Origin of the sequence: Zestomonas insulae (assembly GCF_016901015.1) — a bacterium.
Lineage (GTDB): Bacteria > Pseudomonadota > Gammaproteobacteria > Pseudomonadales > Pseudomonadaceae > Aquipseudomonas > Aquipseudomonas insulae.
This window is the reverse complement of record NZ_JAFEUP010000001.1, coordinates 1,061,945-1,116,351: the sequence shown is the minus strand read 5'-3', so window position 1 is coordinate 1,116,351 and position 54,407 is coordinate 1,061,945. Positions and strand designations below refer to the sequence as shown.

The 54,407-nt window shown below is 67.2% G+C and carries 55 protein-coding genes (2 of these 55 running past the window's edge); 33 read left to right on the top strand and 22 right to left on the bottom strand.

Going from position 1 to position 54,407, the window contains the following annotated elements:
- Positions 1–182: the 5' portion of a metal-dependent hydrolase gene (locus tag JQX08_RS05380; RefSeq protein WP_204915213.1), read on the bottom strand. Its footprint begins 655 nt before the window's first position; 182 of the gene's 837 nt are visible here — the first part of the coding sequence; its start codon is at positions 180–182; its stop codon lies beyond the left edge, outside the window.
- Between the two features lie 134 nt (positions 183–316).
- On the opposite strand from JQX08_RS05380, the gene JQX08_RS05375 reads away from it, so the two are divergent.
- From JQX08_RS05375 to JQX08_RS05360, 4 genes are all read left to right on the top strand, one after another.
- A complete protein-coding gene (locus tag JQX08_RS05375; RefSeq protein ID WP_204915212.1) occupies positions 317–1,339 on the top strand; it encodes an AraC family transcriptional regulator in 1,023 nt (340 codons plus the stop codon).
- Between the two features lie 60 nt (positions 1,340–1,399).
- Positions 1,400–2,302, top strand: coding sequence for an aromatic amino acid DMT transporter YddG (gene yddG, locus JQX08_RS05370; RefSeq protein ID WP_204915211.1), 903 nt, complete (start codon positions 1,400–1,402; stop codon positions 2,300–2,302).
- 64 nt (positions 2,303–2,366) lie between these two features.
- Positions 2,367–3,011 (top strand): MBL fold metallo-hydrolase, encoded by a 645-nt coding sequence (locus JQX08_RS05365; RefSeq protein ID WP_204915210.1) that lies wholly within the window; start codon positions 2,367–2,369, stop codon positions 3,009–3,011.
- Positions 3,012–3,094: 83 nt separating this feature from the next.
- Positions 3,095–3,790 (top strand): YiaD family glycine zipper/OmpA-like lipoprotein, encoded by a 696-nt coding sequence (locus JQX08_RS05360; RefSeq protein WP_204915209.1) that lies wholly within the window; start codon positions 3,095–3,097, stop codon positions 3,788–3,790.
- Positions 3,791–3,925: 135 nt separating this feature from the next.
- Here JQX08_RS05360 and yihG read toward each other — a convergent pair whose 3' ends face one another.
- The 4 genes from yihG to JQX08_RS05340 all read right to left on the bottom strand — a co-directional run bounded on the left by yihG (position 3,926) and on the right by JQX08_RS05340 (position 8,594).
- A complete protein-coding gene (gene yihG, locus JQX08_RS05355) occupies positions 3,926–4,834 on the bottom strand; it encodes a 1-acylglycerol-3-phosphate O-acyltransferase, YihG family (RefSeq protein WP_204915208.1) in 909 nt (302 codons plus the stop codon).
- 159 nt (positions 4,835–4,993) lie between these two features.
- Positions 4,994–7,084 (bottom strand): phosphate acetyltransferase, encoded by a 2,091-nt coding sequence (pta, locus tag JQX08_RS05350; RefSeq protein WP_204915207.1) that lies wholly within the window; start codon positions 7,082–7,084, stop codon positions 4,994–4,996.
- A 29-nt stretch (positions 7,085–7,113) separates the two neighbouring features.
- On the bottom strand, positions 7,114–8,301 hold the full coding sequence (locus JQX08_RS05345) for an acetate kinase (RefSeq protein ID WP_204915206.1): 1,188 nt from the start codon (positions 8,299–8,301) through the stop codon (positions 7,114–7,116).
- A gap of 2 nt (positions 8,302–8,303) precedes the next feature.
- Positions 8,304–8,594 (bottom strand): DUF3565 domain-containing protein, encoded by a 291-nt coding sequence (locus JQX08_RS05340; protein WP_204915205.1) that lies wholly within the window; start codon positions 8,592–8,594, stop codon positions 8,304–8,306.
- A 12-nt stretch (positions 8,595–8,606) separates the two neighbouring features.
- On the opposite strand from JQX08_RS05340, the gene JQX08_RS05335 reads away from it, so the two are divergent.
- The 5 genes from JQX08_RS05335 to JQX08_RS05315 all read left to right on the top strand — a co-directional run bounded on the left by JQX08_RS05335 (position 8,607) and on the right by JQX08_RS05315 (position 12,447).
- Positions 8,607–9,092: an FKBP-type peptidyl-prolyl cis-trans isomerase gene (locus JQX08_RS05335; RefSeq protein WP_204915204.1), complete on the top strand. Its 486-nt coding sequence runs from the start codon at positions 8,607–8,609 to the stop codon at positions 9,090–9,092.
- A gap of 115 nt (positions 9,093–9,207) precedes the next feature.
- Positions 9,208–9,690: a glutathione peroxidase gene (locus JQX08_RS05330; RefSeq protein ID WP_204915203.1), complete on the top strand. Its 483-nt coding sequence runs from the start codon at positions 9,208–9,210 to the stop codon at positions 9,688–9,690.
- A gap of 129 nt (positions 9,691–9,819) precedes the next feature.
- Positions 9,820–10,557, top strand: a complete 738-nt coding sequence (locus JQX08_RS05325) for a nitroreductase family protein (protein WP_204915202.1) — start codon at positions 9,820–9,822, stop codon at positions 10,555–10,557.
- 133 nt (positions 10,558–10,690) lie between these two features.
- Positions 10,691–11,281 (top strand): TetR/AcrR family transcriptional regulator, encoded by a 591-nt coding sequence (locus JQX08_RS05320; RefSeq protein WP_204915201.1) that lies wholly within the window; start codon positions 10,691–10,693, stop codon positions 11,279–11,281.
- A 59-nt stretch (positions 11,282–11,340) separates the two neighbouring features.
- Entirely contained in the window at positions 11,341–12,447 is a 1,107-nt protein-coding gene (locus JQX08_RS05315) for an NADH:flavin oxidoreductase (protein ID WP_204915200.1), read from the top strand.
- A gap of 75 nt (positions 12,448–12,522) precedes the next feature.
- Here the strand turns inward: JQX08_RS05315 and JQX08_RS05310 are convergent, their stop codons facing one another.
- The gene (locus JQX08_RS05310) at positions 12,523–13,704 is read right to left on the bottom strand and encodes a glycosyltransferase family 4 protein (RefSeq protein WP_204915199.1); all 1,182 of its coding nucleotides are present in this window, start codon (positions 13,702–13,704) and stop codon (positions 12,523–12,525) included.
- A gap of 130 nt (positions 13,705–13,834) precedes the next feature.
- Between JQX08_RS05310 and JQX08_RS05305 the strand changes: the two genes are divergently transcribed.
- Complete coding sequence (locus JQX08_RS05305; RefSeq protein WP_204915198.1) at positions 13,835–15,700, top strand: ATP-binding cassette domain-containing protein; 1,866 nt, start codon at positions 13,835–13,837, stop codon at positions 15,698–15,700.
- A gap of 12 nt (positions 15,701–15,712) precedes the next feature.
- Here the strand turns inward: JQX08_RS05305 and JQX08_RS05300 are convergent, their stop codons facing one another.
- On the bottom strand, positions 15,713–17,050 hold the full coding sequence (locus tag JQX08_RS05300; RefSeq protein ID WP_204915197.1) for an amidohydrolase: 1,338 nt from the start codon (positions 17,048–17,050) through the stop codon (positions 15,713–15,715).
- A 90-nt stretch (positions 17,051–17,140) separates the two neighbouring features.
- Between JQX08_RS05300 and JQX08_RS05295 the strand changes: the two genes are divergently transcribed.
- A complete protein-coding gene (locus JQX08_RS05295; protein ID WP_204915196.1) occupies positions 17,141–18,091 on the top strand; it encodes a LysR family transcriptional regulator in 951 nt (316 codons plus the stop codon).
- Between the two features lie 27 nt (positions 18,092–18,118).
- Positions 18,119–18,835: a lipoate--protein ligase family protein gene (locus JQX08_RS05290; protein ID WP_204915195.1), complete on the top strand. Its 717-nt coding sequence runs from the start codon at positions 18,119–18,121 to the stop codon at positions 18,833–18,835.
- Positions 18,836–18,847: 12 nt separating this feature from the next.
- Here JQX08_RS05290 and JQX08_RS05285 read toward each other — a convergent pair whose 3' ends face one another.
- Positions 18,848–19,102 (bottom strand): hypothetical protein, encoded by a 255-nt coding sequence (locus tag JQX08_RS05285; protein ID WP_204915194.1) that lies wholly within the window; start codon positions 19,100–19,102, stop codon positions 18,848–18,850.
- A gap of 292 nt (positions 19,103–19,394) precedes the next feature.
- Here JQX08_RS05285 and JQX08_RS05280 point away from each other — a divergent pair, with 292 nt between their 5' ends.
- Genes JQX08_RS05280 through JQX08_RS05270 form a run of 3 tightly spaced genes read left to right on the top strand, consistent with a single transcriptional unit; the run spans position 19,395 to position 21,543 of the window.
- Complete coding sequence (locus JQX08_RS05280; protein ID WP_204915193.1) at positions 19,395–19,739, top strand: metalloregulator ArsR/SmtB family transcription factor; 345 nt, start codon at positions 19,395–19,397, stop codon at positions 19,737–19,739.
- A gap of 23 nt (positions 19,740–19,762) precedes the next feature.
- Positions 19,763–21,046 (top strand): arsenic transporter, encoded by a 1,284-nt coding sequence (locus tag JQX08_RS05275; RefSeq protein ID WP_204915192.1) that lies wholly within the window; start codon positions 19,763–19,765, stop codon positions 21,044–21,046.
- 26 nt (positions 21,047–21,072) lie between these two features.
- On the top strand, positions 21,073–21,543 hold the full coding sequence (locus tag JQX08_RS05270) for an arsenate reductase/protein-tyrosine-phosphatase family protein (protein WP_204915191.1): 471 nt from the start codon (positions 21,073–21,075) through the stop codon (positions 21,541–21,543).
- A 49-nt stretch (positions 21,544–21,592) separates the two neighbouring features.
- Here JQX08_RS05270 and cysZ read toward each other — a convergent pair whose 3' ends face one another.
- Positions 21,593–22,339, bottom strand: a complete 747-nt coding sequence (cysZ, locus tag JQX08_RS05265) for a sulfate transporter CysZ (protein WP_204915190.1) — start codon at positions 22,337–22,339, stop codon at positions 21,593–21,595.
- Between the two features lie 70 nt (positions 22,340–22,409).
- Positions 22,410–24,419, bottom strand: coding sequence for a sensor domain-containing diguanylate cyclase (locus JQX08_RS05260; RefSeq protein ID WP_239481966.1), 2,010 nt, complete (start codon positions 24,417–24,419; stop codon positions 22,410–22,412).
- 356 nt (positions 24,420–24,775) lie between these two features.
- Between JQX08_RS05260 and trxB the strand changes: the two genes are divergently transcribed.
- Positions 24,776–25,723 (top strand): thioredoxin-disulfide reductase, encoded by a 948-nt coding sequence (trxB, locus tag JQX08_RS05255; protein WP_204915189.1) that lies wholly within the window; start codon positions 24,776–24,778, stop codon positions 25,721–25,723.
- Positions 25,724–25,777: 54 nt separating this feature from the next.
- Here trxB and JQX08_RS05250 read toward each other — a convergent pair whose 3' ends face one another.
- The 6 genes from JQX08_RS05250 to JQX08_RS05225 form a co-directional block, all read right to left on the bottom strand.
- On the bottom strand, positions 25,778–26,365 hold the full coding sequence (locus tag JQX08_RS05250) for a putative glycolipid-binding domain-containing protein (protein WP_204915188.1): 588 nt from the start codon (positions 26,363–26,365) through the stop codon (positions 25,778–25,780).
- A 184-nt stretch (positions 26,366–26,549) separates the two neighbouring features.
- Entirely contained in the window at positions 26,550–26,891 is a 342-nt protein-coding gene (locus JQX08_RS05245) for a HopJ type III effector protein (RefSeq protein WP_204915187.1), read from the bottom strand.
- On the bottom strand, positions 26,888–27,181 hold the full coding sequence (locus tag JQX08_RS05240; protein ID WP_204915186.1) for a DUF1244 domain-containing protein: 294 nt from the start codon (positions 27,179–27,181) through the stop codon (positions 26,888–26,890). The genes JQX08_RS05245 and JQX08_RS05240 overlap by 4 nt, the downstream gene beginning before the upstream one ends.
- The gene (locus JQX08_RS05235; RefSeq protein WP_204915185.1) at positions 27,178–27,711 is read right to left on the bottom strand and encodes a hypothetical protein; all 534 of its coding nucleotides are present in this window, start codon (positions 27,709–27,711) and stop codon (positions 27,178–27,180) included. Before JQX08_RS05235 ends, JQX08_RS05240 begins: the two co-directional genes overlap by 4 nt.
- A 21-nt stretch (positions 27,712–27,732) precedes the next feature.
- On the bottom strand, positions 27,733–28,416 hold the full coding sequence (gene folM, locus JQX08_RS05230; protein WP_204915184.1) for a dihydromonapterin reductase: 684 nt from the start codon (positions 28,414–28,416) through the stop codon (positions 27,733–27,735).
- Positions 28,417–28,582: 166 nt separating this feature from the next.
- On the bottom strand, positions 28,583–29,185 hold the full coding sequence (locus tag JQX08_RS05225; RefSeq protein ID WP_204915183.1) for a hypothetical protein: 603 nt from the start codon (positions 29,183–29,185) through the stop codon (positions 28,583–28,585).
- Between the two features lie 380 nt (positions 29,186–29,565).
- On the opposite strand from JQX08_RS05225, the gene JQX08_RS05220 reads away from it, so the two are divergent.
- Positions 29,566–30,018 (top strand): flavodoxin, encoded by a 453-nt coding sequence (locus JQX08_RS05220; protein WP_204915182.1) that lies wholly within the window; start codon positions 29,566–29,568, stop codon positions 30,016–30,018.
- Positions 30,018–30,482 carry a cupin domain-containing protein gene (locus tag JQX08_RS05215; protein ID WP_204915181.1) on the top strand — a complete coding sequence of 155 codons (465 nt, stop codon included), beginning with the start codon at positions 30,018–30,020 and terminating at the stop codon, positions 30,480–30,482. The genes JQX08_RS05220 and JQX08_RS05215 overlap by 1 nt, the downstream gene beginning before the upstream one ends.
- Here JQX08_RS05215 and JQX08_RS05210 read toward each other — a convergent pair.
- Complete coding sequence (locus tag JQX08_RS05210) at positions 30,479–31,369, bottom strand: LysR family transcriptional regulator (RefSeq protein ID WP_204915180.1); 891 nt, start codon at positions 31,367–31,369, stop codon at positions 30,479–30,481. The genes JQX08_RS05215 and JQX08_RS05210 overlap by 4 nt on opposite strands.
- Before the next feature lie 87 nt (positions 31,370–31,456).
- On the opposite strand from JQX08_RS05210, the gene JQX08_RS05205 reads away from it, so the two are divergent.
- From JQX08_RS05205 to JQX08_RS05155, 11 genes are all read left to right on the top strand, one after another.
- A complete protein-coding gene (locus JQX08_RS05205) occupies positions 31,457–31,840 on the top strand; it encodes a CidA/LrgA family protein (protein ID WP_204915179.1) in 384 nt (127 codons plus the stop codon).
- Positions 31,830–32,516, top strand: coding sequence for an LrgB family protein (locus tag JQX08_RS05200; protein WP_204915178.1), 687 nt, complete (start codon positions 31,830–31,832; stop codon positions 32,514–32,516). The genes JQX08_RS05205 and JQX08_RS05200 overlap by 11 nt, the downstream gene beginning before the upstream one ends.
- A gap of 106 nt (positions 32,517–32,622) precedes the next feature.
- A complete protein-coding gene (locus JQX08_RS05195; protein WP_204915177.1) occupies positions 32,623–33,399 on the top strand; it encodes a class II aldolase/adducin family protein in 777 nt (258 codons plus the stop codon).
- Positions 33,399–34,274, top strand: a complete 876-nt coding sequence (locus JQX08_RS05190) for an alpha/beta fold hydrolase (protein WP_204915176.1) — start codon at positions 33,399–33,401, stop codon at positions 34,272–34,274. Before JQX08_RS05195 ends, JQX08_RS05190 begins: the two co-directional genes overlap by 1 nt.
- Before the next feature lie 134 nt (positions 34,275–34,408).
- Positions 34,409–35,326: an SDR family oxidoreductase gene (locus JQX08_RS05185; protein WP_204915175.1), complete on the top strand. Its 918-nt coding sequence runs from the start codon at positions 34,409–34,411 to the stop codon at positions 35,324–35,326.
- Positions 35,327–35,407: 81 nt separating this feature from the next.
- Positions 35,408–36,175 (top strand): crotonase/enoyl-CoA hydratase family protein, encoded by a 768-nt coding sequence (locus JQX08_RS05180; RefSeq protein WP_204915174.1) that lies wholly within the window; start codon positions 35,408–35,410, stop codon positions 36,173–36,175.
- A gap of 287 nt (positions 36,176–36,462) precedes the next feature.
- The gene (locus JQX08_RS05175) at positions 36,463–38,310 is read left to right on the top strand and encodes a DUF1302 domain-containing protein (protein ID WP_204915173.1); all 1,848 of its coding nucleotides are present in this window, start codon (positions 36,463–36,465) and stop codon (positions 38,308–38,310) included.
- Between the two features lie 19 nt (positions 38,311–38,329).
- Entirely contained in the window at positions 38,330–39,703 is a 1,374-nt protein-coding gene (locus JQX08_RS05170) for a DUF1329 domain-containing protein (protein WP_239481965.1), read from the top strand.
- A gap of 213 nt (positions 39,704–39,916) precedes the next feature.
- Positions 39,917–42,508, top strand: coding sequence for a LuxR C-terminal-related transcriptional regulator (locus JQX08_RS05165; RefSeq protein ID WP_204915172.1), 2,592 nt, complete (start codon positions 39,917–39,919; stop codon positions 42,506–42,508).
- 512 nt (positions 42,509–43,020) lie between these two features.
- On the top strand, positions 43,021–44,388 hold the full coding sequence (locus tag JQX08_RS05160; RefSeq protein ID WP_204915171.1) for a DUF1329 domain-containing protein: 1,368 nt from the start codon (positions 43,021–43,023) through the stop codon (positions 44,386–44,388).
- A gap of 128 nt (positions 44,389–44,516) precedes the next feature.
- The gene (locus JQX08_RS05155; protein WP_239481964.1) at positions 44,517–47,111 is read left to right on the top strand and encodes a LuxR C-terminal-related transcriptional regulator; all 2,595 of its coding nucleotides are present in this window, start codon (positions 44,517–44,519) and stop codon (positions 47,109–47,111) included.
- On the opposite strand, the gene JQX08_RS05150 is transcribed toward JQX08_RS05155, so the two are convergent.
- The gene (locus JQX08_RS05150; RefSeq protein WP_204915170.1) at positions 47,086–47,889 is read right to left on the bottom strand and encodes a SirB1 family protein; all 804 of its coding nucleotides are present in this window, start codon (positions 47,887–47,889) and stop codon (positions 47,086–47,088) included. The two genes, JQX08_RS05155 and JQX08_RS05150, sit on opposite strands and share 26 nt — an antisense overlap.
- 163 nt (positions 47,890–48,052) lie before the next feature.
- On the opposite strand from JQX08_RS05150, the gene JQX08_RS05145 reads away from it, so the two are divergent.
- On the top strand, positions 48,053–49,075 hold the full coding sequence (locus JQX08_RS05145) for a Leu/Phe/Val dehydrogenase (RefSeq protein WP_204915169.1): 1,023 nt from the start codon (positions 48,053–48,055) through the stop codon (positions 49,073–49,075).
- A 63-nt stretch (positions 49,076–49,138) separates the two neighbouring features.
- Here JQX08_RS05145 and JQX08_RS05140 read toward each other — a convergent pair whose 3' ends face one another.
- Positions 49,139–49,399 (bottom strand): YebG family protein, encoded by a 261-nt coding sequence (locus JQX08_RS05140; RefSeq protein ID WP_204915168.1) that lies wholly within the window; start codon positions 49,397–49,399, stop codon positions 49,139–49,141.
- Between the two features lie 236 nt (positions 49,400–49,635).
- Here JQX08_RS05140 and JQX08_RS05135 point away from each other — a divergent pair, with 236 nt between their 5' ends.
- Positions 49,636–50,439 carry an SDR family NAD(P)-dependent oxidoreductase gene (locus JQX08_RS05135; protein ID WP_204915167.1) on the top strand — a complete coding sequence of 268 codons (804 nt, stop codon included), beginning with the start codon at positions 49,636–49,638 and terminating at the stop codon, positions 50,437–50,439.
- A gap of 50 nt (positions 50,440–50,489) precedes the next feature.
- Here the strand turns inward: JQX08_RS05135 and JQX08_RS05130 are convergent, their stop codons facing one another.
- From JQX08_RS05130 to JQX08_RS05120, 3 genes are all read right to left on the bottom strand, one after another.
- On the bottom strand, positions 50,490–51,068 hold the full coding sequence (locus tag JQX08_RS05130; protein WP_204915166.1) for a TetR/AcrR family transcriptional regulator: 579 nt from the start codon (positions 51,066–51,068) through the stop codon (positions 50,490–50,492).
- A 100-nt stretch (positions 51,069–51,168) separates the two neighbouring features.
- Positions 51,169–52,299 (bottom strand): thiolase family protein, encoded by a 1,131-nt coding sequence (locus tag JQX08_RS05125; protein ID WP_204915165.1) that lies wholly within the window; start codon positions 52,297–52,299, stop codon positions 51,169–51,171.
- Between the two features lie 32 nt (positions 52,300–52,331).
- Positions 52,332–52,871 (bottom strand): PaaI family thioesterase, encoded by a 540-nt coding sequence (locus JQX08_RS05120; protein WP_204915164.1) that lies wholly within the window; start codon positions 52,869–52,871, stop codon positions 52,332–52,334.
- A gap of 103 nt (positions 52,872–52,974) precedes the next feature.
- Here JQX08_RS05120 and JQX08_RS05115 point away from each other — a divergent pair, with 103 nt between their 5' ends.
- Both JQX08_RS05115 and JQX08_RS05110 read left to right on the top strand, forming a co-directional pair.
- On the top strand, positions 52,975–54,195 hold the full coding sequence (locus JQX08_RS05115; protein WP_204915163.1) for an MFS transporter: 1,221 nt from the start codon (positions 52,975–52,977) through the stop codon (positions 54,193–54,195).
- Between the two features lie 133 nt (positions 54,196–54,328).
- On the top strand, positions 54,329–54,407 hold the 5' end (the start) of the coding sequence (locus JQX08_RS05110; protein ID WP_204915162.1) for an aminoacyl-tRNA deacylase. The gene runs 389 nt beyond the window's last position; 79 of the gene's 468 nt are visible here — the first part of the coding sequence; its start codon is at positions 54,329–54,331; its stop codon lies beyond the right edge, outside the window.

Genomic DNA, 54,407 nt, shown 5'->3' with positions numbered 1-54,407 from the left:
CGGAACGGTCGCACCGAGTCGATGAAGAAGCGTTCGCCGTCGGGGAACAGCACCGACATGGCATCGAAGAAATGGCTCTTGAACGCGTCGCCGCTGTGCCAGTGCCTTGGCATCGGCGTCGGCAGGCCGAAATCCGGTTGTCGCGGGTGGATTTCCAAACCTTTAGGTGTGGTACTGGGCATACGCACTCCCTCGATAATCAGATATCGCTGTCCCGACTATGCGCTCGCCGGTTCGGGACGAACAAGGCAAATGTGGCCAAGTGTCCCGTCATATCCGGCCACGTCGACCTTCATAACAAGAAGAGCAGTCGGTTATGAAACAGTCCCTCAATTTTGCTGCCGAACTGGTTCCGCTGGCCTACGTCGAGGCGCTGCTGGCGCTGGCCGGCGAGTGGGGCATCGGCCGTGACGAAGTGCTCGCCGCCGCGCGGCTGCGCCCGGAAGTGCTGGGCAATCCCAACGGGCGCCTGTCGTTCCTCGACTTCAACCTGCTGGTCAGCGCGGTGATGCTGCGCTGCGACGAGCCGGCGCTGGGCCTGGTGCTCGGCCAGCGCCTCAACGTCTCGACGCACGGCATCCTCGGTTACGCGGTGCTGTCCAGCGCCAACCTGGGCAAGGCGATCCAGTTCGCCCTGCGCTACTACCGGGTGCTTGGCCTGGCGTTCGAGTTGGAGATGGTCGAGGTCGGCGAACGCGTCGAACTGCGCGCCAGCGAGTCGATGCCGCTCGGTGCGCTGGAGCGCTTCGCCGCCGAGGGCCTGCTGACCAGCCTGTTCACCATCGCCCGCTTCCTGGTTGGCGAGGAGCTGCGCGAGGTGCAGGTCGGCTTCGCCTACGGGCCGCCGTCCTACGCCGCGCGCTACCAGTCGGTGTTCGGCAACGCGGTGGCGTTCGACCAGCCGTACCACCGCCTGAGCCTGCCGCGCGACTACCTGGAGCGCTCCATGGCGCTGGCCAATCCGGCCACCGTGCAGATGTGCGAGCAGCAGTGCGAGGCGATTCTGGCCAGTCTCGATGTCCAGGATGGCCTGCTCACCCGGGTGCGCCGCCTGCTGCTGGCGCGTCCCGGCGACTTCCCCGATCTCGACAGCGCCGCCCACGCCCTGCACACCAGCGGCCGCAGCCTGCGTCGCCACCTGGCGCTGATGGGCACCAGCTACCAGCAGGTGCTCGATGACGTGCGCAAGCGCCTGGCCCTGGAGTACCTCGGCACCACCCATCTGCCGCTGTTCGAAGTGGCCAGCCTGCTCGGTTTCAGCGACCCGTCGAACTTCCGCCGGGCGTTCAAGAAGTGGACCGGCAAGCTGCCCAGCGACTATCGCGACGACGCCCGCTGACGGACGCGGTACGAGACGCTAGGCTGCGGAAACCTGTCGTTCTCCGGAGTATCGCCGTCGATGTCGTCCGCCAACCGCCTGGCGACCCTTTATGGCGTCGTGGCGATCGTGCTGTGGAGCACCATCGTCGGCCTGATTCGCAGCGTCACCGAACAGCTCGGCGCGTACGGCGGCGCGGCGCTGATCTACACGGTCGGCGCCGCCCTGCTGCTGGTGCTGCTCGGCCGCCCGCGGCTGCGCAGTTTCTCGCGAGGTTACCTGGCGGCGGCCGGCGCGCTGTTCGTGGTCTACGAGTTCTGCCTGTCGCTGTCGCTGGGCTTCGCCCAGAGCCGCGCGCAGGCCATCGAAGTGGCGATCGTCAACTACCTGTGGCCGTGCTTCACCGTCCTGCTGGCGATCGCCGTCAACCGCCAGCCGGTGCGCTGGATGATCGTGCCCGGCGTGCTGCTGGCGCTCGCTGGCATTGCCTGGGTGGTCGGCGGCGAGGCCGGCCTGTCGGTCGCCGGGGTGCAGGCCAACGTCGCCGCCAATCCTTTGAGCTACGGCCTGGCGTTCGTCGGCGCGGTGCTGTGGGCCTGCTACTGCGCGGTCACCAGCCGCTACTCAAAGGGCGGCAATGGCGTCGCGCTGTTCTTCAGCCTCACCGCGCTGGCCATGTGGGGTGCCTACGGCCTGAGCAACGAGCCGGCGCTGCAGCTGACCCTGCCGGTGAGCCTCGAACTGCTGGCCGCCGGCTCGGCGACGGCGGTCGGCTACGCGCTGTGGAACGTCGGCATCGTGCGCGGCAACCTGACCCTGCTGGCTACTGCGTCGAACTTCACCCCGGTGCTGTCGACGCTGTTCGCCGCGGTGTGGCTCAGTACCCAGCTGTCGCTGGCGTTCTGGCAGGGCGTGGCGATGGTCTGCCTCGGCTCGCTGCTGTGCTGGCTGGCGACCCGCGGGGCAGGCCGGGCGACGGGTTGAACTGCGCCGCCAATGGCGTCACGCTTGGCGCCTTTGCGCACTCCCTTTCTTCGCAGGTCCTCCCATGCAAGCCGAAACCCCCGCCCTGATTCGCGAAACCTTCCCGGTCGGCCCGTTGCAGTGCAACTGCACGATCATCGGTGATCCGGTGAGCAAGAAGGCCATCGTCGTCGACCCGGGCGGCAATCCCGACCTGATCATGGCGCGCCTCGAAGCCCACGGGCTGAAGGTGGTGAGCATCATCCACACCCACGCGCACCTCGATCATTTCCTCGCCTCCGGGCAGATGAAGGAAAAGACCGGCGCCACCTTGCACCTGCACCAGGGCGACCAGTTCCTCTGGGACAACCTGGAGATGCAGTGCAACATGTTCGGCGTGCCCTACACCCCGGTGCCGGCGCCTGATCAGTGGCTGAAGGACGACGAGGAACTGGCCTGCGGCTGCGGCGTGGCGCTGCACACCCCGGGGCATACACCGGGCTCGATGAGCTTCTGGTTCCCCGAGGCCAAGCTGCTGATCGCCGGCGACACGCTGTTCAAGCGCGGCATCGGCCGCACCGACCTGTGGGGCGGTGATTACGCGACCATCGAACGGTCGATCAAGCAGCGCCTGTACAGCCTCGACGAGGAGGCCACGGTGGTCACCGGCCATGGTCCGGACACCCGACTGGGCGACGAGATGCGGGAAAATCCGTTTATCCGCGCGTAACGCGCTCACGGAATTTTTCACCTTTGTTGCGCTCTAATTGCGGCAGCCCCCAGAGGCTGTACACACCCCAGGAGTACTCATTCATGTTTATCTCGCGTCGCCTGATTGTCGCCGCTACCGCAGTCGCGCTGCTTGCCGGCTGTGCCTCGCAGAATCCCTATGACGCCCCGCAGCAGAGCTCCGGCGGCGTCAGCAAGACCGCCAAGTACGGTGGTCTCGGCGCCCTGGCTGGCGCAGTCGCCGGCGCGGCGATCAACCACGACAACCGTGGCAAGGGCGCGCTGATCGGCGCCGCAGTGGCCGGTGCGGCCGGTGCCGGCTACGGCTACTACGCCGACAAGCAGGAAGAAGAGCTGCGCCGCAGCATGCAGGGCACCGGCGTGGAAGTGCAGCGCCAGGGCGACACCATCCAGCTGATCATGCCGGGCAACATCACCTTCGCCACCGACTCGGCGAACATCGCCAACAGCTTCTACAGCCCGCTGAACAACCTGGCCAACTCGTTCAAGCAGTACAACCAGAACAGCATCGAAGTGATCGGCTACACCGACAGCACCGGCAGCCGCGCGCACAACATGGACCTGTCGCAGCGCCGCGCGCAGAGCGTGGCCGGCTACCTGACCGCCCAAGGCGTCGACGCCTCGCGCGTCAGCACCCGCGGCATGGGCCCTGATCAGCCGATTGCCAGCAACGCCACGCCCGATGGCCGCGCGCAGAACCGCCGGGTGGAAGTCACCCTGCGCCCGCTGCCTGGCGCCCAGGGTGCGCAAGTGCAGTAAGCGCTACGCCCATGAAAAAGCCCGCCGATTGGCGGGCTTTTTTGTGTGCCGTCGTTTGTTGGTTCCCCGTCTGCGCGGGGATGACGGAGCGTTCGCCATTCCCGCGTAGGCGGGAATCCAGAGGAGGCGAAGTCCTCAGCGCTTAGCTGGAAACTCGCGGTGCAGGGTGGCCAGTTCGTGGTCCTTGGCTTCCCATAGCTGGTTGACCCACTGCTGGAACTCCAGGCGGTAGGTTTCGTCCTCGTTGTAGTCCTTGCCGAGGAACTGCGCGGGAATGTCCTGGCGGTGATAGCGCACCACCACCTGACGCACCTTGCCGCTGAGGAAGTCCCAGAAGCTCGGGTTGCCGTCCGGGTAATGAATGGTGATGTTGACCAGAGACTTCAGCTGGTTGCCCATCGCATCGAGGACGAACGCCACGCCGCCGGCCTTGGGCTTCAGCAGGTAGCGGAACGGCGAGTTCTGCTGGTCGTGCTTGGCCTGGGTGAAGCGGGTGCCTTCGAGGAAGTTGAAGATCGCCACCGGCACGTCGCGGTAGCGCTCGCAGGCGCGGCGGGTGGTGCGTGTGTCTTCGCCACGCTTCTCCGGATGGCGCTCCAGATAGGCCTTGGAGTAGCGCTTCATGAACGGGAACTCCAGCGCCCACCAGCACAGGCCGATCACCGGCACCCAGATCAGCTCCTGCTTGAGGAAGAACTTGAAGAACGGCATGCGCTTGTTCAGCGTGTGCTGCAGCACGAGGATGTCGACCCAACTCTGGTGGTTGCTGGTCACCAGGTACCAGCCGTCGTGCTTGAGCTGTTCGCGGCCGTTGAGGTTCCAGTCGGTCTTCTGCACCAGCCACATCCAGGCGCTGTTGCAGGTGATCCAGGCTTCGGCGATCCAGTTGGAGGCTTGGCTGCAGGCCCGGCGCATCGACTTGACCGGCACGCACAGCTTGACCAGCGCGATGAGGAACAGGAACCAGCACCAGAACAGGGTGTTGGCGAACAGCAGCAGCATGGCCAGGGTGCCGCGCAGCGGGGCAGGCAGAAAGCTCAGCATGAGGGACTCAAGCCTCTAAATGGGGCGGGCATGCAGCACGCCGCGGGTCGGTGAAAGGTGGCCGCAGTCCATGGCCGAAGGGTTTTTCGCGCGCAATAGTTAACGCTTGTGCACTCAACTGCAAGCCTGCTCTTGGACCGGCCGGTCATGTCCACCCGCTCAGGCCTTGGCGGCGGCCTGGATGGCGGTCAGCGCGATGGTGTAGACGATGTCGTTGACCAGCGCGCCGCGTGACAGGTCGTTCACCGGCTTGCGCAGGCCCTGCAGCATCGGCCCGACGCTGACGCAATTGGCGCTGCGCTGCACCGCCTTGTAGGTGGTGTTGCCGGTGTTCAGGTCAGGGAACACGAACACCGTGGCGCGCCCGGCCACCGGGCTGTCCGGTGCCTTCTGCCGGCCGACGCTGGCGATCGCCGCGGCGTCATACTGCAGCGGGCCGTCGAGCAACAGCTGTGGCTGCGCCTGGCGCGCCAGGCGCGTGGCCTGGCGGACCTTCTCGACTTCCTCGCCGCTGCCGGAATCGCCGGTGGAGTAGCTGAGCATCGCCACCCGCGGCTCGATGCCGAACGCCTGCGCCGACTCGGCGCTCTGCAGGGCGATCTCGGCGAGCTCCTCGGCGCTCGGGTCGGGGTTCACCGCGCAGTCGCCGTAGACCACCACCTGATCGGGCAGCAGCATGAAGAACACCGAGGACACCAACTGATAGCCCGGCGCGGTCTTGATCAACTGCAGCGCCGGGCGAATGGTGTTGGCGGTGGTGTGGATGGCGCCGCTGACCAGGCCGTCGACCTCGTCGAGGGCGAGCATCATGGTGCCGAGCATCACCGTGTCGTCGAGCTGGGCCAGCGCCATCGGCGCATTCAGGCCCTTGCTCTTGCGCAGCTCGACCATCGGCGCGACGTAGCGCTCGCGGATCAGGTCGGGGTCGAGGATTTCCAGGCCCGGCGGCAGGCTGATGCCGTGCGCGCTGGCCACCGCGCGCACCTCGTCGGGCTTGGCCAGCAGCACGCAGCGGGCGATGCCGCGCGCCTGGCAGATCGCCGCCGCCTGTACGGTGCGCGGCTCGCTGCCTTCCGGCAGGACAATGCGCTTGTCGGCCGCCTGGGCGCGCTTGACCAACTGGTAGCGGAACGCCGGCGGCGACATGCGCAGCTCGCGCGGCTCGCCGCAGCGCGCGCGCAGCCATTCGTAGTCGATGTGCCCGGCGACGAAGTCGGCGACCCGCTCGGCGCGCTCGCGGTCGTCGACCGGGATTTCCTTGTTCAGCCGGTTGAGGTTGGTCGCCGTGTCGTACGAGCCGGTCTGCACGGTGAGCACCGGCAGGCCGCTCTGCAGCGCGCCGCGGCACAGCTCCATGATCCGCGCATCGGGCTGGAAGTCGCTGCACAGCAGCAGGCCGGCCAGCGGCACGCCATTCATCGAGGCCAGGCTGGCAGCGAGGATGATGTCGTCACGGTCGCCGGGGGTGACCACCAGCACACCGGGCTTGAGCAGCTGCACGGTGTTGGCCACGGCCCGCGCGCAGAGCACGATGTTGAGCATGCGCCGCTGCTCGTAGTCGCCGGCGTTGATCACCCGCGCGCCGAGCAGGTCGGCGATGTCGCGCGTGCGCGGGGCGTTCAGCTCGGCTTGCCAGGGAATGCAGCCGAGCAGGCGGAAGCTTTCGTTGCGCAGCAGCGGCGAGAGTTCGTGCAGGCGCGCGCTGAACGCCGCGAGGCCGCCGGCATCGCGCACCTTGTTGATGATCACGCCGAGCACTTTCGGGTCCTGCGGGCCGCCGAACAGCTGCGCCTGGATCTCGATGCGGTCGGCCAGCTCGCTGAGCGGTTCGTCCTCCGGCGCCGAGACCAGGATCACCTCCGCATCCAGGCTCTTGGCCAGGTGGAAATTGACCCGCGCCGCGTAGCTGGCGTGGCGGGTCGGCACCATGCCTTCGACGATCACCACGTCCTTATCCTGCGCGGCCTGCTGGTAGAGGCTGATGATCTCCTCGAGCAGCTCGTCGAGCTGGCCGTCGCCGAGCATCCGCTCGACCTGGCTGAGCGCCAGCGGCTTGGGCGAATCCAGGCCATGGGTGCGGGCGATCAGCTCACTGGAACGCTCCGGGCCGAGGTCGCCGGCATGCGGCTGGGCGATCGGCTTGAAGAAGCCGACCTTGAGCCCGGCGCGTTCCAGCGCCCCGACCAGGCCGAGGCTGGTGGAGGTGAGGCCGACGCCGAAGCCGGTGGGGGCGAGGAAGAAGGTTTGCATGGCGCTTCCTTGGGCAAAACGAAAAAGGGTCAGTGGTCGAGCAGGGTCAGGGTGTCGAGGGCGATCTGCCGCTCCTCGTTGGTCGGCACCACCAGTACGCGCGGATGCCCCTGGGTGTGAATCGCCCCGGCCACGCCGCGGATGCAGCGCGCGTTGGCCGCCTTGTCGAGGCTCAGGTTGAGCAGCTTGAGGTGCGTGACGGTCTTGCTGCGCACCAGCGGCGAGTTCTCGCCGATCCCGCCGGTGAAGATCAGCCCGTCCAGCTGCGGCAGCGCGCAGCTCAGCGCGGCCAGCGATTTCGCCAGCCGATAGCAGAACACCTCGATGGCCAGGGTCGCCCCGGCGTGCCCCTGGTCGCGCGCCTGCTCGAGGCTGCGCATGTCGTTGGACAGCCCGGACAGGCCGAGCAGGCCGCTCTCGTGATTGAGCAGGCGCTCGATGCGCTCCAGGCTCCAGCCCAGGCTGCGGTTCAGGTGCGCGTGCAGGTTGGGGTCGACGTCGCCGCTGCGGGTGCCCATCGCCAGGCCCTCCAGCGGCGTCAGGCCCATGCTGGTGTCGCGGCTCTGGCCGTTGACGATGGCGCAGGTCGAGCAGCCATTGCCGAGGTGCGCCGACAGCCAGCTGCTGTCGCCGAACGCCAGCCCGGCCATCTCCGCGGCACGGTGGCTGACGTAGCGGTGGCTGGTGCCGTGGAAGCCGTAGCGGCGCAGGCCATGCTCGCGGTACAGGCTTTCCGGCAGGGCATAGCGGAAGGCGTGCTCGGGCAGGGTCTGGTGGAACGCGGTGTCGAACACCGCCACCTGCGGCAGGGTCGGGTAGAGCTTCAGCGCGGCTTCGATTCCGAGCAGGTTGGCCGGGTTGTGCAGCGGCGCGAGCGGCGCGGTGGCGCGGATCGCTTCGAGCACCTGGGCATCGATGCGATGGGCGCGGGTGAAGCGTTCGCCGCCGTGCACCACGCGATGGCCGATGCCGTGCAGCTTGCCGCCGGCGGCGCCCTGCACCAGCGGCAGCAGCTGGGCGAGGGCGGCGCGGTGGTCGGCGCCGGGAATCATCAGGCTGTCCTGCTCGCCGCCGCGCTGCCAGCGCAGCAACGCTTCCGGGTGGCCGAGGCGTTCGGCGATGCCGCTCAGGGCGAACTGCGAATGGGCCTCGTTGACCAGCGCGAACTTGATCGACGAACTGCCGCAATTGATGACCAGAATATTGCGTGCCGGCATGCTCAGAACTCCTTGTCGGCGGTGACTTCCTGGGCGCACCAGCCACAGGCAAAAGCCTCGCCGATGCGCGCCGCGCGGGCTTCGGCGTCCTGCGTCCAGGGCCGCGATTGCCACGGCGGCAGGTGGCGCATGTGCTGAGTATGGCCGCACGACAGCTCCGCCACCCAATGGCCTTCCTCGTCCTGGTGAAAACCGACGATGCGGGCGCTGGCGTGGGCATTCCGTCCGTCCGTGGGCGGGTCGCTTTCGCCCGGAGCGTTGGTTAAACTTGCCCGTTCATCATTCTTTCGCAAAGGTTCGCCCTCATGCTGATCGCCGACAACAAGGCTGTCTCCATCGACTATACCCTCACCAACGACGCCGGCGAGGTCATCGACAGCTCCGCAGGCGGCGCGCCGCTGGTCTACCTGCACGGCACCGGCAACATCATCGTCGGCCTGGAAAAGGCCCTGGTCGGCAAGCAAGCCGGCGACGAACTGGACGTCAGCATCGAGCCGGAAGAAGCCTACGGCGAGTACAGCGCCGAGCTGGTCAGCACCCTGAACCGCAGCATGTTCGAAGGCGTCGATGAGCTGGAAGTGGGCATGCAGTTCCACGCTTCCGCACCGAACGGCGGCATGCAGATCGTCACCATCCGCGACATCGACGGCGACGACGTGACCGTCGACGGCAACCACCCGCTGGCCGGCCAGCGCCTGAACTTCAAGGTCAAGGTGGTCGCTGTGCGTGACGCCAGCGCCGAAGAAATCGCCCACGGTCATATCCACGGCGAAGGTGGTCACCACCACTAAGCAGCGCGTCGCGATCCCGCTAGCGAGATCGCATCAGCGCGGATTCAGCTGCTAAGCTGAATTCACCGGAAAGGCGCCTGCGGGCGCCTTTTTTGTCCGTTATGGGGAGATCGACATGAGTGCCTTTCACGACATCAATCTTCATGCGCTGGGTGGCGAGGACCTGCCGCTGGCGCCCTTCAAGGGCCAGGTGGTGCTGGTGGTGAATGTCGCTTCGAAATGCGGGCTGACCCCGCAGTACGCCGGCCTGGAAAACCTCTATCAGGCGTACCGCGAGCAGGGCTTCAGCGTGCTTGGCCTGCCGTGCAACCAGTTTGCCGGTCAGGAGCCGGGCAGCGAGGAGGAGATCCGCGAGTTCTGCAGCCTGAACTACGGCGTGAGCTTCCCGCTGGCCAGCAAGCTCGAGGTCAACGGCCCGGCGCGCCATCCGCTGTACCGTCTGCTTGCCGGTGAGGGCGCCGAGTTCCCCGGCGACATCACCTGGAATTTCGAGAAGTTCCTGGTCGGCAAGGACGGCCGCGTGCTGGCGCGCTTCTCGCCGCGCACCGCGCCGGACGATCCGGCGCTGGTCCAGGCCATCGAGAAAGCCCTCGCCTGACCCCCGCGCTCCCAGCCTTCCCGGCTGGGAGCAGGCCATTTGCGCCAAACTCGCCTGCCTTTCCTGCCCTGCGGTTGTTGTCGATTCCACTCAGCGGCTTAATTGAGCCCTTGCCCAAGGAATCCGCCCATGACCAGCTTCCCCTCCGATGAATCTGTGGCCCTGGCTTCGCCGGCGGCTTTGCGCGCCTTGATCGAAAGCCGTCGCTCGGTGCGCCGTTTCACCGCCGAAGCGGTGCCCGACGAAGTGATTCGCGACTGCCTGGGCATGGCCGTGCTGGCGCCCAACTCGTGCAACCTGCAGCCGTGGAGTTTCCAGGTGATTCGCGACGAGGCGCTGCGCCAGCGGCTGGTGCCGGTGTGCATGGGCCAGAACGCCGCCAAGGCGCCGCTGCTGATCGCCGTGCTGGCGCGCCCGGACACCTGGCGCGAGGCCTGTGACAAGGTTCTGGAGTACTGGCCGCAGGAGAAAATCCCGGAGATCACCCGCAAGTTCTATTCCGGCACCGCGCAGTTCCAGTACAACCAGGGGCCGTTCGGCCTGCTCGGTCTGTTCAAGCGCCAGCTGGTGCGGATCGTCGGTCTGCGTAGGGCGCTGATGCGCAAGCCGAACAGCCGCGCCGACATGCGCATCTGGGCGGTGAAGTCCACGGCCCTGGCGGCGGAGAACCTGATGCTGGCCTTCCAGAGCCACGGCTATGCCACGTGCCCGATGGAAGGCTTCGACGAGGTGCGCCTGCGCAAGGTGCTCGACCTCCCGCGCCAGGCCATCCCGATCATGATCCTCGCGGTCGGCCGGCAGGGCGAGAAGGGCGTCTACAACTCGCGCCTGCGCTTCCCGCTGGAGCAGCACGTGACTTGGCTGTAGGAGCGAATTCATTCGCGATCAACCGGCGTCGCCGGACGAACCCCATCGCGAATGAATTCGCTCCTACATGGGCAGTGATCACCGTCATCAATAGTGCTTGGCGGGCGAGACGACCGGTCATATTCTTGCCGCTATGAATACATCGACCCGACTCGACAAGCGTGACCTGATCCTCGCCAAAGGCGCCGAGGTGATGACCCGCCGCGGTTATCACGGCACCGGCGTGCAGGAGATCGTCCAGGCCGCTGGCATCCCCAAGGGCTCGTTCTACCACTACTTCGCCAGCAAGGAAGACTTCGCCCTGCAGGCCCTCGAGCACGTCTACACCCCGCGCCTGCAGCGCTACGCGCAGGCCCTGGGCAATCCGCAGCTGAGCCCGCGGACGCGCATCGTTGCCTACTACCGCGAGTTGCTGGCGCACTTCGAGCAGCAGGAAAAGCTCGAGTACCACTGCTTCATCGGCAGCCTGAGCTTCGAGATGGCGGAACTGCTGCCGGCCATCGGCACGCAGGTCGAGGCGGTGCTGCAGCGTTCCGAAAACATCCTCCAGCAGTGTCTGGAAGAAGCCCGTGCGGCCGGTGAACTGGCTGCCGAGGAAGATTGCGCCGGCCTGGCGGCCTTCATCGCCAATGCCTGGCAGGGTGTGCTGACCCGCCTCAAGGTCGGCAATACCGCCCCGATGCACGCGTTTGTCGACCGCCTGGAGCGTTTGCTGCAGGCCTGATTTTTTAAAACTTCACCGACGAGACGACCGGTCGCCTGGCCGGTATTCAGGAGACACGCATGACCGTAAAAGCCCTGTTCGAGCCCTTCCGCCTTGGCGCCCTGGAACTGCCGACCCGCGTGGTGATGGCCCCGATGACGCGCAATTTCTCGCCGAACGGCATTCCGCATGAAGGTGTGGTCGAGTACTACCGTCGCCGCGCCGCCGCCGGCGTCGGGCTGATCGTCACCGAGGGCACCACCGTCGGCCACAAGGCCGCCAACGGTTACGCCAACGTGCCGTATTTCCACGGTGAAGAAGCCCTGGCCGGCTGGAAGAAAGTGGTCGATGCAGTGCACGCCGAAGGCGGCAAGATTGTTCCGCAACTGTGGCACGTCGGCGCCGTACGCCGCCTCGGTGTCGAGCCGGATGCCAGCGTTCCCGGCTACGGCCCGAGCGGCAAGATCAAGGACGGCGTGGAAATCGTCCACGAGATGACCCAGCAGGACATCGATGAAGTGATCGCCGCCTTCGCCCAGGCCGCCAAGGACGCCAAGGCCATCGGCATGGACGGCGTGGAAATCCACGGCGCCCACGGCTACCTGATCGACCAGTTCTTCTGGGAAGGCAGCAACAAGCGTACCGACCAGTACGGCGGCGACCTGGCCAACCGTTCGCGCTTCGCCATCGAGCTGATCCAGGCCGTGCGCGCTGCGGTCGGCCCGGACTTCACCATCATCTTCCGCTTCTCGCAGTGGAAGCAGCAGGACTACACCGCGCGCCTGGTCACCACCCCGGAAGCCCTGGAAGCCTTCCTCAAGCCGCTGTCCGACGCCGGCGTGGACATCTTCCACTGCTCCAACCGCCGCTTCTGGGAGCCGGAATTCGACGGTTCTGACCTCAACCTGGCCGGCTGGACGCGCAAGTTGACCGGCAAGCCGACCATCACCGTGGGCAGCGTCGGCCTGTCCGGCAGCGAGTTCATGCAGTTCTTCGGCAAGACCGACGAAGTCGCTCAGCCGGCTGGCATCGAAGGCCTGCTCGAGCGTCTCAACAAACAGGAATTCGACCTGGTCGCGGTGGGCCGCGCGCTGATCGTCGATCCGGAGTGGGCGGCGAAGATTCGCGACGGCCGTGAGAGCGACATCCTGCCGTTCAGCCGCGACGCGCTGACCAGCCTGGCCTGATGACTTACCCCGGTGCGCGGTCTTTCCCCGCGCACCTCTCCCTCGCCCCGGTATCCCCGGGGCTTTTTTTTGCCGTCAGGATTGTTGTGCAGGGCCGGCGAGCGGTCCGCTGACGTGCTGGCAGGCCGCCTGCAGGAACGCCTCGAAGCGCTGCACGATCGCCGGCCAACCCTGCTGGCCGGCATGCTGGCGGGCGTTCAAGCGCACCCGGCGCAGCGCTTCGGCATCCTCCAGCAGCCAGTTGGCGGCTGCGCAGAAGCCCAGCTCATCGCCGGGGCTGGCCACCGCGCCGTTGTGCCCATGGCGGATGTGCTGCGCGGCGGCGGCCTGGTCATAGGCGACCACCGCCAGGCCCGAGGCCTGCGCCTCGATCACCACATTGCCGAAGGTTTCCGACAGGCTGGGGAACAGGAACAGGTCGCCGGAGGCGTAGTGCCGGCCGAGCTGTTCGGCGCGCTGCATGCCGCAGAACACCGCCTCGGGCAGGGCCTGCTGCAGCTCGTCGCGCTGCGGGCCGTCGCCGACCACCACCAGGCGTAGCTGGCGCTGCGGGTGAGCGGCCTGCAAGGCGCGGAAGCACGGGCCGAGCAGGCCGAGGTTCTTCTCCGGCGCCAGGCGGCCGACATGCAGCACCGCCAGGTCGTCGTCGCCGAGCCCCCAGCTGCGACGCAGCTCGGTGCAGCGCCGGGCCGGGTTGAACTGGCGGCCGTCGACGCCGTGCAGCAGCACTTCGACGCGGGTGAAACCGCGCCGCTCCAGCTCGATGCGCTGGCCGGCGCTCGGCGTCAGGGTGCGTTGCGCGCGGTTGTGGAACCAGCGCAAGTAGCCGCCAACCAGGCGCCCGAACAGGCCGAAGCCGTAGTGCGCGCAGTAGCGCGGAAAGTCAGTGTGGTAGCCGCTGATCACCGGGATCTGCAGGCGGCGCGCGGCGCGCAGCGCGGTCAGGCCGAGCGGGCCTTCGGTGGCGATGTACAGCACGTCCGGGCGATGCCGTTGCCAGCGGCGCAGCAGCTTGTGCAGCGACACCAGGCCGATCTGCAAGCCGGGGTAGCCGGGCACCGGCCAGGCGCGGGTCAGCAGCAGTTGCTCGGTGTTGGCCGCGCCACGTTCGTCGGCGCGCCGCGGGCGGACCACCTCGACGCAGTGGCCGCGCTGGCGCAGGCCTTCGCTGAGGTGCAGGAGGGTGTTGGCGACCCCGTTGATTTCCGGGGCGAAGGTTTCGCTGATCAGGGCGACGTGCAGGCTGGTCTGGTTCATGCCGCCAGTCTCGGTGCGCGTCGTGTAGCGCCTGTGTCGATTGGGTGACGCTTGCGTGACGGTCGACCGGCGCGGTGCGGCGGCGCAACTTTGCCTAGGCTCAAGGAACCGCCAACCGGATGACCCCGCCATGAGCGATGCGCTGGACGCCAGGCCTTCGGGCAACATCATCACCCTGTACCGCGACCTGTGGCGCTACGCGGCCGGCGTGCGCAAGCTGGTCGCCGCCGCCTTCGCCCTGTTGCTCGCCTCGCAGATCATCAAGCTGGCGGTGCCCTGGCTGACCGGCACGGCGATCAACACTCTGCAGCAGCAGGGCCTGAACGGCCTCGGCAGCGCCGGCGGCTGGCTGGCGCTGGTGTTCGCCGCGACCCTGGTCAGCTGGCTGCTGCACGGCCCCGGACGCGTGCTGGAGCGCAACGTCGCCCTCGAAGTGCGCCGACGCCTGTCGGCCGAACTGGTCGACAAGGTGTTCAGCCTGCCGCTGGCCTGGCACGAACAGCACCATTCCGGCGAGACCGCGCACCGCCTGCGGCAGTGCAGCAACGCGCTGTTCGACTTCGCCCAGAGCCAGTTCATCTACCTGCAGAACGCGGTGAAGCTGATCGGCCCGGTGATCGCCCTGTGGCTGATCGCGCCCTATGTCGGCATGGCCGCGGTGCTCGGCTATTGCGTGATCGCCCTGGTGATCACCCGTTTCGACCGGCGCATGATCGTCCTCGCCCACCGCGAGAATCAGACCGAGCGGCGCTACAGCGCGGCGCAGCTGGACGCGCTCGGCAACATCTTCTCGGTGTTCGCCCTGCGCCTGCACAAGGGCCTGGCGGCGCTGATCGAGCAGCGCCTGCTGGCCATCTACGAACCGCTGCGCGCCTCGATCGTGCTCAACGAATGGAAGTGGTGCAGCGTCGACGTGCTCAGCGTGGCGCTGAGTTGCGGCCTGGTGGCGCTGTACGCGCTGCTCGCCCTGCAAGGCGTGCACGAGATCGCCCTGATGTCCTCGGTGACCGCCACGCCGACCCTGCCGCTCGGCAACCTGTTCATGGTCTACCAGTACGCCGCCGAGGCCGGCGGGGTGATCACCGCCATCGCCGCGCACTTCCAGAGCTTCGCCCGCCAGCAGGCCGACTATGCCAGTGGCGATGCGATCCGCCACGCTGCCGACTCGCACCTGGACGACGAAACCTTCGCCGCCTCCCCGGCCTGGCAGACGTTGCAGCTCGCCGAACTGCGCTTCAGCCACCCGCGGGACCGCCGCGCGCATGGTGCCGGGTCGCTCGACACGCCGCCGCGGCCGAGCCTGAGCGTCGCCGCACTGCAGCTCGAACGCGGTAAACGCTACGCGCTGATCGGTGGCAGCGGCTCGGGGAAAAGTACCCTGCTGCGCCTGTTGTCCGGGTTGTACCTGGCCGAGCACATCGAGCTGCGCCTCGATCAGCAGGCGCCTCTCGCCTCGGCCACGGCCAGCTCGGCGCTGCTGCGCACCCTGGCCACGTTGATCCCCCAGGAGTCCGAGCTGTTCGAGGGCACGCTGGAGGAAAACCTGCTGATTGCCGAGCGGCGCACTGGCATCGCCACACCAGCCGATCTGCAGCAGGCCCTGGCGGTGGTGCGCGCCGACCGCCTCATCGACCACGCGGCCGGCCTGAGTACCCGCGTGGCCGAGCGCGGTGCCAACTGGTCAGGCGGTCAACGCCAGCGCCTGGCCCTGGCGCGCGGCGTGCTGGCGGCCAACAATTGCGGTCTGCTGCTGCTCGACGAGCCGACCGCCAGCCTCGACCCGGAAACCGAACAGGCGGTGTACGCCAATCTGTTCGCCGCGTTCCGCGGCAGCTGCGTGATCTCCTCGGTGCACCGCCTCAACCTGCTCGAGCAGTTCGACGAGGTGCTGCTGATGCAGGACGGCGAGCTGATCGCCCGTGGCCCGGTCGCCGCACTGCACGCCTCCTCGGCGGAGTTCCGCGCCTTGCGGGCGGCGCAGCACGCGCCGCAGTGAGCGACGCCGCGGTTAGCGGGCGTCGGCGAAGAACGCCAGCAGCGTCGCGCTGACCGCGCGCGCGCCGGTGGCAATCGCGGGCAGCTCGACGACGAAGCGCGAGGTGTGGTTCATCGCCGACGGCATCTGCTGCTTCTCGACCAGGTTCTTGTAGACGTCCGGCTTGCCCGAACCGACCTCGAGGAACAGCGTCGGGGTGTCCGGGTAGGGGCTGGCGAGCATGTGAAAATCCTCGGAGCCCATCAGCGGCGGCAGGCCCGGCAGCACCTTGTCGGCGCCCAGTTGCGCGGTCAGCACCGCCTGGGCCCGCTCGGTCTGCGCCTTGGCGTTGAACACCGGGGTGGAATAGCCCTTCATGGTGTACTTCGCCACGTAGCCGTCCGGCACATCGTTCATCAGCAGCACGCCGCTGGTGACCGACTTGATCCCGGCGATCAGTCGCTCGCGCACCTGCTGGTCGTACCAGCGCAGGTTGAGCTTGAGCAGCGCGCGATCGGGAATCACGTTGTTGTTCACCCCGGCCTGCACGGCGCCGACGGTGAGCACGGCCGGCTTGGACTGGTCGACCATGCGGCTGACCACGGTCTGGTAACCCATCACTGCCATCGCCGCCATCACCACCGGGTCCTTGGTCACGTGCGGCGTCGAGCCATGGCCACCGATGCCCGGCAGTTCGACGTCGATCTGGTCGGTGCCGGCCAGCCGGGGTCCCTCGCGCAGGCCGACGCTGCCGGCCGGGAAGATCGGCGAGACGTGCGCGGCGATCAGCACGTCGGGTTTCGGGGCGAACTTGTAGAGGCCGTCGTTGACCATTGCCGTGGCGCCTTCGAGGATCTCCTCGGCCGGCTGGGCGACCAGCACCAGGGTGCCGGACCACTGGTCCCTGAGCTGCGCCATGACCTTGGCCACTTCCAGCAGCCAGGTGGTGTGCGCGTCGTGGCCGCAGGCGTGCATCACCGGCTGGCTGGGGTTGTTCAGCCAGGCGGTGACCTTGCTGCTCTGGTAGGGCAGGCCGGTCTCTTCCTTGATCGGCAGGGCGTCCATGTCGGCGCGGTACATCAGCACCGGCCCCGGGCCGTTGCGCAGGATGCCGACCACCCCGGTGGTGCCGATCGCGCTCTTCACCTCGAAGCCCTGCTCGCGCAGTGCGCTGGCCACCCGTGCGGCGGTCTCGGTCTCCTGGAAAGCCATTTCCGGATTGCGGTGCAGCGCCTTGAACACCTCGATGAGCTGCGCCTCGTCCTGTTGCACGATCTGGTCGACGCGCGCGTTCGGCGTGTCGTTGGCGGCCTGGACGGAGCCGGCGCAGAGGGCGAGGGCAAGGGCGCTGAGCAGGGGACGGCTGAGCATGGGGGCGATCCTTGTCTGATTGTTGTGCTGGCCAGTCTGCAAAGGCTGGGGTGCAAGCGTCCAATGCAAAAGTTATGAGGTATTGATGCATTGGCAGACTTAATTGACCTCAAGCGTATCCACCACCTGGTGCTGCTTGGCGAGGAACTGCACTTCTCCCGCGCCGCGGAGCGCGCCAACCTGTCGCAGACCGCCTTCAGCCGCAGCATTCAGGCGCTGGAGGCGGAGCTGGGCGTACGCCTGTTCGATCGCGACACCCGCTCGGTGGCGCTGACCGCCGCCGGCCGCCAGTTGCTGGCGCGCGGTCGCGAACTGCTCGGCAGCGCCAGCCGCTTGAGCGCCGAGGCGCTGCATATCGCCCAGGGCGAGGGCGGCGAACTGAATTTCGGCGCCAGCATGATGGCCGCCGACCTGTACCTGCCGGAGGCGCTGATCAGCCTGCGCCAGCGCGTGCCGCGACTGACCGTCAAGGTCGAGGTCAACCACTGGCATCACCTGCTGCCATTGCTCGAGCAGGAGCGCATCGAGTTCATCGTCGCCTACACCCAGGAGCCGCTCAGCGATGCGCGCTTGGCGGTCACCGCGCTGCCGCCGCAGCCGGCCTCGATCTTCTGTCGCCGCGAGCACCCGCTGGCGCAGCAGACCACGCCGATCCAGCGCCTGCAGCTGGCTGACTATCCGTGGAGTTCGGTACGCGCCGCCGATACCACCCCGGCGCGGCTGCGCGCCGGCCTGGACTTGCCGGCCGGCACGCCGGTGGATTTGGCGCTGACCTGCAACGACCTCAACCTGCTGCGCGCGACCACCCTGGCCAGCGACGCGCTGCTGTTCACCTGGCGCGCCTGGCTGACGGCGGACTTGTACAGCGGCGCGCTGCTCGACCTGGCCGAGCGCGTCACCCCGGCGCTGGCGCCACTGAGCATCGGTTGCTGGATCGTCAGCCACGCCGGCCGCACCCTGTCGCCGATCGCCCGGCAGGCCATCGAACTGATCCAGGCCAGCGCCGAGCGCCAGGCGGCGCCGCCCGACGCGCTATCCTGAGCACGGCCCGCGACGAAGAGGAATGCCATGCAAGCCATACGCGAATTTCCGGTGGAAGCCGGCCTGGATGCCGAGCGGTTGCTGCTCGACCAGGCGCACGCCGCTCAGCACGACTGCGCGCTGCTGCTCTGGCGGCCCACCGAGCAGGCGTTGGTGATGCCGCGCAAGTTCAGCCGCCTGCCCGGTTTCGCCGAGGCGGCGGCGCAGTGTGCCGAGCGCGGTTGGCCGGTGGCGCTGCGCGATACCGGTGGCGAGCCGGTACCGCAATCGCCGGCGGTGCTCAACGTCGCCCTGGTGTATGCCGTGCCGCCGCACGAACCCGATCTGACCCGCCTGGAGACCGCCTACCTGCGCCTCTGCCAGCCGTTCTGTGCCTGGCTTGCCGCCCAGGGCCTGCAGCCGGGGCTCGGCGCGGTGGAGGGGGCGTTCTGCGACGGCCGTTACAACATCACGCTGGAGGGCCGCAAACTGGTCGGCACCGCGCAGCGCTGGCGACGCCGACCGAGCGATGGTCGTTACGTGACCCTGGCCCACGGCGCGGCGCTGATGGGCAACCAGCGCGAGGCGATGGTCGAGCTGGTCAATGCCTTCTATGCCGGCTGCGGGCTGGATGAGCGCTGCCGGTCAGCCAGCCATATCGGCCTGGCCGAGTGCCTGGAAGAGCCGTGGGTGGCCGTCGATGAGCTGCCGACGTTATACCGGCAGACCCTGGCTGAAGTGGGTCTGGCGCTGCCGCTGCCGTAACGCAAGGCTTTTTCAGTATTTGATATCTCGCGCCCTTTCCCGGCCTTGCTGCTTGGTTTGCCTCTTGTCTTGCCGACACCCGGCATTGCTCTGCATGTCGGCCGCGCGGCAATCCTGTTTGGTCTGACGTGCGTCCTGACGTGTTTCCTGGCGAACGTCTCGCGCCTCGCGGCGATTTTCAGCGCGCTGAGTGGCCGCCCAGGATATGTCCACCGAGGCCAGCAGAAGGGCTGCAAAAATGCAGGCAAGAATCCGCGACGCTTTCATGATCTGACCTCCAAATGAGCGGGTGCCGAAGCTCAGAGTACAGTCGATTTTCCTTGCGCCTGCTGCCCACCGGACGTCGGTCGCGAGTGGTCTATTGCCGGCGGCTCGGCAGTGGGGCGATGGTGTCCGCCTATGGTTCAGTCTGGTCAGCGCTTCACGCTTTTGGGGTACTTGGTTGCAGCGCCTTGTCACCTTCTTCGCGCACCCCGACAAGACAGCGGCTGAGTAGTTGCAGAGATATACGATAATCCATATATTCGGATTTTCGTATATTGTTTTTGAGCTTCCTGCTATGACCCCCACTGCCTTGTTCAAGTGTCTGTCCGATGAAACTCGGGTGCGCGCCGCGCTGTTGATTGCCCGGGAAGGCGAGCTGTGCGTCTGTGAGCTGGTCTGCGCGCTGGGCGACAGCCAGCCGAAGATCTCCCGGCACCTGGCGCAGCTGCGCGCCTGCGGCCTGCTGCTGGATCGACGCCAGGGCCAGTGGGTCTATTACCAGCTCAATCCGCAACTGGCCCCTTGGGTCCACGAGGTCCTCAAGGCAACGCTGGCGGCGAACGCCGAGTGGCTTGAGCAGAACCGCACTCGACTCGCGCAGATGGGCGACCGCCCCGTGCGCGCGGCCACCTACTGCTAGACCCGGAGCGCACCCGAACCACCATGCTGATCGCCGTCGCCATCTTCCTGTTCACCATCACCCTGGTCATCTGGCAGCCCAAGGGTCTTGGCGTCGGCTGGAGCGCCGCCCTGGGCGCGGTCCTCGCCCTGCTGGCGGGCGTCGTCACCTGGGCCGACATTCCCACCGTGTGGGCGATCGTGTGGAACGCCACGGCGACCTTCATCGCGGTGATCATCATCAGCCTGCTGCTCGATGAGGCGGGGTTCTTCGAATGGGCCGCACTGCACGTGGCGCGCTGGGCGAAAGGCCGGGGCAGCCGCCTGTTCGCCTTCACCGTGCTGCTCGGCGCGGCGGTTGCGGCCGTGTTTGCCAACGATGGCGCGGCCCTGATCCTGACCCCCATCGTGGTCTCCATGCTGGTCGCCTTGCGCTTCTCGGCGGCCTCGACCCTGGCCTTCGTCATGGCCGCCGGTTTCATCGCCGACACCGCCAGCCTGCCGCTGGTGGTCTCCAACCTGGTGAACATCGTCTCGGCCGACTACTTCGACCTGGGCTTCAGCGAATACGCCGCGGTGATGGTCCCGGTCAACCTGGTCAGCGTCGCCGCGACCCTGGTCGCCCTCTGGTGGTTCTTCCGCCGTGACGTCCCGGCGACCTACGACCTGGCGTCGCTGAAAGACCCGCGCCTGGCGATCCGTGACCGCGCGGCGTTCCGCGTCGGCTGGTGCGTGCTGGTCGCGCTGCTGCTCGGGCTGTTCGCCCTGGAGCCGCTGGGCATTCCGATCAGCGCCGTGGCAGCCGCCTGCGCCGCGGTGCTGTTCGCGGTCGCCGCCCGCGGCCACGTCATCTCCACCCGCCGGGTGCTGCGTGACGCCCCGTGGCAGGTGGTGGTGTTCTCGCTGGGCATGTACCTGGTGGTCTACGGCCTGAGGAATGAAGGCCTCACCGACTACCTGACCGCCGCGCTGAACCACCTGGCCGGTTACGGCGTGTGGGGCGCAGCGCTGGGCACCGGCTTCCTCACCGCGGCGCTGTCCTCGGTGATGAACAACATGCCCACCGTCCTGGTCGGCGCCCTGTCGATCCAGGCCTCCGACGCGACCGGCGTGGTGCGCGAGGCGATGGTCTACGCCAACGTCATCGGCTGCGACCTGGGTCCGAAAATCACCCCGATCGGCAGCCTGGCCACGCTGCTCTGGCTGCATGTCCTGGACCGCAAGGGCATCCATGTGACCTGGGGCTATTACTTCAAGGTCGGCATCGTCCTGACCCTGCCCGTGCTGTTTGTCACCCTGTCCGCCCTGGCCATCCGCCTGGGCTTCTGATCCCGCCAGCCAGCGGAGGAGTCCCCGTGAAAGTCCTGTTCATGTGCACGGCCAACAGCTGCCGCAGCATCCTTTCCGAAGCGCTGTTCAACCATCTGGCCCCTTCGAGCTTCGAAGCGGTCAGCGCCGGCAGCTTCCCCAAGGGCCAGGTGCTGCCGCGCACGCTGGTGACGCTGCAGGAGGCCGGTATCTCGATCGCCGGGCTGGCCAGCAAGGGCAACGATGCGTTCGAAGGCAACCCGCCCGACATCGTCATCACCGTCTGCGACAAGGCCGCTGGCGAGGCCTGCCCGGTCTACTTCGGCCCCGTCCTGAAAGCCCATTGGGGGTTGGCAGACCCCTCCGACGTGCAGGGCGACGATGCGGCGATCACCGCCGCCTTCCACGCCACCCTGGCGCGCATCGAGCTGCGCTGCCGGGCCTTCCTGGCGCTGCCCTTCGAGCGGCTCAGTCGCGACGAGCTGAAGCAGGAACTCGACCGCATCGGCACCCTGTAGCCGGGCCGATGCCTCGGTCGCAGGTGTGCCTTGAGTGAGGTGTGCCTGGCTACTTCACCAGCGTCTTGTCACCGCCTTCGCGCACCCAGAACAGCGTGGCGCCGGCCACCGCCGCCGGCATCGCCAGCAGGTTGACCACCGGGATCAGCAGCGCCAGGTAGGTGATGCCGCCGAAGCCGAGGCTCTGCCAGCGCTTCTCGCGCAGCCAGGCGAGCATCTCGTTCCAGCCGAGCTTGTGGTTGTCTGCCGGGTAGTCGATGTACTGCACGGCCATCATCCACACGCCGAACAGCAGCCACAGCGGCGCGGCGATCAGGTTCACCCCGGGGATCAGCGAGAGCACGAACAGGCCGAGCGCGCGCGGCAGGAAGTACGCCAGCTTGCGCATCTCGCGGCCGACCGTGCGCGGGATCATCGCCATCAGCTCGCCCCAGCTGAACGCCGGGAAGTCGTCCTGGCCGCGCACCACCACCTCGACCTTCTCGGCGAGGAAGCCGTTGAACGGTGCGGCGATGATGTTGGCGAGCATGGTGAAGGTGAAGAACACCATGAGCAGTACCAGCACCACGAACAGCGGCCAGAGGAGGTAGCTGAGGAAGCTCAGCCAGTCCGGCAGGCTCGGCATCAGGTGATCGACCCAGGTGCTGAAGCCCTCCACGGCGAAGCCGATCAGCGCGGCGAACAGCAGCACGTTGACCGTCAAAGGCAGCAGCACGAACAGCCGCAGGCCGGGGCTGAGCACCAGTTTCAGGCCTTCGCGCAGGTATTGCGGACCGGACAGGACGGGGGCAGACATGGTTTCTCCTCGGGTGGAATCGCGCCGACCATACCGGCTTTGCCACGGCGGGCAAAGCGCCGGGCTGCGATCAAATGTTTCCTGCCGGCGCCTGGTCGGCGCGGTACACGCTGGCCTGATTGCGCCCGGCCTGCTTGGCCTGGTACATGGCGCTGTCGGCGGCCTTGAGCAGCGCCTCGGCGTTGTCGGCGTGCTCGGGGAAGAGGGCGATGCCGATGCTCTGGGTGACGAAGTCGATACGCTTGCCGTGCACCTCGATCGGCGTGTTGAGCACGAACAGCAGACGCTGAGCGAGCTTCTCCGCCGCCTCGCGGCTGGTGCCGGGCAGCAGCATGATGAATTCGTCGCCGCCGATCCGGTAGAAGCGGTCCGGCTGGCGCAGGGTCTGGCGCAGGCGCTCGCTGATGGTGGTCAGCAGGGCGTCGCCAACGTCGTGGCCGAAGCGGTCGTTGACCGTCTTGAAGTGGTCCAGGTCGATGAACAGCAGGGCCAGCGAGCTCTGCTGGCGGCTGGCCGACTCCAGGGCGGCGCGCAGCTGCTCGTCGAGCGCCTTGCGATTGCCGAGGCCGGTCAACGGGTCGCGGTAGGCCATATCGCGCAGCTGGTTCTGGTAGGCGACCTGGTCGCTGATGTCGCGCAGGATGCCGCGGAAGCCGATCAGCTCGCCATTCGCCCCGCGGCTCAGCGAGAAGCGCGTTTCCAGGTACACCAGGCTGCCGTCGCGGCGGTGCAGCGGGGCGGTGAACGACGAGGTGCCCTGGTCGCTGAGCGCCTGCAGCATCTGCACCTCGGCGCGGGCGACATCCTCGGCGCTGAGCACGTCGCGGAATGACCGGTCGATCAGCTCCTCGGCCTTGTAGCCAAGCTGCTTGAGCAGCGCGCGATTGACGCTGGTGATGCGGCCCTGGGCGTCGATCTCGAAGTAGCCGTCGCTGATGCTGTCGAGGATCACCCGGTCGCGCGCCTCGCTCTGCGCCAGGCGTTCGAGCATCAGGTTGAGTTCGCCGGCCAGTTGCCCGAGTTCGTCGTGGCCGTGGTCGCTCAGGCGTGGCAGTGGGGTGTCGCCGCTGATTCCGGAGACTTCGCGGTGCAGGCGCTGGATGCGGCTCAGCACCCAGTGCTCGAGACCCAGGTAGACCAGCAGGATCGCCACCAGAGCGACCGCGATGGCCAGACGCAGGAACACGCCGATCGACGCCTTGCCCTGCGCGTACACCTCGCGCGGTCGAGTGATCTGCAGACGCAGCTGCGGTTCGTTGCGCACGTCGCTGAGCAGCAGCTCGATGCGGTTCTGCTGCTCGTTGAGCAGTTGCCGCGGGCCGATGCTGACGTGCTGCAGGCCCGGATGGATGGCATCGGCCAGCGGCCGCCAGGGGCCGGGGTGGTCGCGCTCGACCGGCAGTACGCGCAGCCGGCCGTTGACCTGCTCGTTCAGCTCGCCCATGCGCTGCAGATCGAGGAAGCGCCCGGCCAGCACGTTGCCCAGCGGTACGGCGGTGCCCTGGTTGTTGCTGATCGGACTGGCGATCAGCATCAGCGGGATGCCTTGTACCAGCACGAACTGGCCGGTGGCTTGGTTGACGTTGTCGTGGTGGGCGAGCAGGCCGAGTGCGCCGCTGCGCGCGATGATGGCCTGGCGCAGGCTGGCCAGGTCGCTGGCGGCCGGCGCGGTGATCTTGAACAGCTCTGGCATGTCCGGTGGTACCCACTGTTCACCGATCACCTGGCCGTCGACGTCGAAGTAGATGAGGAAGTCGAAGTCGAGGGTGATCAGCGAGTCGGGGTCCAGGTTGCGTCGGGCGAACTTCTCGCGGGCGATGCCCTGCGCGTAGTCGTAGCTGTCGTCCCACCAGGCGTAGCTGCGCAGGATGTCGAGGTTGCGGGTCAGCGCGTTTTCGAGGCTGAAGGCGAGGATGCGTGCCTCGTTGCTCAGCAGCAGTTCGTCCTGGGCATCGAAGCGGCTGAGTAGCAGGTGGCGGGACAGGCTGTTGACGATCAGCAGGGTCAGCACTACCAGCGGAATGAACAGCCACAGCAGGCGCTTGCGCAGGGTCAGCGGCGGTAGTCGCGGTGTGCGCATGCGCTCAGGCCCGAGCCAGTGGTCGGGCAGCGCGGTCGACCGAGCGGCGCGCTGACGGGCGGGTGCGGTCGTGCATCAGCTTCTCCCTGTGGGCCGGTGCGCTCTTGATCTGCGACAAGTTGTCCGCGGTGGGTGCGGGCAGAATGCCTATAACGCCCGGCCGTTCGAGTATAGACAGCGACCGCCGCTGCTATTTCCTGGAATAGCGATTGGCTATGGCCGGCATTGGAATTGGAAACTTCCGCCCCCGCCACGGGCTGGGTAACGTGGCGGCCATCCACGGTTGCGGGACCGCACCGTTCTACGAGCCTTCCCCTGTGCTAGGTGCGGTCCCTTTTTCTTTGCAGGAGTTTGTCATGTCTGATGTGCGCCACGCCAAGGTGATCATTCTCGGCTCCGGCCCCGCCGGTTACAGCGCCGCGGTGTACGCCGCCCGCGCCAACCTCAAACCGCTGCTGATCACCGGCCTGCAGGCCGGTGGCCAGCTGACCACCACCACCGAGGTCGACAACTGGCCGGGCGACCCGCACGGCCTGACCGGCCCGGCGCTGATGGAGCGCATGCAGGCACACGCCGAGCGCTTCGAGACGGAAGTGGTGTTCGACCACATCAACGCCGTCGACCTGGCCGGCCAACCGCTGATCTTGCGCGGCGATAGCGGCACCTACAGCTGCGACGCGCTGATCATCGCCACTGGTGCCAGTGCGCGCTACCTCGGCCTGCCGTCCGAAGAGGCGTTCATGGGCAAGGGCGTGTCGGCTTGCGCCACCTGCGACGGCTTCTTCTACCGCAACCGCGAAGTGGCGGTGGTCGGTGGCGGCAATACCGCGGTGGAAGAGGCGCTGTACCTGGCCAACATCGCCAGCAAGGTGACCCTGGTGCACCGCCGCGAGAGCTTCCGCGCCGAGAAGATTCTCCAGGACAAGCTGCAGGCGCGGGTCGCCGAAGGCAAGATCGTGCTCAAGCTCAACGCCGAGGTCGATGAAGTGCTCGGCGATGCAATGGGCGTCACCGGCGTGCGCCTCAAGCAGCGCGACGGTGGCCATGAGGAGCTGAAGGTCGACGGGCTGTTCGTCGCCATCGGCCATACGCCGAACACCAGCCTGTTCGAGGGCCAGCTGACCCTGCGCGACGGCTACCTAGTGGTCAACGGTGGCCGCGAGGGCAACGCCACGGCGACCAACGTGCCGGGCGTGTTTGCCGCCGGCGACGTCGCCGATTCGGTGTACCGCCAGGCGATCACCTCGGCCGGTGCCGGCTGCATGGCCGCGCTGGACGCCGAGCGCTACCTCGACGGCCATTGAGGCATCGCGTTCTGCCGAAGCCCCGCCCCCTGCGGGGCTTTTTGTTGGGCGCGGTCAGACCCAGGGGCTGACCTGCAGGGTGCGCACGCTCATGCGCTGGTACTGCTCGCGGGCATCGATGAGCAGCGCGTCGGGGTCGACCGTCAGCTCGCGCGGCGGTTTGCCTTCGGCTTCGCAGCGGTACAGGGTGTGGTCGCTCTGCTGGCGCAGGCACAGGTAGCGTTGCTGGCGCGCTTCGACCTTGAGGCTGAGCATGTCGATCCAGGCCACCTGCAGCGCCGCACTTTGCCCGGTCTCCAGGGCGCAGCGCTGCAAGGCCGGAGTGTGGGTGAACGGCGAGGCGGAGAGCATCACCTGCTGGCAGTCACCGAGGTCGTTGCGCGGCTCGCCATTGAGCAGCCAGCGGCCGCGGATGTCGCGCTCGAGGATCAGGCTGCGCTGGCCGTGGTTGTCGACCTGCAGCCACAGGCGGCGGAACCGCCAGCGCGGGTCGCAATTGAGCACGTAGGTGGCGGCGATGCTGTGGCCGCGCAGGTTCTGGATCAGGTGGCTGCTGGCGTGAATGCCGCCGGCGTCATGCTTGAGGCGCAGGTTTTCCACGCCGGGATTGCTCCACGGCTTCCATGTCAGGTGTTGCTGCATCCGGACGACTCCATGTCGAGGCGGATCGCCTGGGAGGACCGGCGCGCTGCGCCGGCTGCCTTCCTGGCATCCCATTTCCATTCCTGGGCGCAGGATAAGCAGCTTTGACGGGGCTGTCTGTCAGCCATTGCCGACAGTTGCGCAAGTTATTGCCGAACTTGCGCAACTCTTGCAGGGCTGTGGCTCAGGCCTGGCGTTGCAGCGACGGCTGCGCGAAGCGCACGCCGCCGAGACCGGTGGCCATCAATGCGCGGATGTTGCCGTGGTCGCTGCCGTCCGGTGTGGCGAGCACGCTGCGGTAGTGCTCGCCGAAGGCGCGCAGGGTTTCTTCCAGACTCAGCTCTTCCAGCAGGGCCAGGCCGAGGGTCTTGCACGAGCCTTCGTTCTGCCCGGCGGCATTCTCCACGCCACCGTTGACGAAGGCGCTGGGCTGGTAGTCGTAGTGCGCGGCGATGAACGCCAGGGTGTCGGCGAACAGGTGCTGGTCGCTGCGCAAGCTGGCGCGGAAGTCGTTCAACGCACTCATGCCTTGTGCCCCTTGTCGAAGGTGGCCTGCTGCTCGGCGCTGGCTTCCTTCTGGTACTTGGCCTTCCAGTCGGCGTAGGGCATCCCGTACACCTCCTCGCGGGCCTGCTCCAGGCTGACCTCCAGGCCGGCGTCGTCGGCGGCGGCCTTGTACCACTTGGACAGGCAATTGCGGCAGAAACCGGCGAGGTTCATCAGGTCGATGTTCTGCACATCGCTGCGGCCACGCAGGTGCAGGACCAGTTGGCGGAAGGCGGCGGCTTCGAGTTCGAGTTGTTGCTGTTCGGTCATGACAATGCACTCCGTTGGACAAGAGTGGTGGGGGAGAGCGGATGCGCTGCCGGGGCGGCGTCGACCGGCAGGCCGGTCACCGCTTCGCGGGCCTTGCGGCACTCCTGGCGGAATTCTTCGTTGTAGGCCTGCTGACTGAGGCGGTAGTTGCCTTCGTCGGCCATCAGGCCCTTGATCAGGTTGAACAGTTTGTCGCGCTCTTCCAGCTCGTGGTAGCCGTATTTCAGGCCGATGAAGTCGGAGAACGCCACGTTGAGGATCATCAGCGCCAACCACTTGCGCTGGATCGCCTCATCGCTGGGCAGCTCGGCGCCCGGTGACAGGATGCTCTCCGCCTGGCGCAGCAGCACCGGCTTGTCGAGCAGGCCGAGGTCGATCTGGATCCACGAGTCGCGCCCGGCCTTGATGTAGTCGAGCGTGGCCTTCTGCTTCTGCGAGCGATAGAGGATGACCGGAATCACGATGCTTGCCACCCCGGTGAGGATGGTTGAAGCGAACGTGGCGATGTCCATTACCTGTTTGAAATCCATGGTCGGTCCGTGTGTGGGTGATCAGTTCTTGCGCAGGTGGCGGCCGCCGTTGATGACGATGTTGCTGCCGGTGCTGTAGTCCGAGTCGAGCAGGTAGAGCACCGCCTTGATCAGCGGCTCGGCGCCTGGCTCGAAGCTCAGCAGGGCCTTCTGCAGGGCCTTGGCCTGGTACGCCTGGTCGCCGTCCTCCTTGAAGATCAGCAGGCCCGGGGAGATCGCGTTGACGTGCACGGCCGGCGCGTACATCGCGGCGAACGACAGGGTCATGTTCTGCAGCGCGGCCTTGGTCGCGGCGTAGGCGACATGGCCCTTGCTGCCGCGCGACGAGCTTTCGTCGCAGATGTGGATGATGTCGGCCTTGGCGCCGTTCTGAAGCAGCTCGCCGAGTTCGAAGTTCAGGTGGTAGGGCGCTTCCACGTGAATCTTGAACATGGTGGTGAGGTTGTCGAGGTCGTCGTCCAGCCACAGCGAGGCGTTGTGGATGATGCCGCGCAACGCCGTGTAGCGACCGCGCACGAAGGCGATCAGCGCCTCTCGGTCGGCGGTGCTGCGCAGGTCGGCCTGGAAGTGGCTGATGCGTGGGTGTTGCGAAGTGGCCGGTGAGCGGTTCACGGCGAGGACGTCGAAGCCTGACTCGGCCAGGCGTTCGGCGAGTTGCTGACCGACACGCTTGTTGGTGCCGGTAATCAAGATCGGACTGGTCATACGTGCTCGAGCGGTTGCGGAAACTGGGCGGCCGGTTGGGGCGCGGCGGGGCGCGCTGGCTCAAGGCCCGGCGCAGCCGACTGGCGGCAAGCGCGCCCGTGCGGACCGCGCCACGTTACCGCAGTCCGCCGTCCGGCACAAAACCACAGGATAAGGTGCGCTGGGATCAGCGCGACTCGGCTTCGTGACCGTGCAGCTGCTGGTGCTGCTCGAGGATGAAGCTGCGCAGCCGCTCGCTGTGGCGGGTCTTGCGCAGGCTCTGGCGGTAGGCGGTCAGCCCCTCGCCGGCCTTGCGGGCGAGAATGCCCTGCAGGGCGATCGGTTGCCGGCCGGGGATCGGCAGCCATAGGCTGAAGCGCTTGGGCACCGGCTGGCCGCGCACTTCGACCAGCATGCCGCTTTGCGACACCGCGTGCAGCCAGATGAGGCTCGGTTCGCCGTGCTCGTCGACCAGGTTGACCGGCGGATCGAGCGGCAGGCGCCAGGGCCGGTCGGCCGAGGTCTGCTCGACGATGGTCGGCGTGCCGAGCTGCAGGTGCAGGGCGTGGAATTCGTCCTCGATCACATGCAGGGGAAAGGTGATGCGCTGGCTGTCGATGTGCGCTTCGATGGTCAGTTGCTCATGCGCGGCGAGGCGGGCGAGCAATTCCTTGGCCTGTTTGCCGCCCTCGAGCAGCAGCCCGACGGGCAGGGGGTCGGGTTTCTGGTTGTCTTGCAGGCTGCGAAGGAAGTCCAACTCTTCCTGAGTCAGTATCGAATCGTCTTGCATCTATCCAGCTCGCGAAGGTGGGACCGCTATGACCACCGACGCGACGATTCGTCACCCGGCGATCGGTGGCTTCCATTCCCTGTCCGGCCATTGCTGCGGCCGTGCAAGACCTGAGCATGACTCGCTGTCAGAGCGGGATCGGCCGGATGCGTCGCTTGCCGGGGCCTCGACTGCGCCGTTCGCAAGGGAACACCGATGCTCGATCGCCTTGCCTGGCACTGGCACGCGAGTTCCTCAACAGATTCTCACAGGTTAGCCGATCAGCACAGGGGAACGGCAGCGGGTTGTGCAAAAAATGCGCAGGCCAATCGGGGCGATCGATGGTGGCGGCGCTTGCGGCATAATGCGCGGCCTCTTCACTCAGCTTTCGGGAGCGTTTCATGAAAGTGGTCATCCTCTCCGGTTCGGTCTACGGCACCGCCGAAGAAGTCGCCCGTCACGCCGATCGCCTGCTCAAGGCCGCCGGCCTGGACGCCTGGCACAACCCGCGGGCAAGCCTCGAGGAGATTCTCGCCTTCGCGCCGCAGGCCTTCCTGGCGGTCACCTCGACCACCGGCATGGGCGAGCTGCCGGACAGCCTGCAGCCGCTGTATTTCGCCATCCGCGATCGCTGCCCGGCGTGGAACGGCCTGCCTGGCGCAGTGATCGGCCTGGGCGATTCCAGCTACGGCGACACCTACTGCGGTGGCGGCGAGCTGGTGCGCGAGTTGTTCGCCGAACTGGGTATCCGCGAAGTGCAGGACATGCTGCGCCTCGACGCCAGCGAAACGGTGACCCCGGAAACCGACGCAGAGCCGTGGCTCGCCGACTTCGTGCAGGCGCTGAAGGGCTGATGGACGCGCGCGCCGCGGAACTGATTCGCAGCCTCGAACTCACCGCGCACCCGGAGGGTGGCTATTACCGGCGCACCTTCCAGGCGGCGCAGACGGTCGGCGGCCGGCGCACCTCCAGCGCGATCCTCTACCTGCTGCCGGGTGGCGTGCACGGACGCTGGCATGCGGTGGACGCCGACGAGCTGTGGCATTTCTACGAAGGCGCGCCGCTCGAGCTGCTGATCGCCGAGACGCCGGACGCGGTGCTCCACGAGCGCCTCGGCCCGGTCTGTGCCGACCAGCTGCCTCAGCGCGCGGTGCCGGCGCACGCCTGGCAGGCGGCACGCAGCCTGGGCGCCTTCACCCTGGTCGGCTGCACTGTGGCGCCGGAGTTCCAGTTCTCCAGCTTCCGCCTGCTCGGCGACGATGCCGCGGCGCAGCGTCAGTGGCCGCAGTTGGTCGACCAGTACGGCGCGTTTCTCTAGCTGCCCGGCAGCAGCGGGCGTTCCTTGAGCAGCTCCAGCCAGGCCTGCGCCGCGCGCGACAGGTAGGCGCCGTTGCGCCAGATGAAGGCAATGTCCCAGCGCAGGTCCGGCTCGCGCAACGTCTGGCAGACCACCCCGGGGCGCAGCAGCTTGCGGGCCACCACGCGTGGCAGCAGCACCACGCCCTGACCGGCCGCCACCAGCGCGACGAGGAAGTCCGCCTGGCCGCTGCGCCCCGCCTCGCGGGGGATGAAGCCGGCCTGGCGGCAGGCCTGCAGCAGGCGGTCGTTGAGGATGAAACTCTGTTGATAGAGCAGGAACGGCGTATCGGCCAGCTGGGCGAGGGCGACGTCCGCCTGGCCGGCCAGCGGATGGTCGGCGGGCAGCAGCACCTCCAGCGGCTCGTTGCAGAACGGCTGCGCGGCGAAGGCCGGATCGTCGCGGGTCAGGCTGCCGCCCAATTCCAGCTCGCCGCTCAGCACCAGCGCCTCGATGCTCTTGCTGCCGCCTTCCTGCAGGTGCACGACGATGTTCGGGTAGCGCCGCCGGTACTCGGCGAACAGCTCGGTGAACAGCGCATCGCTGCCGATCAGCGGCAGGCCGAGGCGCAGTTCGCCGCGGGTCAGCTGGCTGAGGTCGTCGAGCTCATGGTGCAGCTCGCCCTGCAGGCGCAGCAGCTCCTCGGCGCGGCGCAGCACCACGGTGCCGGCATCGGTCAGGCGAATCTGCGGGCCCTGCCGTTCCAGCAACTGCACGCCGAGGCGCTGCTCGAGCTGCGCGACCTGCTTGCTCACCGCCGACTGGCTGGCATTCAGGCCCTTGGCGGCCTGGGTGAAACCGCCGTGATGAACCACGGCGACGAAGCTGCGCAGTTGTTTGAATTCCATTTTGGAATGGCCTGTAGTCGAACAATTCGCTTTTGGGATGATAGCCGCCGGCGTAGCCTCACACCATCTGGAATGAGGGTTGCCGCCATGTATCGCACCTCGCTGCGCTTCGTCCGCCTGTGTACCGAACTGGCCGTGCTAATCGGCCTGTACAGCGTCGGCTGCGGGCTGGCCGCCTGGCTCGGCTGGCCGATTCCCGGTGGCGTGTTCGGCCTCGCCCTGTTGCTGCTGGCGTTCGCCAGCGGCTGGCTGCGTCCGGCGGCGCTGAAGCTCGGTGCCGGCCTGCTGCTCGCCGAGATGCTGCTGTTCTTCATTCCAGCGGTGATGAGCCTGCTCGACTATGGCGCACTGCTGCGCAGCGAAGGCTGGCGGATTCTGCTGGTGATCGGCGTCAGCACCTTGCTGGTGATGCTCAGCACCGCGCTGGCGGTGGAGTGGGTGTGCCGCTGGAACGCGCGCCATGAACATTGATCTGCAGGACTGGTTCTGGCTGGCGCTGACCCTCGGCGTCTATGTCCTCAGTCGCTGGCTGTACCGGCGCAGTGGCCGCTACCTGCTGTCGCCGCTGCTGCTGGTGCCGGCGGTGCTGCTCGCCGTGGCCGTCCCGCTGCACATCCACTATGCCGACTACGCCGGGCTGACCCACTGGCTGGTGGCGCTGCTCGGCCCGGCCACCGTGGCCTTCGCGGTGCCGATCTGGCAGCAGCGCGGCATGCTCGCCCGCCATTGGCCGGCGTTGCTGGTTGGCATGCTGGTCGGCAGCGCGGTGGCGATCGGCAGTTCCTGGACGCTGGCCAATCTGCTGGCGCTCGACGACAGCGTGCGTCTGTCGCTGCTGCCGCGCTCGATCAGCACGCCATTCGCCATGCCGCTGGCCGCTGACCTCGGTGGCGTGCCGGGGCTGACCGCGGTGTTCGTGCTGATCACCGGGGTGCTCGGTGCCGCGCTCGGCGGCGTGCTGTTGAAGTGGCTGCCGCTGCGCAGCAGCCTGGCCCGCGGCGCGCTGTTCGGCGTCGGTGCGCACGGCGCCGGCGCCAGTCGCGCCCACGAAATCGGCCATGAGGAAGGCTCGGTCGCCGGCCTGGTGATGGTGCTGATGGGCCTGCTCAATCTGCTCGCCGCGCCGTTGCTCGCCCAGTTGATCTGACTCGCAGGGCCAGCGCGCTGGCCGCCAAGGCAACTACCAGGAGCGGCGCCGCTCGCTAGACTCAAACGACAACCACCCGCACAACTACAACACCGAGGTGAATGCCGTGACCGCTGTCCATGCTCTGCCCGCCGTCAAAGACCAGGTTTCCGCTGCCGAGTGGCAAACCCGCGTCGACCTCGCCGCCTGCTACCGACTGATCGCCCACTACGGCTGGGACGATCTGATCTTCACCCACATCTCGGCGAAGATTCCCGGCACCGAAGAGTTCCTGATCAACCCGTTCGGCATGATGTTCCATGAGATCACCGCCTCGAGCCTGGTGAAGATCGACCTGGCCGGCAAGAAGCTGATGGACAGCCCGTACGACATCAACCCGGCCGGCTACACCATCCACAGCGCGGTGCACGAGGTGCGCCACGAGGTGGCCTGCGTGCTGCACATCCACACCGCCGCCGGCATCGCCGTGTCGGCGCAGAAGCAGGGCTTGCTGCCGCTGTCGCAGCAATCGCTGTTCGTGCTCTCCAGCCTGGCGTACCACGGCTACGAGGGCGTGGCGCTCAACCACGACGAGAAGGCCCGCCTGCAGGCCGACCTCGGCGACAAGAACTTCATGATTCTGCCCAACCACGGCCTGCTCACTGCGGCGAACACCATCGCCGACGCCTTCCTGATGATGTTCACCCTGCAGCGCGCCTGCGAAGTGCAGGTGATGGCGCAGAGCGGCGGGGTCGAGTTGATCCACATTCCGCAGCCGATTCTCGATGGCGCCCGCGCCATGGCCGCCGGCGTGACCAAGAGCAAGCAGGGCATGGGCGGCATGCTCGCCTGGCCGGCCATGCTGCGCCTGCTCGACCAGCGCAATCCCGGCTACGCCAGCTGATGCCGCTGGCCGGCATCGCCCTGGGCGCCTGGCGCGCCCGGGGGCACGATTTCGTCTTCCGTGGGCAGACCATTCGTTACTGGACGGCGGGCGAGGGCGCGCCGCTGCTGCTGATTCACGGCTTTCCCACTGCCAGCTGGGACTGGCACTACCTGTGGGCGCCACTGGCGCAGCGCTACCAGCTGATCGCCTGCGACCTGCTCGGCTTCGGTGATTCGGCCAAGCCGCGCGGCCACGACTACCGCCTGCTCGAACAGGCCGACCTGCAGCAGGCGCTGCTGGCGCACCTGGGCATCGACGCGGCGGTGCACGTGCTGGCCCACGATTACGGCGACAGCGTCGCCCAGGAACTGCTGGCGCGTCATGAAGACGGGCGTTTCCGCATGGCCAGTTGCGTGTTCCTGAATGGCGGTCTGTTCCCGGAAACCCACCATCCTGTGCTCGCCCAGAAGCTGCTGCTGAGTCCGCTCGGCGCGCTGTTCGGCCGGCTGTTCGGCCGCGCCAAGCTGGAAGCCAACTTCGCCAAGGTGTTCGGTCCGGCGACCCAGGCCAGCGCCGCCGAGCTGGATGACTTCTGGACCCTGATTGCCCACAACGACGGTCCGGCGGTGATGCACCGGCTGATCCGTTACATGCCCGAGCGCCGCCAGCAGCGCGACCGCTGGGTGGCGGCGATGCAGGCGACCCGGGTGCCGCTGCGGGTGATCGACGGCGCGATCGACCCGATCTCCGGCGCGCACATGGTGGCGCGCTACCGCGAGCTGATCCCGCAGCCCGACACCGTGTTGCTCGAGGGCATCGGCCATTACCCGCAGGTCGAGGCGCCGGAGGCGGTCCTTGAGCACTACCTGGCGTTCCGCGAGCGCCTGGAGTAGCGGGAGAGGGCGAGCTGCCCGCCGCCATCGCGCAGCGTTATTGGCTGCCATTCAGCAGCCAGTCACTTGCTTGTGGGGGCGCTGAGGCTGGCGGACACTCGGCCATCTTTTTCATCTGTCCCAGGAGTTGCTGCATGAGTGAAGCCATCCGCTTTGAAGACAAAGTCGTCATCGTCACCGGTGCCGGCGGCGGCCTGGGCCGTGCCCATGCGCTGCTGTTCGCCAAGCATGGCGCCAAAGTGGTGGTCAACGACCTCGGCGGCAGCACCCACGGCGAAGGCGCCAACGCCTCGGCGGCGGACAAGGTGGTCGCGGAAATCCGTGCCGCTGGTGGTACCGCGGTGGCCAACCATGACTCGGTGACCGACGGCGAGAAGATCGTGCAGAACGCCCTGGACGCCTTCGGCCGCGTCGACGTGGTGGTCAACAACGCCGGCATCCTGCGCGACAAGACCTTCGCCAAGATGGAAGACACCGATTGGGACCTGGTCTACAAGGTCCACGTCGAAGGGGCCTACAAGGTTACCCACGCCGCCTGGCCGCACCTGCGCGAACAGAACTTCGGCCGGGTGATCTTCACCGCGTCGACCTCCGGTATCTACGGCAACTTCGGCCAGTCCAACTACGGCATGGCCAAGCTCGGCCTGTACGGCCTGACCCGTACCCTGGCCATCGAAGGCCGCAAGAACAACATCTTCGTCAACGCCATCGCCCCCACCGGCGGCACGCGCATGACCGAAGGGCTGATTCCGCCGGCAGTGTTCGAGCAGCTCAAGCCGGAACTGGTCAGCCCGCTGGTGGTGTACCTCGGCAGCGCGGCCTGTGAGGAAACCGGCGGCCTGTTCGAGGTCGGCGGCGGCTGGGTTGGCAAGGTGCGCTGGGAGCGCAGCAACGGCGTGGGCTTCAACCCGCTGCAGGGCTTCAGCCCGGAAGACGTGGCTGCCAGCTGGGCACAGATCGGCAACTTCGAAGGCGCCAGCCACCCCGCTGACACCAGCCAGGCCCTGGGCGCGATGCTCACCAACCTGCAGAAGTACGTGAAGCTCGGCTGATCGCCCAGCGCACCGCGAAAAGGCCGGCTCTTTAGCCGGCCTTTTTGTTTTATGGTGGCGAGAAAACCAGAGGAGCAGGCCATGAGCGTCATCGTCGAGAAGAACGGTCCCGTCACCACCCTGATCATCGACCGCCCGCAGGTACGCAACGCCGTCGACCGGCCGACCGCCGAGGCGCTGGCCGAGGCGCTGCGCGCCTTCGAGGCGGACCCAGAGGCCCAGGTCGCAGTGCTCACCGGCGCCGGCGGCACCTTCTGCGCGGGTGCCGATCTCGGCGCGGTGGCGCAGGGCGCGATGCGCGCCAACCGTCTGGAAGTCGAGGGCGACGGGCCGATGGGGCCGAGCCGCATGCAGCTCGGCAAGCCGCTGATCGCCGCCATCGAAGGCTACGCGGTGGCCGGCGGTCTGGAGCTGGCACTGCTCGCCGACCTGCGGGTGATGGCCGAGGATGCGGTGCTCGGGGTGTTCTGCCGGCGCTTCGGCGTACCGCTGATCGACGGCGGCACCGTGCGCCTGCCGCGCATCGTCGGCCAGGGTCGCGCCCTCGACCTGATTCTCACCGGTCGCCCGGTGCAGGCCGCGGAAGCGCTGCAGATTGGCCTGGTCAACCGTGTGGTCGGTCCAGGCGCGGCGCGCGCCGCGGCGGAAGCGCTGGCGCGTGAGATCGCTGCCTTCCCGCAGCGCTGCATGCTGGCTGATCGGGCGAGTGCCTACCGGCAGTGGGAACTGCCGTTCGAGCAGGCTCTGCGCGACGAGTTCCTCGGCGGCCTGCAGGTGATCGAAAGTGGTGAAACCCAGGCCGGTGCGAGCCGCTTCAAGGCCGGGCAGGGACGCCACGGCGAGTTCTGAACGGGCGTTACCAAACCGCCGCTCGGCGGCGCTTGGCGACCCCGTTACCGGGTCACTCGGTTGCCGGCAATGCCGTGCCGGAAAGCTCTGCGCCTTGGGTGTGGCCCGTCCTGGGTAGAAACTTCCCGGTGGCTTGGCTGGTGACATTTGCAGGTCGGAAAAGCTGTGCAAAAAAGCGTCGATTAATCCTTTCGAGCGACAAGAAAAAATCCGCCCTTAGTGCGCTTATACGGATTCACCCCTCTAGGTAGGGTGTTCCTGGCTGATTGACCAACCAGGAGCGCCAAATGACAAGAAAAACAAGGCCCGCCATCTTCCTGCCGAAAACGCTGGCGATGGCTGTAGCCGTGGGCCTGAGCTCTCAGGCTCAGGCGGTTAATTTCAATATCGGGGAAATCGAGGGGCAATTCGACTCGGCACTGTCGGTCGGGGCCAGCTGGAGCACTGCCAAAGCCGACAAGGACCTGATCGGTCAGGCCAACGGCGGCACCGGCTACACCCAGACGGGCGACGACGGGCGACTGAACTTCAAACGCGGCGAAACCTTCTCGAAGATCTTCAAGGGTATTCACGACCTCGAGCTCAAGTACGGTGACGCCGGCGTATTCATGCGCGGCAAGTACTGGTACGACTTCGAGCTGAAGGACGAGAGCCGTCTGTTCAAGGACATTTCCGACGACGGCCGCAAGGAAGGCGCCAAGTCTTCCGGCTATCAACTGCTCGATGCCTTCGCCTATTACAACTACTCCGTCTCCGAAAAGCCGGGCACCGTGCGCCTCGGCAAGCAGGTGGTGAGCTGGGGTGAGAGCACCTTCATCGGCAACTCGATCAACAGCATCAACCCGATCGACGCCGCTGCTTTCCGCCGCCCAGGCGCGGAAATCAAGGAAGGTCTGATTCCGGTCAACATGTTCTACCTGTCGCAGAGCATCACCGAGAACCTCTCCGCCGAAGCCTTCTACCAGCTGGAGTGGGACCAGACCGTCATCGACAACTGCGGGACGTTCTTCTCCTCGGCCGACGTGCTCGCCGACGGTTGCGACAACAACTACACCATCCTCGATTCGGCCACCGTTCGTGGTCTCCAGGCTGCCAAGGCGGGTCTCGCGGGTGCTGGCGCACAGGCCGCGCTGACCGGCGTGACCGTGGTGCCGGAAGGTCTGATCGTGCCGCGTGGCGGCGACCGCGACGCCAGTGACTCCGGTCAGTGGGGCGCTGCGCTGCGCTGGCTCGGCGACGAGACTGAGTACGCCGCGTACTTCATGAACTACCACAGCCGCACACCGAACGTGAGCATGCATACTGCGAATGTCGCTGCCGTGAACACGGCACTGGCTGCTCCGGCGCTGGCTTCGGCGATCCTGCTCGGTCGTGGCAACTACTTCCTGGAGTATCCGGAAGATATCCAGCTGTACGGCCTGAGCTTCTCCACCACGCTGCCCACCGGTACCGCGTGGAGCGGTGAACTGAGCTACCGCCCGAACATGCCGCTGCAGATCAACGGCACCGACATGACTGCCAAGCTCGCCACGCCAGCTGCTGTCGCCCAGGCTGTAGGCGCTGCGACCGGTAACCCGGCTGCTGCTGCTGCTGCTGCGCGTTCCTTCGCCAATACGGACATCCGCGGCTACAACCGCAAGGAAGTCACCCAGGTGCAGACCACCCTGACGCACTTCTTCGATCAGGTCCTCGGCGCCGAGCGTCTGACCGTGGTCGGCGAGGTTGGCTACACCCGTCTGGGCGGCCTGGAAAGCACCAGCGAAGTGGCCTACGGCCGTGACTCGATCTACGGCTCGCCGCACGGCACCGCTGCCTCGAACATCGCCGCTGCCCGTGACTACGGCTACCACGGCTTCTACACCTCCGGCTCCTGGGGCTATCGTGCTCGCGGCATCCTCGACTACAACGACGTGTTCGCCGGTATCAACCTCAAGCCCAACGTGGCCTTCTCGCACGACGTCGACGGCTACGGCCCGGTGTTCAACGAAGGCTCCAAGGCATTCAGCATCGGCCTCGATGCCGAGTACCAGAACACCTACACCGCCAGCCTGAGTTACACCGATTTCTTCGATGGTGATTTCAACACTCAGATCGATCGTGACTTCGTCGCGCTCAGCCTCGGCGTGAACTTCTAAGGTCAGGGAGAAAGTACAGATGACAATTCGCAAGAGCATGCTGCAGTGCAGCGCCCTGGCTCTGAGCCTGCTGGCTGCCAACGTGATGGCAGCGGTCAGCGCTGATCAGGTTGCCAAACTGGGTACCACCCTGACGCCGCTGGGTGGTGAGAAGGCCGGTAACGCCGATGGCACCATCCCGGCCTGGGACGGCGGCCTCAAGCCCGGCGCCGCACCGGTCACGCCGAACGGTTTCCTCGGCAACCCGTACGCCAGCGAGAAGCCGCTGTTCACCATCACCGCGCAGAACCTCGACCAGTACAAGTCCAAGCTGTCCGAAGGCCAGCTGGCGATGTTCAAGCGTTACCCGGAAACCTATGTGATGCCGGTGTACACCACCCATCGCTCGGCTTCGGTGCCGGAGAACATCAACCAGGCAGCCAAGATCAGCGCGCAGAAAACCACGCTGATGGAAGGCGGTAACGGTCTGAAGGACTTCACCGACAGCCGCTACTACGCGTTCCCGGTCCCGCAGAACGGTCTGGAAGTGGTGTGGAACCACATCACCCGTTACCGCGGCGGCAACCTGCGTCGCACCATCGTGCAGGCCACTCCGCAAACCAACGGTGCCTACACCCTGGTCAACTTCGAAGACGAAGTGTCGTTCCCGACCGGCATGTCCGGCCTGGCGCCGGAGAAAGCCGCCAACGCCCTGCTGTTCTTCAAGCAGCGGGTGACTGCGCCGGCGCGTCTGGCCGGTAACGTGCTGCTGGTTCACGACTCGCTCGACCAGGTTGCCGAGCCGCGCATGGCGTGGATCTACAACGCCGGTCAGCGCCGCGTGCGCCGCGCCCCGCAGGTGTCCTACGACGGTCCGGGTACTGCGTCCGACGGTCTGCGCACTTCCGACAACTTCGACATGTACAACGGCGCGCCGGATCGCTACGACTGGAAACTGATCGGCAAGAAGGAGATGTACATCCCGTACAACAACTTCCAGATGGGCCTGCCGACCGTCAAGTACAGCGACATCCTCAAGGCCGGCCACACCAACCAACAACTGGCGCGCTACGAGCTGCACCGCGTCTGGGAAGTGGAAGCCACGCTGAAGAGCGGCGAGCGCAACATCTACGCCAAACGTCGCTTCTTCGTCGACGAGGACAGCTGGCAGATCGCCGTGTCCGAGCACTACGACGGTCGCGGTCAACTGTGGCGTATCGGTCAGGCCATGCTGGCGCAGCACTACGAGGCGCAAGCCCCGTCCTACGCCTTCGAAGCGCTCTACGACATCATTAGCGGTCGCTACCTGGCGATCGGCATGAACAACGAAGAGAAGCACGCGTTCGAATTCGGCATCAAGACCTCCGCGGCGGACTACACCCCGTCGGCGCTGCGTAGCGCTGGCGTGCGCTAATCCTCGACGGTGCAGTAGAAAAAGGGCGGCCAACACGGCCGCCCTTTTTTATGGGGCCTCGTCGCGAATTTGCCGACGCGTCTAAATCAGGGCTTTCAGAGGAACGTTCAGAAATGTTATTCAAGGGCATTCATACATAGGAGTGATGCGCCGCACCCAGCCCTTCGGGGTTAAGATCAGCGCATCGCCCGAACAATAAGAAAGAGCGACGCGATGACCAGGCATGCCCACGTTCGAGTACTCGATAGCCGCCCCGTTGCCAGCCTCCAGCTGCCCCGACTGCCCGTCAACCATGTGTCGCGCTCGCGCGTCAGCGAGCCGTTGCTGGCCAGCGGCAGCCGTCTGTCGCTGATCTGCGCGCCGGCCGGTTTCGGCAAGAGCGTGCTGCTCAACGAATGTCTGCGTCAGGCGCCGCCTGCCACCCAGCTGGTCTGGCTGGACCTGCTCGGCCGTACGCTGAGCCCCGCCGACCTGCTCGCGCGCCTGGCCCAGGCGCTGGATCAGCCGGCCCCGCCCGGCGACCCCGAAGCGGCGCTGACCGAGCTGCTCAGCCGCAGCGAACAACCGCTGTGGATCGCCCTCAACGATTACCCTCGGCAAGCCAGCCCGGAGCTGGATGCCTGCCTCGATCGGCTGGTCGAGCAGACCCCGGCGAACCTGCGCTGGTGGGTCTGCGGTCGCCGGCGTCCGGCCTGGAACCTGCCGCGCCTGCTGCTGCAGGGCGACCTGTTCGAAGTCGACGGGCCGGCCCTGGCCTTCGACGCCCAGGAGCTGCAGCAACTGCTCGACGAACAGCGCCTGAGCGTGCCCGAAGAACTGGCCGGCCAGTTGCTGCACGACACCGAAGGCTGGCCGGCGGGCATCTGCCTGCTGCTGTTCAAGACCGACACCGAAGGCCTGCGCGAGCGCATCGCCGGCGGCACGCCGCTGCTCCAGGAGTACATCGGCCGCGAGGTGCTCAACGATCTGCCACTGCCGCTGGCCCGCGCCCTGCGCGTGCTGGCGCATATTCCACGGTTCTCCGCCGACCTCTGCGAACAGTTGCTGGAGGAGGGCGGCGCCGAGATGCTCGGCGAGCTGCGCGATCGCCAGCTGTTCCTGCATGGCCTCGACAGCAGCGGCCAGTGGTTCCGCCTGTGGCGGCCGCTGGCGCTGATCCTCAAGCGCCAGCCCGGCGGCCTGCCGACCCAGGCGCACCTGCGCGCCTGTCGCTGGTTCTTCCAGCGCGGCGAGGTGCGCGAGGCGGTCGAGCACGCCCTGTGGGCGGAGCAGCCGGAGGTGGCCGCCAGCTACCTGCAGCGTTTCGGCCAGGAGCAGCTGCTCGTCGAACACAGCGTCACCCAATTCCTGCAGTGGCGCGACGAGCTGCCCAGCTCGCTGTTCGCCAGTACGCCGCGGCTGATCACCCTGCTCGGCTGGGCGCTGATGATCAGCGCGCGGCTCGACGAGGTGGACGCCTGCATGGCCGATATCGGCCGCTTCCTGCCGCAGGCCGACGCCCGCCGGCAGCGCCAGTTGCTCGCCCAGTGGCAGGCCCTGCAGGGCGTGGTGCAGCGCCAGCGCGGCCAGCCCAGCGCGCGTCAGCACTGCCTCGAGGCGCTCGAGGTGCTCAGCGAGTCGGCCTGGTCGCAGCGCATCCTCTGCTACCAGGCCCTGGCCCAGCAGGCCATGGCCCTCGGTGAACTGGAGGCCGCCGCGCATTACTGCGACGACGGCCTGCGCCTGGCGCGCAGCCACGGCAGCGTGGTGTTCGAAGGCATGCTGGAAGTCGAGCACATCCAGCTGCTGGCCCTGCTCGGCGAGTTCGAGCAAGGCGTCGCGCTGGCCGAGGCGACCGCCACGCAAGTCTCGAAGACCCTGCGGCACGGCCCGGTCAACGCCCGGTTGTTGCTGGTGCGCGCTTGCCAGTTGCTCTACCAGGGGCGCGCCGACGAGGCGCGCGCCGGTTGCCTGGCAGGGCTCGCCGAGGCCGAGCGCTGCGAGGACGCCTCGCGGCTGTTCGCCTACCTCGGCCTGATCGAGCTGGCCAATGACGAGGGCGACTTCGCCCAGGCCGCGCACCTGGCCCGCGAGGCGGAGCGCGTCATGCAATGGCAGCACGTTCCGGAAGTGCGTTATCGCGGTCCGCTGCAGTTCGCCTGCGCGCGTCTGCAACTGGCCCAGGGCGATGTGGCGGGCGCGCATGACACGCTGATCGGTCTGCTCGACTGCTACCGGAAGCATGAGCGCCTGGCGCCGTCCGGCTTCACCGACCTGATGTTGCGTGCGCGTCTCGATGTGGCGCGCTGCGAGGTGCGCCTGGGGCGTGTCGACGCGGCGCAGCGCGGCTTGCGGCAACTCTACGAGGAGTGCGTCAGCAAGGGCCTGCTGGCGCTGGTCTGCGAGTGCCGCTTCGTGCTGGTCGAGGCGCTGCTTGCCGAAGGGCGGCAGAGCCAGGCCGAGGCCGAACTGCAGCGCGCGCTCAACGAGGCGCAGCGCATGCAGCTGTTCCGCCCTGTGCAGGCGTTCTTCCGCCTGCATCCCAGCCTGCTCAGCCACGCCACCAGCGCGCAGCGCGAACGCCTGCAGCGCGGCGAGCTGGTCGACGAGGCGGTGCGCCGCGAGGACGGTTCGCCGCTCAGCACGCGCGAACTGGCGGTGCTGTCGCTGATCGCCCAGGGCCTATCCAACCAGGAAATCGCCGAGCGCCTGTACATCTCGCTGCACACCGTGAAAACCCACGCGCGGCGCATCAACAGCAAACTCAAGGTCGAGCGCCGCACCCAGGCCGTGGCGAAAGCCAAGGCGCTGGGCCTGTTCGACTGAGCCGAAGCGCCCCGTCCGGGGCGCTGGTGCGGTCATCCCCTTAGACAATTTTTGCCGCTGTCGCGCCGCCGTAGACGCTCGCGCATTGGCGCCACGTGCCTGCTGTTCCAGTGCAGGCCGCGTGGGCCGCGGCTTGGCGCGGCGAACGCAGCGAGCGGACGGGCACTCATACTTTGTATTGATCGGCAGAATCCATCCTTTGCCGGCTTATCCATCCTCGTCGCGCTGGGTACGTTGCAGGCGTAACCGGAGTGCCCGATGTCAACCCCTCGAAACGGCCGCCGCTACGTCCTGTCCCTGGTGACGGCATTTGCCCGCCCAGTGTGATCTGCGACGAGCGCGACGCTGATCGTCGTCATCCATTCCTTTGAAACCGTCCGCGCCGGGCATAGTGCTCCGGCCTGGACACCCCATCGCCCGCGGTCCGTGCGGCAGCGGCGATGAGTGAAACCGCCCAGGCGATTGCGATGGCCCGCGTTCAGCCTTGGCTTGCTCTTCTGCGAGGAAACACCATGTATCTGCGTAAGACTTTGCTGCAAGGCAGCGCCCTGGCCCTGAGCCTGCTGGCCGCTAACGTGATGGCCGCGGTAAGCACCGAAGAAGCGGCCAAGCTCGGCACCAGCCTGACCCCGCTGGGTGGCGAGAAAGCTGGCAACGCTGACGGTTCGATCCCGGCCTGGACCGGCGGTCTGGCCAAGGACGCGGCTCCGGTTGACGCCAAGGGCTTCCTCGGCGATCCGTTCGCCAGCGAAAAGCCGCTGTTCGTGATCACCGCGCAGAACGTCGAGCAGTACAAGGACAAGCTGTCCGAAGGCGAACTGGCGATGTTCAAGCGTTACCCGGACACCTACAAGATGCCGGTGTACGTCACTCACCGTACCACTGCGGTGTCGGATGTTGCCGCTCAGGCTGCCAAAACCAGTGCGCTGAAAACCAGCCTGGCCAGCGATGGCTACTCGGTAGATAACTTCGCCAGCCACGCCTACCCGTTCCCGCTGCCAACCAAAGGCGTGGAAGTGATCTGGAACCACATGGCGCGCTACCGTGGTGAGAGCACCCTGCGCGTCAACGTGCAGACCGCAGTACAGGCCAACGGCAGCTTCACCCCGGTGGTGATTGACGAAACCGTGGCATACCCCGCCGCTCTGCCGGAGTTGGGCGCGCGTGCCGACAATCTGCTGCTGATGGTCAAACAGTCTGTCACCGCCCCGGCACGCCTGGCAGGCACTGTGGTGCTGGCGCATGACTTCATCAATCCGGGCAAGGATCCGCGTAAGGCCTGGGTCTACAACGCCGGTCAACGCCGCGTTCGCGCCGCACCGCAGATCGCCTACGACGGTCCGGGCACCGCGGCCGATGGCCTGCGCACCGCCGACAACACCGACATGTTCAACGGCTCGCCAGACCGCTATGACTGGAAACTGGTGGGCAAGAAGGAGTTGTACATCCCGTACAACAACTACCGCCTGGCCTCGCCAAGCCTAAAGTACGATCAGATTATCAAGCCCGGCCATATCAATCCGGACTTCACTCGCTACGAGCTGCACCGCGTGTGGGAAGTCGAAGCGACGCTGAAGAGCGGCGAGCGCAACATCTACGCCAAGCGTCGGTTCTTCATCGACGAGGACAGCTGGCAGATCGCCGTGTCCGAGCTGTATGACGGTCGCGGTCAACTGTGGCGCGTTGGTCAGAACATGCTGATGCAACAGTACCAGGTGCAAGTGCCATGGACTGCCATGGAAAGCCTCAATGACCTGATCGCCGGTCGCTACCTGACCTCGATGATGGCCAACGAGCAGAACCGTCCGAGCCAGTTCGGCGTGAAAGTCGCGTTGGCCGATTTCACCCCGGCCGCGCTGCGGAATGCCGGCGTGCGCTAAGCGCATCCGCTAAGTTGAAAAGGCGACCTACGGGTCGCCTTTTTTATTGGCGGCACCCAGGTGCCAAGCCGGGCGGTATCATCGCCGCGCGGCGCCGTCGGTGCCGGTCGTCCAAGAGAGTGCAGGGAATGAGTCAGTCCGTTGTTGTTGCCAGCCGTCAGCCGCGCTTGCCGCCCGTGCACGTGCCGCGTCCGCGTCTGTATCAGCCGCTGCTGGCCAATGACTACCGCCTGAACCTGATCTGCGCCCCGGCCGGCTTCGGCAAAAGCGTCCTACTCAGCGAGTGCGCCCGGCAGATTCCCAGCGGCACGCGCCTGCTGTGGCTCGATCTTGGCGGTCGCGCACTCAGCCCCGCCGGGCTGCTCGAACGGCTGTCTGGGGCGTTGCGCGTGCCGGTGCCGCCGGGCGAGCCGGGCGAGGTGCTGGCGACGCTGCTCGAGCGCGTCGAGCAGCGCCTGTGGATCGTCCTCGACGACTACCCGCGGCAGCCGAATGCTGAGCTCGATGAGTGCCTCGATCGGCTGTTCGACCACATCCCGCCGAATCTGCGCTGGTTCGTCGCCTGCCGCCGCCAGCCGGCCTGGAACCTGCCGCGCCTGATGCTGCTCGGCGAGCTGCTCGAGGTCGACGCACAGGGCCTGGCACTGGACACCGACGAGCTGCACCAGCTGCTGCTCGGCCACGGCCTGAAGCTGCCCAGCGAGCTGGAGACCCGCGTGCGCCAGCAGTACGAAGGCTGGCCGGCGCTGATCAGCCTGCTGCTGCTCAAGCTCGATCCGGCGCAACTGCACGAGCGCCTGCTCGCCGGCACCGCCTTGCTGCGCGATTACCTCGAGCGCGAAGTGCTGAATGGCATCGCCGCGCCGCTGCGCGAAGCGCTGCAGGTACTCGCGCACCTGCCGCGTTTTCCCGAGGCGCTTGGCGGCCATCTGTTGGCGACCCTCGGCGCGGCGCCGCTGGACGAGCTGCGCAGCCGCCAGCTGCTGGTCGCCGACAACCCCGACAGTTCGGGTGAGCAATTGCGCCTGTGGCGTCCGCTGGCCGTGGCGCTGGCGCGCCAGCACGACCGCGCGGCGGCGATCGCCATCCATCTGCGCGCCGCGCAGTGGCTGTTCGAGCATGGCCGGGTGCGCGAGGCGATCGATCAGGCCCTGGCGGCCGACCGCCCGGAGCTGGCGGCCAGCTACCTGCAAGGCTTCAACCACAAGCACCTACTGGTCGAGGACAGCGTCAGGCAGTTCCTGCAGTGGCGCGACGAGCTGCCGCGCGCGTTGTTCGCCAGCTCGCCGCGGCTGATCATCATGCTGGCCTGGACCCTGGTGTTTCGCGGGCGGCTCGACGAGGTCGACGATTGCCTGGCCGACCTGGCGCACTTCCTGCCGCAGGCCGATCACAACCGGCAGACGCAGTTGCTCGCCGAGTGGCAGGCGGTGCAGGGCAGCCTGCATCGGCAGCGCGGCCTGGCGGCGGCGCGCGAACACGCGCTGGCTGCGCTCGCCGCCCTGGCGCCGACCAACTGGGCGACGCGCATGCTGTGCCTGCAGACCCTGGCGCAGCATGCCTTGGCCAATCAGCAGCTGGAGCTGGGCGAAGAGTTGCTGAGCGAAGGGCTGCGGGTCGCGCGGCTGAACGGCAGCCTGGCCTACGAGGCGATGCTCAACCTCGACCGCATCCACCTGCTGACCCTGCGCGGCGAGCTCGTCAAGGGCCTCGAACTGGTCGAGCTGTCGGCGCGCCAGGTCAGCGCGGGCCTGCTGCGGGGCCCGGTGCTCGGGCGCCTGCGCCTGTTGCGCGGCGCCTTGCTGGTCAACCTGGGGCGCCTCGAGGAGGCGCGCGTCGAGCTGCGCGACGGCCTGCAGGAGTCCGGTCGCTACGACGACGTCTATCAGCTGTTCGGCTATTTCGGTCTCGCCGAGCTGGCCGCCGAGGCCGGCGATTTCGCCCAGGCCTTGCAGCTGATGCAGGAGGGCGAGCGCCTGCTGCACTGGTTCAAGGTCCCGGAAATTCGCTATCGCGGCATGCTCGACCTGGCCAGCGGCTCGCTGTTCCTGCGCCAGGGCGAACTGAGCGCCGCCGAGACGGTGCTGCGCGGCTTGCTCGAGCGCTATCGCCAGCAAGGCCTGCTGGCGCCCTCCGGTTTCTACAGCCTGTTGCCACGCGTACGGCATCGGCTGGCGCTGGTCGCCTTGCGCCAGGGCCGCCACGCGGAAGCGCTCGCCGCGCTACTCGAGCTGCGTGACGAATGTTTGGCCAATGGGCAGTTCGGCCTGGCCTGCGAATGCCGCTTCAGCCTGGTCGAAGCCTGGCTGCTCGCCGGGCGCGCCGCGGACGCCGAGCAGGAGCTGCGCCAGGGCCTGGCCGAGGCGCAACGCATGCAGCTGATCCGCCCGCTGCAGGCGCTGTATGCGCGGCAGCCGGAGCTGCTGCTCGAACATGCCAGCGAAGAGCAGCAACAGTTGCTGCTGCGCGCGCGGCAGACCGTGAGCGAGCCCGGCGAGCAGCTGAGTGCACGCGAGCTGGAGGTCCTCAAGCTGATTGCCGCCGGCCGCTCCAATCGGGAGATCGCCGAGCGGCTGTTCATCTCGCTGCACACGGTGAAGACCCACGCGCACCGGATCAACGCCAAGCTCAAGGTCGAGCGGCGCACCCAGGCGGTGGCGCAGGCCAAGCGCCTCGGCCTGCTCGACGAGGGGAAACCTAGTGCAGCGCCGGACTTGGGCTGATCTGCCCGAGGCGCTGGCTGAGTAGCAGGCGCTGTGCCGGGTCCTCGGTGAGCAGCAGCGCGCACTCGAGGTCGTAGCGTTCGGCCTGCGGGCAGTCGAGGCGACGGTACAGCTCGGCGCGGGCCAGGTGATCGGTGACCGACGGCGGTCCCAGTTCGAGCACGCGTTCGGCGTCCTTCAGTGCGGCATAGCTGTCTTCGGCCTGCAGGTGCAGTTGGCGCAGGTTGCGCGACAGGCGCTGGAGCATCTGCCGCGCGTCGCAGGCCAGCAGGTGCTCGGCCGAAAGTCCGGCGCGCGGGCCGAGGTGGCGGAGCAGCAACTCGCGACAGTCGCGCGGGTACAGCCGGCGTCCGCCGCAGGGATCGAGCAGGTGGTCGGCGCCGGGCACGCGCAGCAGGAAATGGCCGGGGAAGTTCACCCCTTGCAGCGGAATCCCCAGCTGCCGGGCCAGCTCGAGGGCCAGCAGCGCCAACGACAGTGGCTGGCCGCGGCGGCGTTGCAGCACGCGGTGCAGCAGGGCAGTCTGCGGGCGCAGCGGCACGTCGTCATCTTCGTGGAAGTCCAGTTCGGCGAGGCGCCGCAGCAGCGGTTGCGCGAGTTCCTGCGGCGGCTGTTCGGGCAGCGCGACAAACACCTGCTGGCGCACCGCGTCGAGCGCCGTCAGCCAGGCCGCGGGCTGCAGCTCGGCGTCGTGCTCGGCAGCGATCCACAGCGCGGCTTCGAACAGGCGCGGCGGCTCTTCGGCGAGGCAGGCGAAACAGCGTTGGCGCGGTGTCATCGATGTCTCCTGGCGTTTCCTCGTTTGTAGCGGGTTGATCAATTTTCGTCCAGCGTTGCTTATGCCGAGCAGTCTGCCTGCGTGCCGTAGATATACCCGGCAAGCCGGTCGGTTCCGGACGCGACACCTATACTGCCTGTACCAACAGCAAGGGAGCCCCACCATGTTTGCCATCATGGAAGCCGCCCGGCTAGAAGCGCTGCACGTCGCGCAGGATCCGGAGACCGGCCTTCGGGCGATCATCGCCATTCACAGCACCAAACTGGGCCCCGCTCTCGGTGGGTGCCGTTACATTGCCTATCCCGACGACATCAGCGCGTTGCGCGATGCCGTGCGCCTCGCGCAAGGCATGAGCTATAAAGCGGCGCTGGCCGGCCTCGAGCAGGGCGGCGGCAAGGCGGTGATCATTCGCCCGCCGCACGTGGACAACCGCGGCGCGCTGTTCGAAGCCTTCGGACGTTTCATCGAGAGCCTCAAGGGCCAGTACGTCACCGCAGTCGACAGCGGCACCTCGAGCGCCGACATGGATTGCATCGCCCAGCACACCGGGCATGTCACCAGTACTACCAGCGCCGGCGACCCCTCGCCGCACACCGCCATGGGCGTATTCGCCGGGATTCGCGCCACCGCCCAGGCGCGCTTAGGTAGCGATGATCTGGAAGGCTTGCGAGTGGCGATCCAGGGACTGGGCAACGTAGGCTTCGGCCTCGCCGAGCAACTGCATGCGGCCGGCGCCGAGCTGATTGTCAGCGATCTCGATACCGGGCGCATGAGCCTCGCCCAGGAGCAGTTCGGTGCCCAGTTGGTGGCGCCGGATGCGTTGCTCAGCACGCCCTGCGACATCCTCGCGCCCTGTGGTCTGGGCGGTGTGCTGAACGCCGACAGCGTCGGCCAGTTGCACTGCGCCGCGGTGGCGGGAGCGGCCAACAATCAGCTGGCCAGCGGCGAAGTCGCCGACGAACTGGAGGCGCGCGGGATTCTCTACGCGCCGGATTACGTGATCAATTCCGGTGGGCTGATCTACGTCGCCCTCAAGCACCGGGGCGAAGAGTTGCCGCGCATCACCGCGCACCTGTCGCAGATCGGCATGCGCCTGACCGAAGTGTTCGCCCACGCGCAGGCCGATAAACGCTCGCCGGCGCGGGTCGCCGACCGCCTGGCCGAACGGCTGCTGTATGGCAGCTGAAAGGAGCGCCGCACAAAAAACGGGCTCATCGAGCCCGTTTTCCGTTGCGCGGTAGCGCCTGAGTCACTCGGTGTCGGCGGCGCTCAGCTCGTTCAGCGCATCCGGCTGATTCTTGAAGGCGCGGGCGAAGATGTCGCGGTTCTTCGCCATGTAGATGCCCAGGTCCTCGACCTGCTGTTCGTTCAGCGAGGGCACGGCCTTGAGCAGTACGTCGGCCAGCGACTCGGCCAGTTCGAGCATCTTGTCATGACGATCCGCTTCGGCCTTATCCATGAACAGGCGCTCCGGGTCCCGGCTGCTGCGATACACCACTTCGACGGCCATTCATCACCTCACCTTCATACCAGTCAGTTTCGAGTTAACTGTTCATTTATACAGTGCCGCGCAGCATAAGGCAGTTGCTTGCGTTTAGCCAGTGGCAAACCGCCAGTGAGGGCTCAGCAATCGACGCGATAGAAAATCTTTAGTCGGTAATACTGGATTACGGTCGTCATCTAAAGTTAAATTACATGCGTCATCCAATTAAGCGCAGTACCACTTTCTTCCCTTGGAGAACCGACATGAGCAAGCAATCTGAACACGGCACTGCGCTGATCACCGGTGCGTCCAGCGGCATCGGCGCGACCTACGCCAAGCGCCTGGCGCGCCGCGGCTACGACCTGCTGCTGGTGGCGCGCGACGAGCAGCGCCTGGCCGCGCTGGGCAGCACGTTGAGCGAAGAGACGGGCGTGCGCGTCGAAGTGCTGCGCGCCGACCTGACCCAGGAAGCCGACCTGCAGGTGGTCGAACAACGCCTGCGCGACGACGCGGCGATCAGCCTGCTTATCAACAACGCCGGTGTCGCCACCAACGGCCCGCTGGCCGAGGCCAACGCCCAGCAGGTGGGTACGCTGATCAACCTCAACATCGTCGCGCTGACCCGCCTGTCCAGCGCCGCTGCGGCCAGCTTCGGCGCGCGCGGACGCGGGGCGATCATCAACGTCGCCTCGGTGGTGGCGCTGATCCCGGAAATGTTCAACGCCGTGTACAGCGCCAGCAAGGCCTATGTGCTGAGCCTGACACAGACCATGCACCACGAGCTGAGCGCCCAGGGCGTGCAGGTGCAGGCCGTGCTGCCGGGCATTACCCGCACCGAGATCTGGGAGCGCAGCGGGATCGACGAGGCGAACCTCAACCCGGCGATGATCATGGAAGTCGGTGACATGGTCGACGCGGCGCTGGCCGGCTTCGATCAGCGCGAGTTGATCACCATCCCTTCGCTGCCGAATGCCGACGACTGGGCGCAGTTCGTCGCGGCGCGCGGCAAGCTTGGTCCCAACCTGTCTCACAGCCGTCCCGCGGAACGCTACCGGATCGCCGGCTAAGACTCTGCGGACGGACCTTTGCGTCCCTGCCATCCGGCAGGGGCGCTTTTTTATGCCTGGGTTTTGTCCGCCGCATCGGCCTGCTCGATCAGCAGGCGGCGGGTGGTCTTCAGCAGGCGGTCGGACAGGTCGGCATCGCTGACCGAGCGCGACAGCGTCAGCGCGCCGACCATCGCGCAGAGCATCAGCACACTCTGGTCGGCGGCGGCTTCGCCGTGCAGGCCCGACTCGATCAGCGCCAGGCGGTTCTGCACCAGGGCGTTGGTGGTGTCGCTGGGCTGGCCGCGCTGGCCGAGTTCGGCGGAGATGGTCGGCAACGGGCAGCCGGCGCCCGGTTCGGCACGATGCGCGGAGGACAGGTAGCGGGCGATGAATGCCGACAGCGGCGCGTCGTCGCCGAGCGCTTCGTCGAGTTCCGTGCCGAGTTGCTCGGCGGCGTGGGCGAGGGCGGTTTCCACCAACTCGTCCTTGGACTTGAAGTGTGCATAGAAGCCGCCGTGGGTCAGGCCGAGGCCCTTCATCAGCGACTGCAGGCCGGTGGCGCCGACGCCGTCGCTGCGAAAGCGCCGCGCGGCTTCTTCGATGATGCGCTGGTGGGTCTTGGCCTTGTGGTCTTCGGAGTAACGCATGATGGGCTACCTCCAGTAATTAGATTCTGCCTGTCATCTTACCGCGGACGTGCCAACGCCGTGCAGGTTTGCACCGGCACGGCGTGGTGGAGCGGGCGCTTCAGACCGCTTCGAGCAGCGTGGCGACGCCCTGGCCGCCGGCGATGCACTGGGTGGCCACGGCATAGCGGCCGCCGCTGCGTTTGAGCAATGCAGCGGCCTTGCCGGTGATTCGCGCGCCGGTGGCGCCGAGCGGGTGGCCGAGCGCGGTGGCGCCGCCATCGAGGTTGACCCGCGCCATGTCGATGCCCAGCTCGCGCACGCAGGCGATCGACTGGCTGGCGAAGGCCTCGTTGATCTCCATCAGGTCGATGTCGGCGATGCCCAGGCCGGCGCGCTGCAGCACCTTGCGGGTCGCGCCGACCGGGCCCATGCCCATGATCTCCGGCGCGCAACCGGCCACCGCGACGGCCTTGATGCGCGCCAGGATGTCGAGGTTGTGGCGCCGGGCGAACTCCTCGCTGCACACCAGCACCGCGGCGCTGCCGTCGGTCAGCGGCGAGGCGGTGCCGGCGGTGACGCTGCCGCCGAACGCCGGCTTGAGTTGTGCCAGCGCCTCGGCAGTGGTGCCGGGGCGGATGCAGCCGTCTTCGCTGATCAGCCCGGCAGGCAGGGCGATCGGCACGATCTCATCGACGAAGGCACCGCGCGCGCGGGCTGCCGCGGCCTTGGCGTGCGATTCCACGGCGAACGCCTCCTGTTCCTCGCGGCTCACCGCGAAGCGCTTGGCGACTTCCTCGGCGGTGTGCCCCATGGCCATGTACACCGCAGGGAAGTCCTGCAGCAGGGTGGGGTTCGGCGAGACATTGAAGCCGCCCATCGGCACCCGGGTCATCGATTCCACCCCGGCGCTGATGAAGGCTTCGCCAGCGCCAATGGCGATCTGCCCGGCGGCGAAGTGCACGGCGCTCATCGATGAACCGCAGAAGCGGTTTACCGTGGCGCCGCCCAGGCTTTCCGGGAAGCCGGCACGGAAGCTGGCGATGCGGGCGATGTTCATGCCCTGTTCGGCCTCCGGGTAGGCGCAGCCCATGATCACGTCTTCGAGCAGACTGGGGTCGAGGTCGAGTTTCTCGACCAGGCCGCGCAGCACCTGAGCGGCGAGGTCGTCGGGGCGGATGTCGATCAGCGCGCCCTTCTTGGCGAAGTGGAAGGGCGAGCGGGCGTAGCCGGCGATCACGATGGAAGTCATGGCATGTCTCCTGGGACGGCGTGGGCGCAGGCTTAGCCGCGCATGTCGAGAATCAGGCAGGTGGTGGAGCCGACGGCATAGAGGCGGTCGTCGACGTCGTACAGGCGGCCTTCGGCCACTGCGGTGGAGCGGCCGACGTGCACCACGCGGCCTTCGGCGCGTACCGGGCCGCTGTCGTGGCGCAGGGCGCGGATGTAGCTGACGCGCAGGTCGGTGGTGGTGTAGCCCTGGCCGGCCTTGAGCTGGGTGTGGATCGCGCAGCCCATGCATGAGTCGAGCAGCGTCGCCGCGTAACCGCCGTGCACGCTGCCGAGCGGGTTGTAGTGGCGGGCGTCCGGGGTGCCCTGGAACACGAAGCGGCCCGAGGCCCATTCCAGGGGGACGAAATCAAGCAGCACGCCGAACGGCGGGCAGGGCAGTTCGCCGCGACCGATGCGGTCGAAGAAATCCATCGGCGTCATCTCGGCGACCGCCGCCAGGCTGGTGGTGCCAGGTTCGGCGAGGCCGGCGCGGACAGCTTGTTCGGCGGCCAGCCAGCTGGCCAGTTTGTCTTCGCGGGAGAGGGTGGACATGGCGGGACTCCAGGGCTTTGCAGGGTTGAATGATGCATGTAATCTAATTATTAAATTATGGATGTAATTTAGTCTAGCCCCTGCAGCAAACCGGAGCCCGCCCATGTCCACGCCCGTAATGCCGTCACGCACCTTGTTGTGCCTGCTGATGCTGCTCACTGCGCTCGGCGAGATTTCCACCCAGCTGCTGATCCCCGCGCTTGGCGCCCTGGAGCACGGCCTCGCCGCGCGACCGGGCTCCAGCCTGCTGGCGCTGTCGCTGTTCGTCGCCGCGTTCGGCCTTGGGCAACTGGTGCTCGGTCCGCTGTCTGACCGGGTCGGCCGGCGGCCGGTGCTGATTGGCGGGGTGGCGGCCTATCTGCTCGCCACCTTGTGGCTGCTGGGCGCCGGCAGCATCGAGGAGTTCATCCTCGCCCGCGTGTTGCAGGGCCTCGGCGCCTGCGCCGCGCTGGTGCTGGCCCGCGCCATCGTGCGCGACGTGTGGAAGGAGAAGGCCGCGGCGGCGTTGCCGCTGACGGTGATCGGCATGCTCAGCGCCATCGTCCTCTCGCCGATGCTCGGCGGCGGCCTGGTCGCCCTCGGCGGCTGGCGCGCGCCGGTGTTGCTCACCGCGATCCTCGGCACCCTGGCATTGCTCGCCGTGCTGCTGCTTTACCGTGAAAGCAACCCGCGCCTCGATCCGCAGGCCGGCAAGTTGCGCAGCCTGGCCGGCGATTACTTCGACCTGCTGCGCGGGCGCAGCTACCGGGCGTTCGCCCTGACCCTGGCCTGCACCTACGGCGCGATGTTCGCCGTGGTGGCCGGCTCATCGGCGGTGTACATGCGCCTGCTCGGCTTGGATGCGCTGCACTACGGGCTGACCTTCGGCGCAGTGATTTCCGGGCTGATCGTCGGTGCGCTGTTCACCCAGCGCATGATCCTGCGCCTCGGCCCGCAGCGCATCGTCGCCATCGGCGTCACCCTGGTGCTTGGCGGCGGGCTGGCGACCGTGGCGACCTACCAGTTGTTCGGCCTGTCGGTGCTCGGCCTGTCATTGCCGCAGGTGCTGGTGACCCTCGGCGGCGGCATGGTGCTGCCCGCCGCGGTGGCTGGCGCGGTCATGCCAAACGCCCATCGCGCCGGGCTGGCGGCGGGTTTCATGGGCTTCGCGCAGATGGCCGGGGCGACGTTCAGCGGGCTGCTGCTGGCGCTGCTGCAGGACGGCTCGGCGCAACCGATGCTGTACCTGCACGGGCTGTTCGTCCTCGCCGCGTTCGCTGCCTTTCATCTGCTCGGCGAGCGTCCGGCGCCAGTGCTGGCCGGTGTTGCCGCCAAACAGCCCTAGACTGAACACAGGGCAGCGTCCCGCGGCGCTGCCAGTCGAGGCGCAGGGTGTGCCTCGGCGTTACCGGCCACGCCGGTTCCCCGGGGAGCGGGAGGTCGGCGTCGATCCTCAGGCCTGCGCCAGGAGGTGTTCCATGACCATGGCCAGCCGTTTGCAAAGCTGCCTCACCGAGCATCGCTCGCGCTACAGCATGCTTGCCCACGCACCCTCGA

Excerpts from the sequence above, each read along its gene's own strand:
- JQX08_RS05150 (WP_204915170.1), bottom strand. The coding sequence starts at position 47,889 with ATGACACCGCGCCAACGCTGTTTCGCCTGCCTCGCCGAAGAGCCGCCG.
- JQX08_RS05160 (WP_204915171.1), top strand. The coding sequence starts at position 43,021 with ATGTATCTGCGTAAGACTTTGCTGCAAGGCAGCGCCCTGGCCCTGAGC.
- JQX08_RS05180 (WP_204915174.1), top strand. The coding sequence starts at position 35,408 with ATGAGCGTCATCGTCGAGAAGAACGGTCCCGTCACCACCCTGATCATC.
- JQX08_RS05200 (WP_204915178.1), top strand. The coding sequence starts at position 31,830 with ATGAACATTGATCTGCAGGACTGGTTCTGGCTGGCGCTGACCCTCGGC.
- JQX08_RS05275 (WP_204915192.1), top strand. The coding sequence starts at position 19,763 with ATGCTGATCGCCGTCGCCATCTTCCTGTTCACCATCACCCTGGTCATC.
- cysZ (WP_204915190.1), bottom strand. The coding sequence starts at position 22,339 with ATGTCTGCCCCCGTCCTGTCCGGTCCGCAATACCTGCGCGAAGGCCTG.
- JQX08_RS05345 (WP_204915206.1), bottom strand. The coding sequence starts at position 8,301 with ATGCCGGCACGCAATATTCTGGTCATCAATTGCGGCAGTTCGTCGATC.
- JQX08_RS05185 (WP_204915175.1), top strand. The coding sequence starts at position 34,409 with ATGAGTGAAGCCATCCGCTTTGAAGACAAAGTCGTCATCGTCACCGGT.
- JQX08_RS05325 (WP_204915202.1), top strand. The coding sequence starts at position 9,820 with ATGACCAGCTTCCCCTCCGATGAATCTGTGGCCCTGGCTTCGCCGGCG.
- JQX08_RS05310 (WP_204915199.1), bottom strand. The coding sequence starts at position 13,704 with ATGAACCAGACCAGCCTGCACGTCGCCCTGATCAGCGAAACCTTCGCC.
- JQX08_RS05235 (WP_204915185.1), bottom strand. The coding sequence starts at position 27,711 with ATGGATTTCAAACAGGTAATGGACATCGCCACGTTCGCTTCAACCATC.
- JQX08_RS05305 (WP_204915198.1), top strand. The coding sequence starts at position 13,835 with ATGAGCGATGCGCTGGACGCCAGGCCTTCGGGCAACATCATCACCCTG.
- JQX08_RS05300 (WP_204915197.1), bottom strand. The coding sequence starts at position 17,050 with ATGCTCAGCCGTCCCCTGCTCAGCGCCCTTGCCCTCGCCCTCTGCGCC.
- JQX08_RS05130 (WP_204915166.1), bottom strand. The coding sequence starts at position 51,068 with ATGCGTTACTCCGAAGACCACAAGGCCAAGACCCACCAGCGCATCATC.
- JQX08_RS05280 (WP_204915193.1), top strand. The coding sequence starts at position 19,395 with ATGACCCCCACTGCCTTGTTCAAGTGTCTGTCCGATGAAACTCGGGTG.
- JQX08_RS05335 (WP_204915204.1), top strand. The coding sequence starts at position 8,607 with ATGCTGATCGCCGACAACAAGGCTGTCTCCATCGACTATACCCTCACC.
- JQX08_RS05315 (WP_204915200.1), top strand. The coding sequence starts at position 11,341 with ATGACCGTAAAAGCCCTGTTCGAGCCCTTCCGCCTTGGCGCCCTGGAA.
- JQX08_RS05155 (WP_239481964.1), top strand. The coding sequence starts at position 44,517 with ATGAGTCAGTCCGTTGTTGTTGCCAGCCGTCAGCCGCGCTTGCCGCCC.
- JQX08_RS05240 (WP_204915186.1), bottom strand. The coding sequence starts at position 27,181 with ATGACCGAACAGCAACAACTCGAACTCGAAGCCGCCGCCTTCCGCCAA.
- JQX08_RS05190 (WP_204915176.1), top strand. The coding sequence starts at position 33,399 with ATGCCGCTGGCCGGCATCGCCCTGGGCGCCTGGCGCGCCCGGGGGCAC.
- JQX08_RS05320 (WP_204915201.1), top strand. The coding sequence starts at position 10,691 with ATGAATACATCGACCCGACTCGACAAGCGTGACCTGATCCTCGCCAAA.
- JQX08_RS05225 (WP_204915183.1), bottom strand. The coding sequence starts at position 29,185 with ATGCAAGACGATTCGATACTGACTCAGGAAGAGTTGGACTTCCTTCGC.
- JQX08_RS05135 (WP_204915167.1), top strand. The coding sequence starts at position 49,636 with ATGAGCAAGCAATCTGAACACGGCACTGCGCTGATCACCGGTGCGTCC.
- pta (WP_204915207.1), bottom strand. The coding sequence starts at position 7,084 with ATGCAAACCTTCTTCCTCGCCCCCACCGGCTTCGGCGTCGGCCTCACC.
- yddG (WP_204915211.1), top strand. The coding sequence starts at position 1,400 with ATGTCGTCCGCCAACCGCCTGGCGACCCTTTATGGCGTCGTGGCGATC.
- JQX08_RS05360 (WP_204915209.1), top strand. The coding sequence starts at position 3,095 with ATGTTTATCTCGCGTCGCCTGATTGTCGCCGCTACCGCAGTCGCGCTG.
- JQX08_RS05215 (WP_204915181.1), top strand. The coding sequence starts at position 30,018 with ATGGACGCGCGCGCCGCGGAACTGATTCGCAGCCTCGAACTCACCGCG.
- JQX08_RS05125 (WP_204915165.1), bottom strand. The coding sequence starts at position 52,299 with ATGACTTCCATCGTGATCGCCGGCTACGCCCGCTCGCCCTTCCACTTC.
- JQX08_RS05175 (WP_204915173.1), top strand. The coding sequence starts at position 36,463 with ATGACAAGAAAAACAAGGCCCGCCATCTTCCTGCCGAAAACGCTGGCG.
- JQX08_RS05120 (WP_204915164.1), bottom strand. The coding sequence starts at position 52,871 with ATGTCCACCCTCTCCCGCGAAGACAAACTGGCCAGCTGGCTGGCCGCC.
- JQX08_RS05210 (WP_204915180.1), bottom strand. The coding sequence starts at position 31,369 with ATGGAATTCAAACAACTGCGCAGCTTCGTCGCCGTGGTTCATCACGGC.
- JQX08_RS05220 (WP_204915182.1), top strand. The coding sequence starts at position 29,566 with ATGAAAGTGGTCATCCTCTCCGGTTCGGTCTACGGCACCGCCGAAGAA.
- JQX08_RS05250 (WP_204915188.1), bottom strand. The coding sequence starts at position 26,365 with ATGCAGCAACACCTGACATGGAAGCCGTGGAGCAATCCCGGCGTGGAA.
- JQX08_RS05145 (WP_204915169.1), top strand. The coding sequence starts at position 48,053 with ATGTTTGCCATCATGGAAGCCGCCCGGCTAGAAGCGCTGCACGTCGCG.
- folM (WP_204915184.1), bottom strand. The coding sequence starts at position 28,416 with ATGACCAGTCCGATCTTGATTACCGGCACCAACAAGCGTGTCGGTCAG.
- yihG (WP_204915208.1), bottom strand. The coding sequence starts at position 4,834 with ATGCTGAGCTTTCTGCCTGCCCCGCTGCGCGGCACCCTGGCCATGCTG.
- JQX08_RS05290 (WP_204915195.1), top strand. The coding sequence starts at position 18,119 with ATGCAAGCCATACGCGAATTTCCGGTGGAAGCCGGCCTGGATGCCGAG.
- JQX08_RS05375 (WP_204915212.1), top strand. The coding sequence starts at position 317 with ATGAAACAGTCCCTCAATTTTGCTGCCGAACTGGTTCCGCTGGCCTAC.
- JQX08_RS05260 (WP_239481966.1), bottom strand. The coding sequence starts at position 24,419 with ATGCGCACACCGCGACTACCGCCGCTGACCCTGCGCAAGCGCCTGCTG.
- JQX08_RS05285 (WP_204915194.1), bottom strand. The coding sequence starts at position 19,102 with ATGAAAGCGTCGCGGATTCTTGCCTGCATTTTTGCAGCCCTTCTGCTG.
- JQX08_RS05165 (WP_204915172.1), top strand. The coding sequence starts at position 39,917 with ATGACCAGGCATGCCCACGTTCGAGTACTCGATAGCCGCCCCGTTGCC.
- JQX08_RS05330 (WP_204915203.1), top strand. The coding sequence starts at position 9,208 with ATGAGTGCCTTTCACGACATCAATCTTCATGCGCTGGGTGGCGAGGAC.
- JQX08_RS05245 (WP_204915187.1), bottom strand. The coding sequence starts at position 26,891 with ATGAGTGCGTTGAACGACTTCCGCGCCAGCTTGCGCAGCGACCAGCAC.
- trxB (WP_204915189.1), top strand. The coding sequence starts at position 24,776 with ATGTCTGATGTGCGCCACGCCAAGGTGATCATTCTCGGCTCCGGCCCC.
- JQX08_RS05365 (WP_204915210.1), top strand. The coding sequence starts at position 2,367 with ATGCAAGCCGAAACCCCCGCCCTGATTCGCGAAACCTTCCCGGTCGGC.
- JQX08_RS05115 (WP_204915163.1), top strand. The coding sequence starts at position 52,975 with ATGTCCACGCCCGTAATGCCGTCACGCACCTTGTTGTGCCTGCTGATG.
- JQX08_RS05205 (WP_204915179.1), top strand. The coding sequence starts at position 31,457 with ATGTATCGCACCTCGCTGCGCTTCGTCCGCCTGTGTACCGAACTGGCC.
- JQX08_RS05170 (WP_239481965.1), top strand. The coding sequence starts at position 38,330 with ATGACAATTCGCAAGAGCATGCTGCAGTGCAGCGCCCTGGCTCTGAGC.
- JQX08_RS05140 (WP_204915168.1), bottom strand. The coding sequence starts at position 49,399 with ATGGCCGTCGAAGTGGTGTATCGCAGCAGCCGGGACCCGGAGCGCCTG.